The 57,671-nt window shown below is 71.7% G+C and carries 45 protein-coding genes and 3 pseudogenes (1 of these 48 running past the window's edge); 31 read left to right on the top strand and 17 right to left on the bottom strand.

Annotated features, from left to right (window positions below; genetic code table 11):
* From ACFY2B_RS27985 to ACFY2B_RS27955, 7 genes are all read right to left on the bottom strand, one after another.
* Positions 1-3,421: the 5' portion of an amino acid adenylation domain-containing protein gene (locus tag ACFY2B_RS27985; protein WP_390765830.1), read on the bottom strand. It extends 791 nt beyond the left edge of the window; only the first 3,421 of its 4,212 coding nucleotides appear in the window; the start codon lies at positions 3,419-3,421; its stop codon lies off the left edge, out of view.
* A gap of 15 nt (positions 3,422-3,436) precedes the next feature.
* Entirely contained in the window at positions 3,437-3,625 is a 189-nt protein-coding gene (locus tag ACFY2B_RS27980) for a hypothetical protein (protein ID WP_376536621.1), read from the bottom strand.
* Positions 3,626-3,638: 13 nt separating this feature from the next.
* Complete coding sequence (locus tag ACFY2B_RS27975) at positions 3,639-4,265, bottom strand: class I SAM-dependent methyltransferase (RefSeq protein WP_390765829.1); 627 nt, start codon at positions 4,263-4,265, stop codon at positions 3,639-3,641.
* A gap of 48 nt (positions 4,266-4,313) precedes the next feature.
* Entirely contained in the window at positions 4,314-5,516 is a 1,203-nt protein-coding gene (locus ACFY2B_RS27970; RefSeq protein WP_390765828.1) for an MFS transporter, read from the bottom strand.
* 369 nt (positions 5,517-5,885) lie between these two features.
* Complete coding sequence (locus ACFY2B_RS27965; protein WP_390765827.1) at positions 5,886-6,719, bottom strand: hypothetical protein; 834 nt, start codon at positions 6,717-6,719, stop codon at positions 5,886-5,888.
* Positions 6,720-6,793: 74 nt separating this feature from the next.
* Complete coding sequence (locus ACFY2B_RS27960) at positions 6,794-7,477, bottom strand: hypothetical protein (RefSeq protein ID WP_390765826.1); 684 nt, start codon at positions 7,475-7,477, stop codon at positions 6,794-6,796.
* Positions 7,478-8,596: 1,119 nt separating this feature from the next.
* Positions 8,597-9,421, bottom strand: coding sequence for a helix-turn-helix transcriptional regulator (locus tag ACFY2B_RS27955; protein ID WP_390765825.1), 825 nt, complete (start codon positions 9,419-9,421; stop codon positions 8,597-8,599).
* A 430-nt stretch (positions 9,422-9,851) separates the two neighbouring features.
* Between ACFY2B_RS27955 and ACFY2B_RS27950 the strand changes: the two genes are divergently transcribed.
* The gene (locus ACFY2B_RS27950; RefSeq protein WP_390765824.1) at positions 9,852-11,285 is read left to right on the top strand and encodes an aldehyde dehydrogenase family protein; all 1,434 of its coding nucleotides are present in this window, start codon (positions 9,852-9,854) and stop codon (positions 11,283-11,285) included.
* A gap of 86 nt (positions 11,286-11,371) precedes the next feature.
* Here ACFY2B_RS27950 and ACFY2B_RS27945 read toward each other — a convergent pair whose 3' ends face one another.
* A complete protein-coding gene (locus ACFY2B_RS27945; RefSeq protein ID WP_390765823.1) occupies positions 11,372-13,852 on the bottom strand; it encodes a SpoIIE family protein phosphatase in 2,481 nt (826 codons plus the stop codon).
* A gap of 343 nt (positions 13,853-14,195) precedes the next feature.
* Here ACFY2B_RS27945 and ACFY2B_RS27940 point away from each other — a divergent pair, with 343 nt between their 5' ends.
* The 3 genes from ACFY2B_RS27940 to ACFY2B_RS27930 all read left to right on the top strand — a co-directional run bounded on the left by ACFY2B_RS27940 (position 14,196) and on the right by ACFY2B_RS27930 (position 16,282).
* Positions 14,196-14,669, top strand: coding sequence for a carboxymuconolactone decarboxylase family protein (locus ACFY2B_RS27940; RefSeq protein WP_390765822.1), 474 nt, complete (start codon positions 14,196-14,198; stop codon positions 14,667-14,669).
* A 366-nt stretch (positions 14,670-15,035) separates the two neighbouring features.
* On the top strand, positions 15,036-15,935 hold the full coding sequence (locus tag ACFY2B_RS27935; protein WP_390765821.1) for an RNA polymerase sigma-70 factor: 900 nt from the start codon (positions 15,036-15,038) through the stop codon (positions 15,933-15,935).
* A 173-nt stretch (positions 15,936-16,108) separates the two neighbouring features.
* Positions 16,109-16,282: a sigma factor-like helix-turn-helix DNA-binding protein gene (locus ACFY2B_RS27930; protein ID WP_390765935.1), complete on the top strand. Its 174-nt coding sequence runs from the start codon at positions 16,109-16,111 to the stop codon at positions 16,280-16,282.
* On the opposite strand, the gene ACFY2B_RS27925 is transcribed toward ACFY2B_RS27930, so the two are convergent.
* A complete protein-coding gene (locus ACFY2B_RS27925) occupies positions 16,254-17,153 on the bottom strand; it encodes an RNA polymerase subunit sigma (RefSeq protein WP_390765820.1) in 900 nt (299 codons plus the stop codon). The two genes, ACFY2B_RS27930 and ACFY2B_RS27925, sit on opposite strands and share 29 nt — an antisense overlap.
* A gap of 620 nt (positions 17,154-17,773) precedes the next feature.
* Here ACFY2B_RS27925 and ACFY2B_RS27920 point away from each other — a divergent pair.
* The 3 genes and pseudogenes from ACFY2B_RS27920 (at position 17,774) to ACFY2B_RS27910 (ending at position 19,892) form a co-directional block, all read left to right on the top strand.
* Entirely contained in the window at positions 17,774-18,538 is a 765-nt protein-coding gene (locus ACFY2B_RS27920) for an SDR family NAD(P)-dependent oxidoreductase (RefSeq protein WP_390765819.1), read from the top strand.
* A gap of 247 nt (positions 18,539-18,785) precedes the next feature.
* Positions 18,786-19,142, top strand: coding sequence for a hypothetical protein (locus tag ACFY2B_RS27915; RefSeq protein ID WP_390765818.1), 357 nt, complete (start codon positions 18,786-18,788; stop codon positions 19,140-19,142).
* A gap of 14 nt (positions 19,143-19,156) precedes the next feature.
* Positions 19,157-19,892: pseudogene (locus ACFY2B_RS27910) on the top strand (PIG-L deacetylase family protein).
* A gap of 434 nt (positions 19,893-20,326) precedes the next feature.
* Here ACFY2B_RS27910 and ACFY2B_RS27905 read toward each other — a convergent pair.
* Entirely contained in the window at positions 20,327-20,770 is a 444-nt protein-coding gene (locus ACFY2B_RS27905) for a cupin domain-containing protein (RefSeq protein WP_390765817.1), read from the bottom strand.
* Positions 20,771-21,325: 555 nt separating this feature from the next.
* On the opposite strand from ACFY2B_RS27905, the gene ACFY2B_RS27900 reads away from it, so the two are divergent.
* The 7 genes and pseudogenes from ACFY2B_RS27900 to ACFY2B_RS27870 all read left to right on the top strand — a co-directional run bounded on the left by ACFY2B_RS27900 (position 21,326) and on the right by ACFY2B_RS27870 (position 26,722).
* Positions 21,326-22,225, top strand: a complete 900-nt coding sequence (locus tag ACFY2B_RS27900) for an RNA polymerase sigma-70 factor (protein ID WP_390765816.1) — start codon at positions 21,326-21,328, stop codon at positions 22,223-22,225.
* A 28-nt stretch (positions 22,226-22,253) separates the two neighbouring features.
* Positions 22,254-22,355, top strand: a pseudogene (locus tag ACFY2B_RS27895) (FAD-binding protein); the annotation flags it as partial.
* A 355-nt stretch (positions 22,356-22,710) separates the two neighbouring features.
* The gene (locus ACFY2B_RS27890) at positions 22,711-23,457 is read left to right on the top strand and encodes an SDR family oxidoreductase (RefSeq protein WP_390765815.1); all 747 of its coding nucleotides are present in this window, start codon (positions 22,711-22,713) and stop codon (positions 23,455-23,457) included.
* A gap of 408 nt (positions 23,458-23,865) precedes the next feature.
* Positions 23,866-24,297: a cupin domain-containing protein gene (locus ACFY2B_RS27885; protein ID WP_390765814.1), complete on the top strand. Its 432-nt coding sequence runs from the start codon at positions 23,866-23,868 to the stop codon at positions 24,295-24,297.
* A gap of 54 nt (positions 24,298-24,351) precedes the next feature.
* Entirely contained in the window at positions 24,352-24,480 is a 129-nt protein-coding gene (locus tag ACFY2B_RS27880) for a hypothetical protein (RefSeq protein ID WP_390765813.1), read from the top strand.
* Between the two features lie 247 nt (positions 24,481-24,727).
* The gene (locus ACFY2B_RS27875; RefSeq protein WP_390765812.1) at positions 24,728-25,330 is read left to right on the top strand and encodes a hypothetical protein; all 603 of its coding nucleotides are present in this window, start codon (positions 24,728-24,730) and stop codon (positions 25,328-25,330) included.
* Between the two features lie 369 nt (positions 25,331-25,699).
* Positions 25,700-26,722 (top strand): cytochrome c oxidase assembly protein, encoded by a 1,023-nt coding sequence (locus ACFY2B_RS27870; RefSeq protein WP_390765811.1) that lies wholly within the window; start codon positions 25,700-25,702, stop codon positions 26,720-26,722.
* 43 nt (positions 26,723-26,765) lie between these two features.
* On the opposite strand, the gene ACFY2B_RS27865 is transcribed toward ACFY2B_RS27870, so the two are convergent.
* Positions 26,766-26,897 (bottom strand): hypothetical protein, encoded by a 132-nt coding sequence (locus ACFY2B_RS27865; RefSeq protein WP_390765810.1) that lies wholly within the window; start codon positions 26,895-26,897, stop codon positions 26,766-26,768.
* 233 nt (positions 26,898-27,130) lie between these two features.
* Here ACFY2B_RS27865 and ACFY2B_RS27860 point away from each other — a divergent pair, with 233 nt between their 5' ends.
* From ACFY2B_RS27860 to ACFY2B_RS27835, 6 genes are all read left to right on the top strand, one after another.
* Positions 27,131-27,670, top strand: coding sequence for a GNAT family N-acetyltransferase (locus ACFY2B_RS27860; RefSeq protein ID WP_390765809.1), 540 nt, complete (start codon positions 27,131-27,133; stop codon positions 27,668-27,670).
* 264 nt (positions 27,671-27,934) lie between these two features.
* On the top strand, positions 27,935-28,321 hold the full coding sequence (locus ACFY2B_RS27855; protein ID WP_390765808.1) for a MerR family transcriptional regulator: 387 nt from the start codon (positions 27,935-27,937) through the stop codon (positions 28,319-28,321).
* Between the two features lie 85 nt (positions 28,322-28,406).
* Entirely contained in the window at positions 28,407-29,405 is a 999-nt protein-coding gene (locus ACFY2B_RS27850; RefSeq protein WP_390765807.1) for a hypothetical protein, read from the top strand.
* A gap of 534 nt (positions 29,406-29,939) precedes the next feature.
* Positions 29,940-33,989: a Pls/PosA family non-ribosomal peptide synthetase gene (locus ACFY2B_RS27845; RefSeq protein WP_390765806.1), complete on the top strand. Its 4,050-nt coding sequence runs from the start codon at positions 29,940-29,942 to the stop codon at positions 33,987-33,989.
* A gap of 2 nt (positions 33,990-33,991) precedes the next feature.
* On the top strand, positions 33,992-34,672 hold the full coding sequence (locus ACFY2B_RS27840; protein ID WP_390765805.1) for a BPL-N domain-containing protein: 681 nt from the start codon (positions 33,992-33,994) through the stop codon (positions 34,670-34,672).
* Between the two features lie 7 nt (positions 34,673-34,679).
* Positions 34,680-35,303: a 4'-phosphopantetheinyl transferase family protein gene (locus ACFY2B_RS27835; protein WP_390765804.1), complete on the top strand. Its 624-nt coding sequence runs from the start codon at positions 34,680-34,682 to the stop codon at positions 35,301-35,303.
* Positions 35,304-35,357: 54 nt separating this feature from the next.
* Here the strand turns inward: ACFY2B_RS27835 and ACFY2B_RS27830 are convergent, their stop codons facing one another.
* Positions 35,358-35,570 (bottom strand): hypothetical protein, encoded by a 213-nt coding sequence (locus ACFY2B_RS27830; protein WP_390765803.1) that lies wholly within the window; start codon positions 35,568-35,570, stop codon positions 35,358-35,360.
* 151 nt (positions 35,571-35,721) lie between these two features.
* Between ACFY2B_RS27830 and ACFY2B_RS27825 the strand changes: the two genes are divergently transcribed.
* Positions 35,722-36,399 carry a response regulator transcription factor gene (locus ACFY2B_RS27825; protein WP_390765802.1) on the top strand — a complete coding sequence of 226 codons (678 nt, stop codon included), beginning with the start codon at positions 35,722-35,724 and terminating at the stop codon, positions 36,397-36,399.
* Between the two features lie 3 nt (positions 36,400-36,402).
* Positions 36,403-37,779, top strand: coding sequence for a sensor histidine kinase (locus tag ACFY2B_RS27820; protein ID WP_390765801.1), 1,377 nt, complete (start codon positions 36,403-36,405; stop codon positions 37,777-37,779).
* Positions 37,780-37,954: 175 nt separating this feature from the next.
* Here the strand turns inward: ACFY2B_RS27820 and ACFY2B_RS27815 are convergent, their stop codons facing one another.
* A complete protein-coding gene (locus ACFY2B_RS27815) occupies positions 37,955-39,091 on the bottom strand; it encodes a cytochrome P450 (RefSeq protein WP_390765800.1) in 1,137 nt (378 codons plus the stop codon).
* 209 nt (positions 39,092-39,300) lie between these two features.
* On the opposite strand from ACFY2B_RS27815, the pseudogene ACFY2B_RS27810 reads away from it, so the two are divergent.
* Positions 39,301-39,513, top strand: a pseudogene (locus ACFY2B_RS27810) (SAM-dependent methyltransferase); the annotation flags it as partial.
* An 8-nt stretch (positions 39,514-39,521) separates the two neighbouring features.
* Here the strand turns inward: ACFY2B_RS27810 and ACFY2B_RS27805 are convergent.
* Both ACFY2B_RS27805 and ACFY2B_RS27800 read right to left on the bottom strand, forming a co-directional pair.
* Positions 39,522-41,438, bottom strand: coding sequence for a glycoside hydrolase family 97 catalytic domain-containing protein (locus ACFY2B_RS27805; RefSeq protein WP_390765799.1), 1,917 nt, complete (start codon positions 41,436-41,438; stop codon positions 39,522-39,524).
* Between the two features lie 78 nt (positions 41,439-41,516).
* The gene (locus ACFY2B_RS27800; RefSeq protein WP_390765798.1) at positions 41,517-43,835 is read right to left on the bottom strand and encodes a glycoside hydrolase family 95-like protein; all 2,319 of its coding nucleotides are present in this window, start codon (positions 43,833-43,835) and stop codon (positions 41,517-41,519) included.
* 953 nt (positions 43,836-44,788) lie between these two features.
* Between ACFY2B_RS27800 and ACFY2B_RS27795 the strand changes: the two genes are divergently transcribed.
* From ACFY2B_RS27795 to ACFY2B_RS27770, 6 genes are all read left to right on the top strand, one after another.
* Positions 44,789-46,021 carry a substrate-binding domain-containing protein gene (locus ACFY2B_RS27795; protein WP_390765934.1) on the top strand — a complete coding sequence of 411 codons (1,233 nt, stop codon included), beginning with the start codon at positions 44,789-44,791 and terminating at the stop codon, positions 46,019-46,021.
* Between the two features lie 3 nt (positions 46,022-46,024).
* Positions 46,025-46,819: an ABC transporter ATP-binding protein gene (locus ACFY2B_RS27790; protein ID WP_390765797.1), complete on the top strand. Its 795-nt coding sequence runs from the start codon at positions 46,025-46,027 to the stop codon at positions 46,817-46,819.
* Between the two features lie 68 nt (positions 46,820-46,887).
* Positions 46,888-47,685, top strand: a complete 798-nt coding sequence (locus tag ACFY2B_RS27785) for an ABC transporter ATP-binding protein (protein WP_390765933.1) — start codon at positions 46,888-46,890, stop codon at positions 47,683-47,685.
* Positions 47,685-48,572, top strand: coding sequence for a branched-chain amino acid ABC transporter permease (locus ACFY2B_RS27780; protein WP_390765796.1), 888 nt, complete (start codon positions 47,685-47,687; stop codon positions 48,570-48,572). The genes ACFY2B_RS27785 and ACFY2B_RS27780 overlap by 1 nt, the downstream gene beginning before the upstream one ends.
* Entirely contained in the window at positions 48,569-49,831 is a 1,263-nt protein-coding gene (locus tag ACFY2B_RS27775; RefSeq protein ID WP_390765795.1) for a branched-chain amino acid ABC transporter permease, read from the top strand. The genes ACFY2B_RS27780 and ACFY2B_RS27775 overlap by 4 nt, the downstream gene beginning before the upstream one ends.
* Positions 49,828-50,769 carry an alpha/beta fold hydrolase gene (locus ACFY2B_RS27770; protein WP_390765794.1) on the top strand — a complete coding sequence of 314 codons (942 nt, stop codon included), beginning with the start codon at positions 49,828-49,830 and terminating at the stop codon, positions 50,767-50,769. Before ACFY2B_RS27775 ends, ACFY2B_RS27770 begins: the two co-directional genes overlap by 4 nt.
* A gap of 150 nt (positions 50,770-50,919) precedes the next feature.
* On the opposite strand, the gene ACFY2B_RS27765 is transcribed toward ACFY2B_RS27770, so the two are convergent.
* Complete coding sequence (locus ACFY2B_RS27765; protein WP_390765793.1) at positions 50,920-52,995, bottom strand: helix-turn-helix domain-containing protein; 2,076 nt, start codon at positions 52,993-52,995, stop codon at positions 50,920-50,922.
* Between the two features lie 748 nt (positions 52,996-53,743).
* Here ACFY2B_RS27765 and ACFY2B_RS27760 point away from each other — a divergent pair.
* Positions 53,744-55,213 carry a PHB depolymerase family esterase gene (locus ACFY2B_RS27760; protein ID WP_390765792.1) on the top strand — a complete coding sequence of 490 codons (1,470 nt, stop codon included), beginning with the start codon at positions 53,744-53,746 and terminating at the stop codon, positions 55,211-55,213.
* Between the two features lie 144 nt (positions 55,214-55,357).
* On the opposite strand, the gene ACFY2B_RS27755 is transcribed toward ACFY2B_RS27760, so the two are convergent.
* Positions 55,358-56,791, bottom strand: a complete 1,434-nt coding sequence (locus tag ACFY2B_RS27755) for a lamin tail domain-containing protein (RefSeq protein ID WP_390765791.1) — start codon at positions 56,789-56,791, stop codon at positions 55,358-55,360.
* A 552-nt stretch (positions 56,792-57,343) separates the two neighbouring features.
* Between ACFY2B_RS27755 and ACFY2B_RS27750 the strand changes: the two genes are divergently transcribed.
* Positions 57,344-57,671, top strand: a 328-nt coding sequence (locus ACFY2B_RS27750; RefSeq protein WP_390765790.1) for an ATP-binding cassette domain-containing protein, incomplete at its 3' end; no start/stop codon positions are given.

Genomic DNA, 57,671 nt, shown 5'->3' with positions numbered 1-57,671 from the left:
GGAGTTCGCGGCCGGGCTGCGGCAGCAGTGGGGCGGGGCCGTACAGCAGGACCGGCAGGTCGGCCGGGATGTCCCGCTTGTGCGCCGGATCGCTCAGCGCCGGCTCTTCGGTGAGGCTCCGGGATTCGGACCGGACCAGGGCGAAGGACAGGGGTCGCAGTCCGTGGCCGGGGTCGGGAGTCACCACCCACGCGGCGACGCCGCGGCTGGTCCGCCAGGACAGGACGTCCCGCGGGGCGAGTCGGCGGTTGGGCCGCAGCATGACGACGGCCCCGGCGCCGGTCAGCCGGGTGAGCGAGGCGACCAGGGCCGCCGTGGTGAGGTCGTGCCGTGTGACGTCGGCCGCGGCGGCGAGCCGTGACAGGGCGACATCCTCCGCATCGGTCAGGACCGCATCCACGGCGGCGGGTACGTCACCCGGTGCCCCCGGTGCGGACCGCCCCTCGGGCACGGGCGCCGGCCGCGCCTCCTGGCCGGGTTCGGCTCCGGACTCTCCTTCCCCTCGCCGAGTCGGCCGTGCCTCCGGCGGGTCCGGCCGTTCCGGGAAGACGCGGGCGGCGATCTGACGGACCGTGCGCGCCTCGTAGATGTCCCCCGTCGAGACGTCCACACCCAGCCGGCCGCTCAGCCAGTGGGCCAGCCGGACAGCCGCGATCGAATGGCCGCCCAGGTCGAAGAAGTCGTCGCCGGGTGCGATCGTGTCCTGGTCCACGCCGAGCGCGGCGGCCACCGCGGACCGCACCGCGGCTTCGCGGAAGGTCGCGGGCGACTCGGCCGGTTTCGGCGCGGGCGTGTACCGCTCCGCCAGGTCTGCCGCGGCGTGCCGGTCGAGCTTGCCGTTGGCGTTGCGGGGCAGTCGGTCCTCGACGACGACCCGGCTGGGAATCATGTAGGCGGGCAGCTCCGTTCTGAGCCGGCGGACGACGTCCTCGGCGAAGGAGTGCGGTGCGCGCTGCCCGGTCGGCGTGTTCGCGTAGGCCGTGGGCCAGGTCTCCGGTCGGCCGGCGTGCGGCCGGGCGGTGCCGGAGACCGCGTCGTCGGCGCCCGCCGGCAGGAACCAGGCGGTGAGTTCGTCCGGGGCGGCCCCCCAGCTCACCAGTGCCGGCCGGCCGGCGGCCGCGCCGATGTCGTACAGGTCCTCCGGTTCCACCGCGCCCGAGTGCGCCGGAAGGTGCCGGGCGTTGGGTACGCCGGTGACGACGACGGGCCGGGCGGCCACGCCCGCGAGCCGGTCCGCGAGGGCCGCTCCGGCTGTGTTCCCGCCGTCCCAGGTCCATTCAAGGGCGGTGTCGGAGCGCGGAGGCCCGGTCTCGCCGGTGCCGAGCAGGACGTCGTAGCGGTAGTCGGTCAGTTCGTTGCGGTGGCGGCCTCTTTTGACGAGGAGATCGACCGCGTCGATACGGTCGAAGACCTGGGGCAGCAGGGCGAAGTAGTCGGGGTCGACGAGGAGTTCCGTCTCGGCCTCGGCCAGTTGTGCCGCGGTGTGCGCGTGCGGCCCGCCCGCGCTGTGCTCGGCGACTTCGGTGTAGAACCGGCCCGCCAGCCGCTGGTTGCGCACGTCTCCCACGAAGAGGCGTCCGCCCGGGGTCAGCAGGTCGAGCAGGCCCTTCAGCACCTGGGAGAGGTAGTCGACCGACGGAAAGTACTGGATGACCGAGTTGAGGATGACCGTGTCGAACGTGTTCTCCGGCAGCCCCGACAGGTCGATCGCCTCGCGGTGGCGCAGTTCGACCCGGGCCAGCTCCGGATCGGTGGCGCACTGTTCGGCCAGCTTGTCCAGGACCGAGTGCGAGAAGTCGGTCGCCCAGTAGGTGTCGGCGGAGGGTGCCAGGGCGTTGAGGAGGAGCCCCGATCCGACGCCGATCTCCAGGATGCGCCGGGGGCGCAGCCGGCGGATCCGGGCGAGGGTGGCGGTCAACCAGTGCCGCATCTCGTCGGCGGGGATCGGCTGGTGGGTCGCGGAGGCGTTCCAGCCGCGGTAGCGGTGGTCCTCACGTCGCAGATCGATCCCGCGGTACAGCTCGTCGTACAGACCGTTCCACGTCGAGACGGCGCCGTGCCGCTGCGCCGGTTCGACCACGGCGACGAGGCTCACCGAATCGCGGTCCCGGACGGGGCAGACGACGGCTTCGCGCACGGCCGGGAGCGCCCTCAAGTGGGTTTCCACGTCTTCCAGTTCGACCCGCTGACCACGCACCTTCACCTGGTTGTCCCTGCGGCCCAGGAAGTGGATGAGCCCGGACTCGTCGGTGGTGACGAGGTCGCCCGTGCGGTAGGTGACGGGCCCGGTCGGGTCGGCGGGCGAGGGGCCGAACCGCTCGGTGGTCAGCTCCGGCCGGTTGAGGTATCCGCCGGCGACCCCCGCCCCGCCGATGTAGAGCTCTCCCGGCTCGCCGGGGGCGGCCGGCCGCCCTTCGGCATGCCAGACCGTCGCCTCGTACCCGGCCAGCGGCGATCCGATCGGCAACGATGTCGCGTCGGCGGCGATCTCTCCCACCACATGGCAGGTGGCGAACGTGGTGGTCTCGGTCGGCCCGTACGCGTGCACCAGTCGGCCCGGCATCGCGGACCGCACGATGCGCACCGCCGCGAGGTCGGCCTTCTCGCCGCCGAACACGAGCAGGCGCAGCCGTGCGAGGGCCGTCGGTGACGTCGCGGCGTGCAGGTTGAACACGGCTGTGGTCATGAAGGCGACGGTGACGTGCCGGGCCCGGACGAAGGTACCGAAGCGCCCGGTGTCGGCGGCCAGCCGCCGGTCGGCGCCCACGAGTCGGCCGCCGTTGACCAGGCAGCCCCACACTTCCCAGGTGAACGCGTCGAAGGCCGGGTTGGACAGCTGACCCACCCCGTCCTCGGGACCGATGTCCAGCCTGGCCTCGGCGCTCACCAGGTTGAACACGGATGACGTCCGCGCGACGATCCCCTTGGGCGTGCCCGAACTGCCGGAGGTGTAGCAGACGTACAGTTCCTCGGCGTCCGCGGCCTCGGGGACCGGATACCGCCGCTCTCCGCGACCGCCGGAGATGTCACGTGCCGCCTCGAACCCGAACTGTGCCGTGTCCGGGCCGAGGGTGACTTCGGGGGGCGGCACGCCGAGCACCGCGGCCATCGGGCAGTCGGCGATGATCGCGTCGAGCCGGGGGGCGGGCAGCTCGGCGTCGAGCATGAGGTAGCGGGCACCCAGCTTGTGGGCCGCCAGCACCGAGACGATCAGCGTTGGTTCGGGTGCGAAGAAGATGCCTACGGTGTCTCCCGCGCGGACTCCGGCACCGGCGAGGTGAGAGGCCAGGCGGTCCGAGCGGGTGTCCAGGGTCCGGTAGTCCATCACCTCCGGATCCATGGATTCGGGATAGTGGAGGGCGGCCGCGTCCGGCCGGCTCGACACCTGCGCGAGAAATGCCTGGAGCAGGGAGGAGATCACACGGCACCGCCTGTCTCAGTCGTCGTCCGTGAACACCCGTACGAGTTCCTGATCGTTGACCCAGACGGGCCGTTCCCGTGCGGCTATCAGATACCGCATCTCGTTGGTCTCGTCGTTCCACGCCATGGCGAGGACCTGGTAGGCGGCGCGTCCGCCCATGGAAGCGGTCAGCTTCTGGCTGACGGTGGCGAAGTGGAAGGGCATGTCGGGGTCCTCCTCACTTGATGAAGCACTGGATGTACGCGGTGCCGGAGGTGCCCTCCGTGTAACTCGTCGTCGGGTACGCGGTGAAGGGGTGCGGCTCGACGAGGATGGTCCGGAAGCGAGGGGCGAAGCGCGGCCACAGCTCGTTGGTCGTGGAGAAGAACGGCACGAATGCCGCGCCCGGCCGCATGATACGGATCATCTGTCCGATGACCTCCGCCCACCAGGACTCGTCGTCCCGGATCTCTTTGGGGAGCCAGGGATCGAACATGATGCCGTCGACCGATTCGTCCGGCAGCCGCTCTATGTGGTCGAAGAAGTCGTCCTGGACTATGTCCAGGGTGGCCGGGAGCGAGGGATGGGTCTTCCGGAATTCGTCGATGACCGGCTGATAGCGCTCCACCACGGTATGCCGCGTCGTGTTCTGCGCGCCTGCGACGGCGAGGGCCGAAAGGCCCAGGCCGAGGCCGCACTCAAGAAACTCACTGCCCTGCCGGACCACCAGCTCTCCGCTCCGGACCATGAGCGGTTTCTCCCACTCCTGCATGGCCTGCGCGCCGTCGATGTAGAGCGTCCGCTGTCCCATGGCCGTATTGGTGAAGAAGATGTCCGGGTCGTCCTGCTGCAGCGCGTGACGCATCTTTCCTGCCTTTCTGCCGAAGGAATTCCGGGAGATTCGGGAAGGGATTCAGGAGGGACCTTTGCCGGCCGTCCGTGCGGGATCGGCGCTGCTTGGGGCCGGGTCCGTGGGAACGGGCACCAGACGGCTCGCCCCGATCCCCAGCACGGCTGTGCCGGCGACGACCAGGAAGGCCGTGTGTGTACCGGCGGAGCCGATCAGCACTCCGCTTGCGGCGGCGCCCGCGGCCGTACCGCCGTTGCAGGCGACACCGGCCAGGATGGCCGCGTGTGTCTTGCCCGCGTGTCCTCGGGCCACCCGGTCCGCCATCAGGTAACCCGTCATGACGGCGGGTCCGACCGCCAGTCCGGCGACCACGAGCAGGGGTACCAGGGTGAACAGGCCGACGGCGGCTGCCAGCAGGGCGGTGCCCAGCGCGGCGCCCAGCGACAACCACACCAACCACCGCTCCAGCGGGGCGCGTTCCGCGATCCTGCCGTGGACAAACGCGCCGCACGCACTGGCGGCGGAGAGCACGGCCAGCAGCGGGCCGGCCAGGGCCACCCGGCCGAACTCCTCCGTCAGCGCCGGCACCCCCACTTCGATCATGCCCACGGTCAGGCCCACGGCGGCCAGCGCGATGAGGACCGGAGCGGCACCGCGCACCGCCGAGCGCACCGAGACGTGTTCCTGCGGCGTGCCGTCGCCGCCGTGCGCGGCCGGGGCGCCGGCCGCCATGGTCGCCGCGCCCACCAGGCACAGCCCGCTGCTGATGAGCAGGGACGTCTGCGTTCCCGCCAGGGCCACCGCCGCGCCGACCAGCAGCGGCCCCACCATCAGCGTCACTTCCTCGCAGACGGCGTCGATGCCGAAGGCTTTCGGGAGGACCGGCTCGGGCAGGACCCGTGACCAGCCGACGCGCATGAGCGCCCCGAAGGGCGGGCTGGCCGCGCCGACGAGCGCGGTCAGGGCCAGAATCTGCCAGGACGGCCAGTGTCGGGTGGCGGCCACGGTCAGCGCGATCAGGCCCAGCGCCTCGGCTCCCGCCAGGATGAGCAGCGTCAGACGGTGCCCGCAGCGCACGGTGAACCAACTGCGGACCGGACCGACCGCGACCGAGAAGAGAGCGAACGTTCCGGCGGCGCTTCCCGCGAACGCGAAGGAGCCGGTGGCGTCCTGAATGAGCAGTACGGTCCCCACCGAAATCATCGCCGAGGAGGACCGGCCGATCACCGAACCGATGAGGAGTTCACGGACGGGTGATGCACTCACTGTGCCGCGTAAGCTGAGGTCGGCTTCTTCTGGACTGCTTTTCGTCTCGCCTGCGTTTCCCACCGTCAAGCATTCCCCGCTCTACCGGTTTTCCCGACCTCGGGATAATTGACAGCCCACTTGAAGGGCCGCTCACCGACACCGAGACTAGGCATGGCATACCACAGGACGCAAGGCAACGTATGCGCCAGAAATGAGTAGTACAAGACCTTGTCAGATCGCTTTATGCATGATACGTGAATGCATCCGCAGGAAGCGGAGCGAAGTTCCAGTGGAATAGAGGCGATCAACGCCACCGAACTCAAGTTCGCCGAACTCTATGAAGAAGATGCGCAGATGCGCTGTGCGTAAACCGCGCCCCCGTGAGAGCTACCTGAAGACTGCCAGCGGGGCGACGTCCAGGGTCCCGGTGGCGGACCGCCAAGTCCCCACCTTGGCCAGGCAGAGAGCGCCGGTCAGGTCCGGGACGGACGCGGGGGCGGGGGCGGGGGCGGGGGCCGATACGGGTCGGGGCGTGGTGTCGGGGGTGCTCGGGACGCCGGTTCCGGTGCTGTCGGCGGTGCGGTAGCCGGTGGGGCGGCAGACCAGGCGGACCCGCGCGGTGTCACCGTACGGCGCGGTGAAGACATCGGCGCCCGGGGCGCAGGCGGCCTCGTCCAGAGTGAAGTCGGCGGTCAGCTGGACGAACCACTTCCTGGTGGCGCTCAGCCGGGTGCCGCCCGTCCCCCGGACCCTGCGCAGGGCCGGGTTGCTGCGGATCGTGGACTCGTACAGGCCGGCGTGGACAATGGCGTTGCTGCGTTCCAGGGCGTCGAGGATGACGCCGATCACCGAGATCGGCTCGGCCACCTGGATGTACTTGGCGGCGGACTCGCGGCTCGCCTCGTAGTTCGCCTCGGGGCTGATGAAGGGCAGCAGCCGCCACACCAGCTTGACGGCCCGGTTCGTGGTGGTGCGCAGTTCGACCTCCTTGCGCAGCGCCACCGCGTACTGGTTCATCTGGTACGTGTCCATGATCTGCCGGTCGTCGAGGTAGACGCAGGTACGGCCGAACAGCAGACCGGCCGAGGGGCTGGAACGGCGCCGTCGCCGGGCGCCGATCAGCAGTCCCGCCGCGGCGAACACGCTCACCGCGGTCACCAGCCACACCACCATCCAGCCCCAGTTGATGTCCCACCACAGGCCGTCGCTGAATACGGGCACTGCGCACACCTTCGTTCACTCGTCGAGGTCGGTCGGGATCGGTCAGGCCGGTCGTTGTTGTCTTCCGGTCCTGCTCAGTCCGTTACCGGTGGAGGGCAGGACTTGATGCTGTTGATGAGCTGTTCCAGCAGCGGGTAGTCCGGCATCTGGGCCGCGGTGCGGTCGGTCTGATCGGTGCGGGTGGTGTCCGGATCCGGTACGTGCAACTTCCTGATGTTCGTGCCCAGTTCGTCGGTGCCGAAGGTGTGGTACCCGAGCTGGGCTTCCCGGCGCCGGAGTTCCGGGTCGTCTTTCAGCAGGTCGCCGAGCCGGCCGGCCTTGTGGTTCAGCGCGACGAAGTGCGGCTCGCTCACCATCTGCGTATCGGGGTAGAGCAGCACCCGGTAGTCGTCCAGCCGGCCGTGCTCGGCACGGTACTTGGCCTGGTAGTCCAGGAACTGGTGCTCGTACATCACGACGATCGGGGCCGCACTGGGGCCTACGGGGGACTCGTACTTCGTGCTCAGGTCGGTGCCCGGGCTGCCCTGGCGGAGTATCAGCTCCTTGAGCCTGCCGACCAGTGCGGGGATCTCGGAGGTGTCTCCGATCGTCTTGCCCCCGTTGAGGGTGTAGGCGAGCAGACCGAGGTAGCTGTCCGCGGAATGGGACTGGCAGATGTCGGAGGTCCGGGCGAGCACGAGGTTGTGGTTGTCCACGCCGTGCCGGGTGACGCCGATGTCGTGCCAGGTGGTGCCCGCCAGTCCGACGAACTGCGCCATGCCGAGGGAATAAGCGGCTTGTCGCCGCCGCCGAGGCGCACGGCCACGTCCTTGCCGACCAATGTCTCCGCGTATGCGCGACAGGTGGCCAGGACCAGTGGGCTGTAGAGGGGCTGCGAGTCGTTGCTGTACTGCCCGGCCGCCTGTCGCTGGGCGTAGATCTGTTCCGCCGCCGACTGGCCGGACGGGAAGACGAAGTCCAGACCGTCCAGACTGCCGGTGGCCACTTCGCGTGAACCCGCGCTGATGGTGTGCACACGCAGTCCGTGGTTGCGCAGCAGCCGGATCATCTGCGGGTCGTCGAAGAGGTCGCCGACCGACGCCAGGCGCCCGGTGAGAGTGGTGACCTGTTGGAAGGGCAGCCCCAGATGCCCGCTCGCGGTCAGTCCGACGGTCCCGCCGACCAGCACGGCCAGGACGGCACACAGCCGGAACACCCGTAACACACGCCGGAGCAGTGCGCCGGGTACCCGCACCACCTTCAGCGACGGTTCTCTCGCACCTGATGGAGCCGAATCCGCCACGCCGCCCCCCGAATCGTCCTGCCCTACGGTGGCATGGTGTAAAGAACGGGTGATATACGGGCGACTTGGGGGACACGAAAGGATTACGGGAGACCGCGGTGGTCACCGGGACGGCAGGACGGCACCGCGCCCACCTGCCCAGGCCGGTCAGATCCGCCGGTCCACCCCGCGGGAACGGGAGGAACAGCGGCCCATACCGATCCTGGGAGCTGGTCGCCGACGCCGCCACCTGCACCAGCCGCGCCGTCGACGGCGGACACGGCCTGGAATACCGCCCCTGTCCCTGTGGGCCGGCTCTCGCGGCCTGACCGGCCCCACCTCGGCGGAGGGTGCGGAGCGGGCGTGGATGTCGTGGGCAGGATCAGGGTTCGTCGACGCCGATCCAGTTGATGTACCAGCCCTTGTCCGCCGTGTGTGCGGGCGACAGGGCGGTGCCGTCCGACCACCTCAGGTAGACGCGGAAGCCGGTCCTGGTGGGCTCGCAGACGGCCGCGGATCCTATCTGCGCCCGGTGATACTTTCGGTACCCCCAAGCGCCGCTCCGGCGGGACTTGGGACGCGAACCTTCAGGCCCGGACGCCGGCTTGCGTGCCGGTCACCCGAGCGCGGACAGGAGCCTGAGGCCGGTGTCGCTCGCGCTGCCCGGTGCCGCGGTGTAGACCAGGAGCCGCTGGGACGCCTCGGGGTCGACGAGCGTCTGGCAGTGCAGTTCCAGCAGCCCCGCTTTCGGGTGCCGGAAGCGTTTGGACCCACAGGAGGGGCCCAGCACCGGGCGTTCGTGCCAGAGTCCGGCGAACTCGGGGCTCTCGCCGAGCAGTGTGTCGACGAGTTCGCCGACGTACGAGTCGCCGCCGTCGCGGCTGTGGGCGCCGTTGAGGTCGGCCACCATCAGGCGGCTCTGCACGTCGTGGTCGCTCTCGGGGTGGCGGAGCCGGGAGGCCGGATCCGTGAACCAGCGGTAGTGGACGCTTCGGGCCAGTCCGGTGTACGCGGTTTCGTCGCCCAGCAGGGCCACCGCCGGCCGCGTCTGCTTCAGTGTTTCGCCCAGTTGGTTCATCACTTGTGCGGGGGTGTCCGAAAGCCGCTCCAGGATGCGGCTCATCCCCGGATCGACCTGGTCGCCGCGCCGTGCTCTGGGAGGCAGCGCATGACCGGCGAGGTGGAACAGGTGGTCCCGCTCCTGCGCGGACAGGCGCAGGCCGCGGGCGATCGCGGCGAGCATCTGCTCCGAAGGACGGGGCCCGCGCGGCTGTTCGAGGCGGGTGTAGTAGTCCGCCGACATGTCGCACAGAGCGGCCACTTCCTCCCGGCGCAGCCCTCCGGTACGCCTGCGCCGCCCGCGGGGCAGGCCGACGTCCTCCGGTTGCCGGGACACCCGGCGAGTACGCAGAAAGGCCGCCAGTCCTGCTCGGTCCGCCATCGCCGTCCTCCCGGTCTGTGGTGTTCGCCGACGCGGATGTGCCGGTCCGCGGCCGTCTCGCGGTCCGGGCTCGTCATCTGGGAGTGCGCCGCTCGGCCCCGCAAGGGCTTGAGCAGTCCGGCCCGGCTGTGGATTCCCCGCGGGCTGTGGTGTCCGTCACGGACCCCGTGCATGAGCCGGAGTGTACGAGAGCGTGACCGCGGAGGCGCCGGCCCCTGCGATCCCGGCCTGCCCGGTTGCCCGACCGCCTCCCGCTCAAGCTCCGGTACCGGTACCGGTACAACGCTGGGAGTCCGCGGTCCGAAGCCGCCGGAAATACCGTGACGCGACGCGCTGGGTGACCGGCCGGTGAGCGCGGCGGCCGAGTGACCCGGATCATGGGCACGAGCGAGCATGGATGCCGCCGGACGGCCGGTGTTGCCTTGCGGGCATGAACGAACTGCGCGAAGTCCCCTTTCCCGCTCCGTCCCACTGGATCAACGGCCGTGCCGTGCGCGGCTCCGGGCCGCTGACCGACGTCCTGAACCCTGCCGACGAGTCCGTGATCGCCTCCGTGCACGAAGGCACGACCGAGGACGTCGACAGCGCGGTGGACGCGGCGTTCGCCGCCTTCCCCGGCTGGTCGGCGACCTCGCCCGAGGACCGCGTCACGGTGATCCGGCGGCTGGCCGAGGGGATGCGGAAGCACTCCGAGGCGCTCGCGGCCACGATCACGCTGGAGATGGGCGCCCCGATCGCCTTCTCCCGCCAGGCCCAGGCTGCCTTCCCCGTGGCGTCGACCCTCGCCGCGATCACGGCGGCGGAGCGGTTCGAGTGGACGGAGGAGATCGAGAACTCGCTGATCCTCCACGAGCCGATCGGCGTGGTCGGTGCCATCACCCCGTGGAACTTCCCCCTCCAGCAGGTGGTGACGAAGGTCGTACCGGCGCTCCTGGCCGGTTCCACGGTGGTCCTCAAACCGTCGGAGATCTCGCCCCTGAGCGCCCGGATGTTCGCGGAGATCGCCACCGACGCAGGTCTCCCGGACGGTGTGCTCAACGTCGTGCAGGGCACGGGCGCGGTCGTCGGTGAGGCCATCACCCGGCACCCGAAGATCGACATGGTCTCCTTCACCGGGTCCACCACCGCGGGCAAGCGCGTGTCCGCGGCCGCTTCGGACACCGTCAAGCGCGTCGCCCTCGAACTGGGCGGCAAGGCGGCCCACATCGTCCTGCCCGATGCTGACCTCGACTTCGCCGTCGAGCGGGGGCTGGCCTACGCCTGGGCCAACGGCGGGCAGGCATGCGGTGCCTACACCCGCATGCTCGTCCCCCAGGGCCTCCAGGCCCGAGTCGTGGCGAAGCTGCGGGCCGCCGCCGGCCGGTACCCGGTCGGCGACCCGGCCGACGAGTCCACACGGATCGGCCCCCTCGCCTCGGAGAGCCAGCGCCGGCGCGTGGACGGCTACATCCGACGCGGCATCGCCGACGGCGCCACCCTGGTGGTCGGCGGCCCCGGTCGGCCCGCGGGTCTGGAGACGGGTGCCTACGTCAGGCCCACGATCTTCTCCGACGTCGACCCGGAGTCCGTCATCGCCCAGGAGGAGATCTTCGGGCCCGTCCTGGTCGTGATCCCCTATGCCGACGACGACCACGCCGTCGAGATCGCCAACGGCACCGTCTACGGCCTCAACGCTGCCGTCACCGGTGACGAGGAGCACGCCATGGCGATCGCCCGGCGGCTGCGCGTCGGGCAGGTCGACGTCAATGGCGGACAGCACAACTTCCAGGCACCGTTCGGCGGTTACAAGCAGTCCGGCAACGGCCGGGAGATGGGTCGTGCCGGCATCGAGGAGTTTCTTGAGACCAAGGCGATCACCCGCTGATCCGCCGCGTAGCCGCGGCCTTCCGGACGGGGGTGGAAACCTGCGTCCGGTGGCTCCCCGCGCGCGGGCGGCACGACGGTCGCCCGTCATGACAGCCGCATGGCGGCAAGGTCCTCCTCCGCCCAGACGACCTTGCCGCCCGAGACGGAACGGGCACCCCACCTGCGGGCCAGCTGGGCGACCAGGAAGAGGCCCCGCCCGTCCTCATCGGTCCTGCGGACGCGGCGGGGACGGGGGGAGCAGAAATCGGTGTCGGACACTTCGCAGGTCAGGACCTGGTGCTGGATCAGACGCAGGACGATGGGGCCGGTGCTGTACCGGACGGCGTTGGTGACCAGTTCGCTGATGATCAGTTTCGTGGTGTCCGCAAGGTCTTCCAGGCCCCAGGCGCTCAACTGCCCCGCTGCCATGCGCCGGGCGCGACGGACCGCGGTCCGGTCGTTGGGCAGGGTCCAGGACGCCACCTGGGCGGGGCTGAGCGAGCGGGTCCGGACGAGCAGGAGGGTGACGTCGTCGGACGGGGGCCGGCCCGGGAGGAACGACTCCATCGCCCGGGTGCAGAGGTCTTCCAGGGAGCGAGCGGGCCGGGCCAGGGCGTTGCCCAGACGGTGCATTCCCACGTCGATGTCGTGGTCGCGGGTTTCTATCAGGCCATCGGTGTACAGGGCGAGAAGGCTTCCCTCGGGCAGTTCGAGTTCCACCGCCTCGAACGGGATCCCCATGCCGAGTCCGAGGGGCGTTCCGGTCGGCAGGTCCGGGAAGGTGACCTGGCCCTCCGGATCGATGATCGCGGGTGGCGGGTGCCCGGCCCGTGCCATGGTGCACTTCCGGGTGACCGGGTCGTAGACCGCGTACAGGCAGGTCGCGCCCACGACGGCGGGGATCTGGTCCGGAGCGTCGGCGTCCTCCTCGGCGAGCCGCTGCACCGTGTCGTCCAGATGTGCCAGCAGTTCGTCGGGCGACAGCTCCAGGTCGGCGAGTGTGCGCACGGCGGTGCGCAGCCGGCCCATGGTCGCCGCGGCATGGAGGCCGTGACCGACCACATCGCCGACGACCAGGGCCACCCGCGCGCCGGACAGCGGGATCACGTCGAACCAGTCGCCTCCGACGCCGTTGTCCACGTCGGCGGGCAGATAGCGGGAGGCCACCTCGACCGCCGAGCCGCCCCGCAGGCGCCGCGGGAGCAGGTTGCGTTGGAGCGCGAGGGCCGCGGTGTGCTCACGGGCGTACTGGCGGGCGTGGTCCAGGGACAGCGCGGCGCGGCTGACGAGTTCCTCGGCCAGGAGCAGATCGCCCTCCTGGAACGGCGCCGGATCCTCGGTGCGGACGAACAGGGCCACGCCGAGCAGGGCGCGCCGGGTACGGATGGGGACGATCATCATCGAGTGCATGCCGTGCTCGTGGATCTTCCGGGCCCTGGCCGGGTCCTGGGCGACCCAGGTGCCCTCGGCGGTGTCCATGATCGGCTCCAGGTAGGAACGTCCGGTGCGCATGACGTCGGTGAGGGGTGAGTCGGGCGGCACCGGGACCTGCTCACCGCGCAGCCACGGGGATTCGGGAACGCCCGGCTGGACGGAGGCCAGACCCGCCCGGCGGAAGACGGGTGGACGCTCCCGCGTCGGGCCGATGCGGACCGGCGGCCCGTCGCCGAACGGGACCGACTGCTCCAGGTCGACCGCTACATAGTCGGCGACCAACGGCACGGCGAGGTCGGCCAGTTCCTGGCTGGTCTGCATCACGTCGAGGCTGCTGCCGAGGCGCGAACCGGCCTGGCCGAGGACGGCCAGGCACTCGCGGGCGCGCCGGCCCTCGGTGATGTCGATGCTGATGGCGCACACGCCCAGTGGCTCGCCGTCGGCACCCTGGAGGCAGAAGAACGAGGCCGAGAAGGTGTGTTCCCGGCGCAGGCCCGTCGCGAGCCACGACCGGTACTCGTGCACCCGGGTGGTACCGCTGTGCAGCACCTGACGCATCACCGCCTCAAGGGCTTCGGCCTTGGCGCCCGGCAGCGCCTCGGAGAACCGGCGTCCGAGGCGCCGGTCGGCGCGGATGCCGTCGTGGCTCTCCATCGTGTCGTTCACCCAGGTGCACCGCAGGTTCAGGTCACGCACGACGATGCCGATCTGGGCCCGGGCCAGCAGCGGCGCACCCGCCGCTGCGTTCACCGCCTGCCCGGAGAGCGTGCCGGTCACGGACACCAGCCAGCGGGCGGTTCCCTGCCGCCCGCGCACCCTGGAGACGCGCAGGCCGGTGTCGACCGTACGGCCGTCCCGGTGGCGCAGCGCCGTGGTGCCCGACCAGCCGTTCTGGGCGCGGCAGCGTTCGACGTACGCCGATGTCGTCGGCGCGTCCCCGAAGGAGGGCAGTATCAGCGCGGCGGACCGGCCCACCACCTCGCTCGCGCTGTATCCGGCGAGCCGCTCAGCGGCCTGTGTCCAGCCGGTCACCGTCCCCTGCTCGTCGAGCAACGCGATCGCCGAGTCGATCGTGTCAGGTGTGTCAGGCATGTCAGGCGGGTCGGGCGGTTCCAGCTGGTTTCCGGGCGTCACGTCGTCAGTGCTGGTCATCGAGCTCGTCCTCAGGTGGGTCGGGCGGTGCGGGAATCAGCCGATGCGCGAATGGCTGCGGGCAGCACGTGAGGAGACATGGCCTGTTCGCGCCTTTTGCGGAATAGACCGGACGGCTCTCTGCTCTGTGACAACGCCGGTCGGCGACCGATCCGGGGTGTGCTCATGTCCGCCGTCGCCGGTTCCCACTCCGCGCCCCTCGCCAGCGCGGAGCGGTGGAGCTTGTGCCGACCGTCTCGGCCCGGACGCATGTGGCCGCGGTTTCCTGTCACACATCGGCGGGCCACTCGGTCAGTCAGGTGCAGCTACAGATCCGCAGAACCCGTACGACAAGGAGATCACCGTGGAATCGCGTCTCAACTACTTCGGCAGCCCGCTCGGGGCGAAGGTACTCAAGCACATCAACTCGGCCAGCAAGGTGCTCACGGACTCGACGTTGCCGACCGCGATCCAGGAACTGGTGAAGCTCCGCGCGAGCCAGATCAACGGCTGCGGCTTCTGCACCGACATGCACAGCAAGGACGCCGCGCACGCCGGGGAGACCCAGCAGCGTCTCAACCTGGTGGCCGCCTGGCGGGAGGCCAAGGTCTTCACCGAGGCCGAGCGTGCCGCCCTCGAACTGGCGGAGCAGGGCACCCGCATCGCCGACGCGGCCGGCGGAGTCAGCGACGAGGCATGGGCCGACGCGGCCAAGTACTTCGACGAGGAACAGCTCACCGCCCTGATCTCGCTCATCGGCGTCATCAACGCCTACAACCGTATCAACGTCATCAACCAGCAGCCCGCGGGCGACTACCAGCCCGGCCAGTTCGGCTGACCGGGCCGCCGGCCTTCCCCACCTCCTGGTCGGTGCCGGCACGTCACTGACGCCGTCGGCCGATCGGGGCAGCGGCCGCCGAAGCCGTTGCCCCGTCGGGGCATCGCCGACCGCCCGGCACACACCCACCCGACCGACTGACACACACCCAGAGGACGTCGACATGTCATACCCGGATCAGGTTCTCGAAGTACTCCTCACGAGGTGCCCCCGGAGTGAAAAGCAACAGCGTGTCGGCCGGACCCACACCCACACCCGCACGGCACTGTGTGATCACAGTGTTTTGCGCACTGTGCCCAAACACCGCCACAAGCGCACCATGTGGCAGCTTGTAGCATGGTGGTCCCGGAGCCTGAAGGGACGACGATGCACACTGGGAATGACGACACTGACGCCCTTGACCAGGCGACGAAGGAGTTCCTGGCGGCACGTCCCCAGCTTTTCGGCATCGCCTACCGGGTTCTCGGCAGTTCGGCGGAGGCCGAGGACATCGTTCAGGAGACATGGTTGCGGTGGCACAAAGCAGACCGCACGAACGTCGTGGAACCGGCGGCCTTCCTCACCACGGTCACCGCGCGTCTGGCCATCAACCTCGCCCAGTCCGCGAGGGTGCGGCGCGAATCGTACGTCGGTCCGTGGCTACCCGAACCCGTCGACACCAGTCGGGACCCCCACGTCGGAGCGGAACGGGCGGAGGCTGTCGAGCTGGCGGTCCTCTTCCTCATGGAGAAGCTGAACCCGGTGGAACGCGCGGCCTACGTCCTGCGAGAGGCGTTCGACTACCCCTACAGCCGGATCGCGGACATCCTGGAGACCAGTGCGGCCAACAGCCGCCAGTTGGTGAGCCGCGCACGTAGACACCTGGCGGCCGAACGCAGGAAACAGGTCAGTCCGGCCGAGCACCGGCGGCTGCTGGAGGTGTTCCTCGCGGCGGCGCAGACGGGCGATCTGACGGTGCTGGAGAACCTTCTCGCCGCGGACGTCGTCAGCTACTCCGACGGGGGCGGGGTACGCGGTGCGTCGAAGATCCCGGTCGTCGGACGCCTCCGGGTCACCAAGTACCTCGCGGCCTTCGCGCCCCGGTTCTGGCCCCAGGCGGACATCCGGTGGGTCGAGGCCAACGGACGGCCGTCCGCCCTCGTCTCCGTCGGCGAGGACGCGGTGGCGCTGCTGTGCATCGACGCGTCCGCCGAGGGGATCGACCGGATCATGTGGATGATGAACCCGTCGAAACTGCTGCCGTACGCGGCGTCCTTGAATGGCTGACCAGGCCCTCCGGAGTCACTTGTCCGCGCATACCGGACGGCGTCCCGCTCCCCCCGCGCACGTCGGGAGCGGGACGTGCCGCCGTCGATGCCTACTGGTGATCTCCTTGAACTCCCCCTCCGCGGGCGTGGGGATCCGGCTCGTCTCCCCGTAGCACCCGTGATTTCCCACCGATTTCACCGCGTACACCCGCAGCGGTATTCGCCCTGCTCCTCCTGCTGGAGCGGCTGGCCCCCACGGAGCGGGCCGCATACGTCCTGCGGGAGGCGTTCGACTACGCCCATGCCGAGATCGCGGAGTTCCTCCGGCTCACTCCCGTCATCGTCCGGAAGATCGCGTGGGGCTGACGCCGTTCCACGTACGGAGTTTGTCGGGATTGAGGATGGCCCAGATCCGGATGACGTGACGGCCTGCGATGTCGAGGCCGATCACCGCGGCGACCTGGTGGTCGTAGCGCACGACAAGGCCGGTGCGGCCGTTGACGGACTGGGTGTGCAGGCCGGTGCGCGGGTGCCCGGGCAGCAGGGTGAGCAGATACCGGGCGACCCGGGTGTCGCCGTGCACCGGCTCGACCACGACCCGGATCTTGCCACCGCCGTCGAAGAAGGCCGTGACATCGGGTGCGAGGACGGACAGCAGAAGTGCCTCGTCCTGCGACGTGCAGGCATGACGTACGGTGTGGGCGACCGTGTCGTTGTGCTGTGGCGGCATGGGCCACGTGCGCCGGACACCGGGACCGCTGCGGGAGTGGTCGGCCGGCTCGGAACATTCCGGTCCCGGCTGCCGCACGATGTCGGCGGCCGTGCGCGGCCTCCTGAACACGTCGTTGAGCACGAACACGGCCCGTTCGGCCGGGGACAGGGAGTCCAGCACGCCGCGAAGGGTTGCGCTGATCTCCTCCTCCAGCGTCCTGGGCCGCTCCGCCTCCGAGTCACCGGTGCGTCCCCCGCCCGCGCGGGTGCCGTCGTGGCCGGGCAGGGTCAGCCGGGCCAGGCAGATGCTGCCGGTGACCTGCGCCAGCCAGAAACGCGGTGAGGTGATCCGTGCCCGCGCCGGTTCGGAGAGTGCGTACCACCGCCGGTAGGTCTCGTCCACGACGTTCTCTGCCGCGCTGCCACTGCCACTGCCACTGCCCAGCATCCAGTGGGCGACATCCAGCAGTTGACGCCGCTCGTCCAGCAGTTCCGCGATCGGCACCGCGTCATCGGCACGATCCATGCGGCGTCCTCCCTCTCGCACGGCACCTCACCTCACGACCAGCACGGCGCGGAGCACACGCTCCAGGCGGGGCCTCGCCCGCCGGGCTCGGGCCCGAGCAAGACGGGCGCCGTACCGCCCGCGTATGCCGCCGGGCGCCGGTCGGCGTGGCCCGGTGCCCGGCTCCATGCCGCGTACCGGGCTCTCCTGCCGGACAGCGACGTCCCTCAGCACAGGCTCTCGGGCACAGTGTCCACGTTCCCTTCCGGCCCTCCCGGCCCCTCCCGGCTCTTCCGGCCTCTTTCGGTTTGTCACCTAGACCGGACAGGCGCAGGTCTTGTGACATCCACCAGCGGCGCCCCGTACGCGCAATCCGGTGCACCACCTGCCAGGTCCGCTCCGTGCCCCAAGCTCCGCGGCACCACAGGACCCCGGCTGCGGCGCCCGCCGCCCGCCGCCCGCCGCCCGCCGCCCGCCGCCCGCCGCCCGCCGCCCGCCGCCCGCCGCCCGCCGTTGGACGGTTCCCGGCGAGCGGACTGTCACACATCACGGAGTCACTCGGTCAGTGGTGTGTACCGGCCGGTTCGGCTGACCGACATCTGGAGTCGCCCAGGCCGCAGAACTTCGTGCAAGGGGAATACATGTCCAGCTCAACCCCACCGTATTTCAGGGACCGGGTAGCCATCGTCACCGGAGCCGGGTCGGGTATCGGCCGTGCCACGGCGACCGCCCTGGCCGAGGCAGGGGCTCACGTCCTCGGCGTGGGACGCCGCAGGGAAGCTCTGGAGGAGACGGCTCGGGCCCACCCCCACATCGTGATCCTGCCGCTCGACATCCGTGCGGAGGGGGCCGCGGACGTCGTCGTGGCGGCCGTCCTTGAGCGGTGGGGGCGACTCGACCTGCTCGTGAACAACGCCGGCACCACAGCCGTGATGCCTTTGGCGGAGACCGATCGGTCGGTGATCGCCGACCTGTTCGACCTCAATGTGACGGCTCCGAGCCTGCTCGCCCATGCCGCGCTGCCGTACTTGCGGGACTCATCGGGTTCCATCGTCAACGTATCGAGCACGTACGGCCACCGCCCGCTGCCGGGGGGAGCCCACTACGCGGCCACCAAGGGCGCCCTGGAACAGCTGACACGGAGCTGGGCACTTGAGCTGGCGTCCGAAGGCGTACGGGTGAACGCGATCGCCCCCGGTCCCACCAAGACGGACGTCCTTGCCGCTGCCGGTCTCTCGCAGGACACCATCGACGAGATGCTCGACCATGAACGTGGCCGCATCCCGACCGGCCGTCTCGGCGACCCGGAGGACGTCGCGCGCTGGATCCTGTACATCGCCGATCCCCTGGGCCGGCACATCACCGGTCAGGTCCTGACGGTGGACGGAGGGCTCGAACTCGTCTGACCGCGCTCGCTGCTTCGGCCGGGACCCGGCCCTCGGACCTCGGCGGTCCGTGCCGCGGTCCGGGTCACGGTCCGTGTCGCCCTGATCCGATGATGCCGCTGGGCATCTTCGCCTCCCGGCCGTTCACTCCGTCAACCTGATCACCCTCTGCGTCCGTGCGGCTCATGATGCTCCGTGTCGGCACCGGCGCGTCGAATCTTGCGCACGTCTCCCCCGCCCTCGTCGTACAGGGGTTGAAATAGTCCTCATGGTTAGGCCGTCGACCACGCCACCGCTGTCGTCCGTGGACCGTGCGCACGCCGGACTCGCCGGCGGCATCGACAACGCGGCCGTCCGGCCCTCCGGGCTGATCGCCATGGCGGCGCTGCCGTTGCCCGGCGACACGGGTCCGGACACCCACCACTCCGGCACGTCCTTCGACGCCTCGTACGACCAGGCGATGCCCCTGTGCGCGGCGGTCACCGGGCTCGGGGCGGTGCTGGGATTCGTGACGCAGCGCGGGACCGCCACGGCCGGTCATCGGCTTCACCGGCGAACCCACGGCTGGCTGACGGAACCTCCCCTTGCACCGAGGCTCGCGCATCACCTCGGGAACAATCCGTGAAAGCAGGTGTTCCGATGGATTCGGATCTCACTCGACTGCGGTCGATGCCGGCCGACTGGCAGCGTGCCCTTGCCGTGGTGGCGCACCCTGACGATCTCGAATACGGATGCTCTGCCGCCATCGCGTCCTGGACCGAGGACGGCCGTGAGATCGCCTACGTCCTCGCCACTCGCGGCGAAGCGGGCATGGACACTCTGGCACCGGCCGAAGCCGGTGCGGGAGCGCGAGCAGCGCGCCAGTGCCGCCGCCGTCGGGGTCTCCTCGGTGGAATTCCTCGACCACCGCGACGGCGTCGTCGAATACGATGTCCCGCTGCGCCGCGACATCGCGGCAGCGATCCGCCGCCACCGGCCCGAGTTGGTGATCACCCTGAACCACCGGGAGACCTGGGGCCCGGGGACCTGGAACACCCCGGACCACGTGGCCGTCGGGCGTGCCACCCTCGACGCGGTGGCGGACGCCGGGAACCGCTGGATCTTTCCGGAACTGACCGACCAGGACCTGCCGCCCTGGGACGGCGTGCGGTGGGTCGCCGTCGCCCATTCCCCGGACCCCACCCACGCGGTGGGCGCGGAACGCGGTTTCGAACGGGCGGTGCAGTCACTGCTCCGGCATCACGCGTACATCGAGGCGCTGACCGACGAGGATCCCGAGACCTACGTACGCCGCTTCCTTGGCGAGACCGCCACCACAGACAGTGCGCGGTTCGACGGAAAGCCGGCCGTGGCCTTCGAACTGTTCAGCCGTTGACCGGCGGAAACCGACTTCCGCTCCTGTTCCTGACGTAGTTCTTCCTGACGTAGTTCTTCCTGACGTAGTTCTTCCTGACGTAGTTCGGTGGGACCGCCCGCGGTAGGGCGGCAGTGTCGCGTGTTCCGGCCCGATCGCCCGTTGAAGGTGCTCACGGAGGCTGCCGAGGATTGCGATGCGTGCCGTCGAAGATGATGTGACAGCGTCACGGGAGGCCGGCGGTCGAGGTATGTGAGGGTGTGCAGGACATGGTCGATCCGGCTGCGCCATCCGTGTTTCCCGGGCAGGTCCGCATGCCACAGCGCATGGACGGCCACGGCCACGAACAGCGCTGTGAGCATGCCGTGCACGGCATCAGTGGGACTCATGCCCCGACCGGCCCTCCCATCGGGCGCCGGAGTCCCGCGGGCCGGTCCGTGCGGGTCGAGCGCAAATCAGCCGACGGGCCGCGGGGCACGCAGATGCGCGCGCCGTGCCAGCTCCTCCTCGTCGACCAGTTCCAGCATCGGCTTGCCCGGCGCACACATCATGGTCACGACGAACCGGGTCCGCGCGTCGGAACGGGCGTTGCCGTCCTGGTAGTGGATCACGTCACCGCCCGGCTCCCAGAACGTCCCACCGGCCTCGACCACACGCTCGGGCTCACCTTCGAGCTCGAACCGGACCGCGCCCTCGACGACGTACCCGAACGCCGGCCCCGAGTGCCGGTGCGGCGGGGTCCCCGGGTCACCGGGCTCCCACTCCACGTGAATGGTCATCGCCGAGGCACCCTCGGGGATGGTGAGCGGTGCGGCGTCCTGCAGCACCTTGACCGCCGTCTTCCAAGCCTCCGAGCGAGGCTGCTCTCCGGTCCCGTTCACCGAGTCCTTCTCCGACATCGCGTTGCACCTCCGTTGGTCCACCTGGTCCACCACGCCATGGGTCCGGCACACCGTCTGCCCGGGCGGGTGTTGGCACACCCGGTCGCCATGGCGGTCTCCCACTGATGACCGAACGCGCCGCGCATCTGTGACATGAGTGGCAGCATCGGCTCCTCGCGAAACATGTGCTGGGCCGGGGTGGGGGCGTGACCCGGTCTGACGGGCACCCGTCGGACGCGGTCGTGATCCGCAGGGGACATCGGTGGCGTGTCGGTCCGTGTCACAACATCGGTTCGAGCAGCACTGTCGTGGTCGCAGTGAATTACTGCTCTCAGGGTCGCCGTCAGGCGGACACCAACGGGCTCGTCGGCCGAGCGGCGCGTGGCGGCGTCGTGGCGCGTCACACGCCGCAGTCGTGAAGCGCCCGCACACAGTGCCCGCGTGGGACGCGGGGGGCTCTCCGTACGGCTGTGCCCGCATGGCCCCGGGCCGTGCGTTCCAGTCTCCGGCCATGACGGCGCGCGTCCTGCTGCGACGGCGTCTAGCATGGTGCTGCGGGACGGGAGGACATGCATGCGCGCTGGGGACGACGCGGACTCCCTCGACCGGGCCACGAGGGATTTCATGGCGGCGCGTCCCCTGCTGTTCGGCATCGCGTACCGGGTGCTCGGCAGCGCGGTGGAGGCGGAGGACATCGTCCAGGATGCGTGGCTGCGGTGGCAGAACGCCGATCGCGCCTCCGTCCACGAGCCGTCCGCGTTCCTGGCCACGATCACCGCCCGCCTGGCGATCAACTTCGCCCAGTCCGCGAAGATGCGCCGTGAGTCGTACGTCGGGCCGTGGCTTCCCGAGCCGGTCGACACCAGCGCGGATCCGCAGTTGGGCGCGGAACGGGCAGAGGCCCTCGACCTGGCGGTTCTCTTCCTGCTGGAAAAGTTGAACCCCGTCGAGCGAGCGGCCTACGTGCTGCGCGAGGCATTCGACTACCCGTACCAGCGGATCGCGGACATCGTGGAGACGAGCGAAGCCAACGCCCGTCAGCTGGTCAGTCGCGCCCGCAAGCACCTGTCGGCGGAGCGCAGGGAGCCGGTCAGCCCCGGCGCGCACCGCCGGCTGTTGGAGGTGTTCCTCGTCGCGGCGCAGACCGGCGATCTGTCGGCGCTGGAGAAGGTCCTCACGGCGGACGTGGTCAGTTACGCCGACGGCGGCGGAACGCGCGGAGCGTCCAGGATCCCGGTGGTGGGGCGTGTACGTGTCTCCCGTTACCTGGCCGCCTTCGCACCGCGTTTCTGGCCTCGGTCGGAGGTCCGCTGGGTCGAGGCCAACGGCAGGCCGGCCGTCCTTGTCTCGTCGTCCGACGGACACCCGGTGGCCCTGCTGTCCGTCGATGTGTCGGCGCGCGGTATCGAACGCCTCATCTGGGTGATGAATCCGGCGAAGCTCGACCCGTACGTGGCATCGCTGGGCGGCTGAGGCCACCGCGGGCGCGGTTTCCACCACGGTGCTGGTCATCGGCACCGGCGGTGCCGGGCTGCGGGCGGCGATCGAACTGGCCGAGGCCGGAATCGACGGCATCGCGGTCGGCAAACACGCCAAGGAGGACGTCGCCTGTACGCCGAGCGACTACCCCGCCCTGGATCCCGCTCTGCAAGTCAATCTGGTGTGGTCGCCGACGACTGGCGTCACCCGCGAGAGCATTCCCGCCGTCCCGGACGGTATCGCCTCTTTGCCGGGTGAGGTCTCGACCGAGGGAAAACTCGTCGAGTGACCTCCTGAACCCGCGCGGAACACACCGCGCCGGGCCGCCCGATTCATTTCGGGAACCTTCCGTGTCACATTCAGGACCCCGGCCCTGTCCTTCTTTGTGCAGACACATTTCCTGGTGCCGCCGAGTGGTTCAACGCACGAGGCGGGCGCCGACTGCCGCACCCACAAGAAATCTCCGAGAGGAACATGCCATGAAGGTCGTAGTGATCGGCGGAACCGGGCTCATCGGCTCGAAGGTGGTCGCCAAGCTCAACGCGCACGGTCATGAGGCGGTGGCGGCCTCCCCCAACACCGGTGTCAACACGCTGACGGGCGAGGGTCTGGCCGAGGTCCTGAAGGGCGCGTCGGTCGTGATCGACGTCTCCAACTCCCCGTCGTTCGAGGACGAGGCCGTGATGACGTTCTTCCGCACGTCCACGACCAACCTGCTGAAGGCGGAGGCCGAGGCCGGTGTGACCCACCACGTCGCCCTGTCCGTGGTGGGCACCGAACGCCTCCAGGAAAGCGGGTACTTCCGCGCCAAGCAGGCCCAGGAGGAGCTGATCAAGGCGTCCGGCATCCCCTGCACCATCGTCCACGCCACCCAGTTCTTCGAGTTCGTGAAGGCCATCGCCGCCGAGGCCACCGAGGGCGACACCGTGCGCCTCGCCCCCGTGAAGTTCCGGCCCGTGGCCTCCGACGACGTGGCCGCGGCGGTCGGCCGCACCGCGGTCGGCGACCCGGTCGGGGGCGTGGTGGAGGTCGCGGGCCCCGACGAGTTCCGGCTGGACCAGATCATCAGCAAGGGACTGGCCGCCAAGAACGACCCCCGCACGGTGGTCGCGGACACGGACGCCCGGTACTTCGGTGCGGTGCTGAAGGACACCACACTGCTGCCGGCTCCGGGTGCGCACATCGGTGAGATCCGGTTCACCGACTGGCTCGCGCGGCAGCAGTAGGAGCGGCCGAGGCGGCCAGGCCGGAGAGGGCGCGGACGAGCACGCGGGGCTTCAGCCGCACACGCGGCAGGAGACGCTCCGCGTTCGGTGAACCAGGCCGGGACAACGGCCCGTTGGGCGCGGCCGCACGGCCGAGTCCGCCGGTCCGCCGGTCCGCCGGTCCGCCGGTCCGCCGGTCCGCCGAACATCGCTACCCCGGATCGCGCTTGTCGCAGCGACAGGGTGACGCCATCCTCATGACTGTGATGACATGGTGAACATGCCGACCTTGTGGGCGGGTTGGCCTAGGGTGAGGGCCCGGGCGTCCCGCACACACTCGGATGCCAACGGTGTGACATCAATGGAGCGGGCAGCGATCTGCTCGGGCCGGCCCGGACCATCACCGTACTCACACGGAACGGAACACTCATGAACGCTCTGTCGCGCATGGGGACCGTCGGCGCTCTGCTCGCCGGCCTGTCCCTCTCCGGAGTCGCCCACGCCACCCCGGGCGGACCCGGCGTGAGGGGCAAGGTCATCGCCCAGTCCACGGTCGGCGGGACCGACTACATCCTGCGGGAGGTCACCGTCCCGCCGGGCCAGGCGACCGGCTGGCACTTCCACGACGGCACCCTGTACGCCTACGTCAGACAGGGGACCCTCAGTCACTTCGACTCGACGTGCGCGTCGGACGGTGTGTACCCGCAGGGCGATTCCCTGCGGGAGCCCTCCGGCGCCGACCACATACACATCGGCGTGAACCGCGGCAGCACCGATGTCGTCCTGGAGGTCCTGTACGTCCTGCCGCACGGCGCTCCCTTCTCCCGCGACGCCGCCAACCCGGGCTGCGACTTCGAGTAGCCGTCCGGCTGGGCGGGCTCGACCGAGGCCGCGCTGCTGGAGGCCCGCCTGCGCATGCTTCGAGAGGCAGTCGACACCGTCGACGAACGCATCGTGGCAGGCATCGAGACGCTGCGCCGCCTGCGTGCCACCGCGTCCACCTGCGTCGAAGCCCAGGATCGAGGGAAGCACCGTGGATCGTAGGACTGAACGGACGCCTGTGCACCGCGATCGGATGAGCGGCGATCATGTGTTTCCTTCCATTGCGTCACTCACACACAGTGGCAGCTATCCAAGAGCTGTCGACGTACGTTGTTTCCTCGTCGTTCCCATCATCAGGAGTCGAAGAGACCACTGCATATGATGCCCGGGGATACCCGTTCCCGCGTCCGGGTCTGACGTACGAAGGTGAGCCGGCCGCGGGAAGAAGGGTTGAGGATGAGAGGAACACATGGTCTCTGAAACCCAGCCGGCACATGACATCGAGGTCACCGCCGAGAGCCTGCAGGCGGAGCTGGAACGCCTGCAGATCCAGAAGCAGTCGCTGGAGAGGGAACTGGCCGCCGTCGTGGCCCATCTCGGCTCGGTGCAACGAACACTCGGCGCCCTTGAGACCGTACTGCGCGCTCCCGGCGGCAAGGCAGCCGCGGCGCGGCAGGCCGCGGGTACCGCCGCGGTGGAACGTGCCGAGCGTGCGGTGCCGGTCGCGACGAAGGCGCACGTTGCTTCCCCGGGACCCGCCGCCACGCCGACGTCGTCCACGGCTCCGGCCCGGCAGTCCGAGCCCGGCAGGGCCGCGGTGCGGCACCCCGCGGCCGGTACCGACACGGACGGTCAGCGGACCTACGGCCAGCTCACCGAGCAGATCATGACGTACTTCGCTTCGGTCGGCGATGCCGACGTGCGGGCCCGCGATGTCGCGGCGGCTCTGGGACGTGACGCGGACAGCGGCAGCATCAACGGGGTCCGCAGCACCCTCGACCGGCTCGCCGGCGCGTCGCGCATCCGGCGGACCGGCCGGGGCCTCTACCGCGCCAAGCGGTCCCCTTCCTAGACGTGCCCCCCGTGGCGCCTCTTCCCGGGCGGGCACAGCTGGTGCCGGACCGCCTGGACAGGACCGGCCCACCCTGACAGCTCGCAGCGCGTGCGCGCCGCGGCGTTGCGCCCCATCGGCCTCATCGGCCTCATCGGCCTCATCGCTTCAAGTACGGCGGCCACCCCTCGGCCGCGACGCCCGACGGGCGGCAGACCGCCTGACCGGCCCGGGACCCTCCTCTCATGTCCTGTGTCCGGCGACGCTTTCCCTCCCGCGGAGACCCCGGCATCGGTGCCCCCGCCGCCCAGTGCCGCGAGCCCGGCGGCTACCGTCCCTCCGGGGAACCGTCCCGGCTCCCCCGATAAGCGAAGGAGGACGATCATCCGCATGGTTGCCGGCACCGTGACCCACCTGGCGGCCGCGTCCCTTCCGGAACCCACCGTGGGGCGTCTGCTGTCCTCCTGGCAGCTCGACGTCCCCGCGCTGCTGCTGTGCGGCGCCCTGGGCGCGGCATACGGCTGGGGAGTGCTGCGGCTGCACCGGCGCGGCAGGTCGTGGCCCGCCGCCCGTCTCGCCGCTTTCGCCGTGCTCGGGCTCGGCACACTGGTAGTGGCGACGATGTCGGGGCTGGCCGTGTACGACCGGGTCCTGTTCTGGCCGGCCGCCGTGCAGAACATCCTGCTCGATCTGCTCGCGCCCCTCGGCCTGGCCCTCGGTGATCCCCTGCGGCTCGCCGTGGAGGCCCTGCCACGGACCACCGCGGTGCGTGTCCGGCGCGCGATGACCGGCAAGGTGGTGCGCATCCTGACGTTCCCCCTGGTCAGCACGGTCCTCGTACTCACCACGGAACTCACGGTCTATTTCACACCGTACTTCGCCACCGCGCTGCGCCTGAGCTGGCTGCACGAGCTGATGTACCTGAACCTGCTGGCGGCGGGCTGCCTGTTCGTCGTACCGGTCCTCACCCGGGAGCAGACGCTGCCGTCCTGGTGCACCCATCCCGTCCGGGCGGCCCTGGTGTTCCTGGACGGCCTGGTCGACGCCGTGCCGGGCATCGTGGTCATGACGCACGGCACATTGATCGCGGGCGCCTGGTATCTGCACCATGCACCGCCCTGGGACACGGACGTCCCACACGACCAGCAGACCGGCGGCGGAGTGATGGTGAGCATCGCCGAACTGGTGGCGCTGCCCTTCCTCCTGGCCATCCTCGCCCAATGGGCACGCGCCGAACGGGCACAGGCGGCAGTGCTCGACCGCCGCCTGGACGCCGAACTCGTCCACGCCCCCGCGCCGCCCGCCGGCCCCGACAGCCCGTCCGCTGCCGCGGCGGACCGCGTACGGCCTTGGTGGGAAACCGAACGGAACGACGTGGCCGACCGGATCCGGCGCCAGCGCCGGGGCGACTGAACCGGGCGCCGCACTCAGAGCGAGGTGACGGCCGTCGTCGGCCTCAGGTGCCCGCCGGGCCGGTGGGGCCGGGATCGGTGCGGCAGTCCTGGGCGGAGCTGCGGAAGGCCGCGTCCGCCCGGTGATCGAGCAGGGCCGCCCGCGGCTCGTTCCACTCCAGGTGCAGAGTTCGCACCGCCGCCTCCGGGCGCTCGTGGTGGAGATCGCGCACGGCCGGGGTGACGATCGATCGGGCTCACGTTCGCCAAGCGGTCGCCGCCGTGGAGACGGCGGACCGGCAGCCGTCGGAGGCGGCGACCGACGGTGGTGGGCAGCTCGGCCACTGCCTGGCGCGCCGCGCCGGTCGGGCGGCAGTCGAGTCGGGAGGAAAACTCTTGCCGGTGCCTCTCGGGCTGTTAGCCTGCGCGCATGTCAGACCTGGGGCCCATCGCCTGGCCGCCTGAGCCGATCAAGACCGAGAGACTTGTGCTCCGTGAGCCCGAGGCCCGGGACCGTGCGGCGTTCATCGAACTGCTGGCGTCACCAGAGGTGCACACCTACCTCGGCGGCCCCCGGCCGCGTGACGAGCTTGAGCGCGAGCTGCCCGGGGTGCCCGAGCGGTGGCCCGGGAGTTTCGTCGTCGATCTCGACGGGGCGATGATCGGTCAGATCCTGCTCAGGCGAGCGACGGGGCACCGTCGCCCGGCTGCCGCGGGGAAGGCCGATCTCGGCTACCTGTTTCTGCCGCGAGCGTGGGGATTCGGGTACGCCGCCGAGGCGTGCGCGGCGGCACTCGACTGGTTCGACGGCGTCCTTCCCGGCGAACCGGTGGTGCTCACCACCCAGACCGCCAACGTCGGCTCGATGCGCCTCGCGGCAAAGCTTGGGTTCGCCGAGGTAGAGCGGTTCCAGGCATGGGACGCCGAGCAGTGGCTCGGCCGGCGGTACCCGGTCACGCCGTCCGCTTGAGCCCAAGGCCGCCAGTTCGGGCGGCCCGAGAAACCCGGCGGGTATCGCCGACCCCCAGCAGCAGCACCACCGGACAGTGGCGCCGACCGACCAAGATCGATCTGGTCGGTCGGCGCCGTATCCGCTGCGGTCATGCCGAACACCTCTCTCTTGCCGGAGCGGGACCCCTGGCTGTGCTCAGGTGCTCGCGGGTTAAGCTGAAACCTCATGTTGATGTGAGAGGCAAGTAATCCGACGGGCCTGTTTTCTTCAGTGAGGTGCCTGATGCGTATAGGTGAGCTCGCCGACAGGACCGGCGTCAGCGTTCGGGCCTTGCGCTATTACGAGGAACAGGGCCTGCTCTCCCCGGAACGCAGCCCCAGCGGCCAACGGCACTATCCGGACAGCGCGGTGGAACGCGTACGGCTGATCCAGCAGCTGTACACCGCCGGTCTGTCGAGCAGAGTGATCGTCAGCCTGCTGCCGTGCGTCGTCGACGGCGATGCCACGCCGGAACTGCTCGACCGGCTGGCAGCGGAGCGGGACCGTATCGATGACCAGGTCGCCGAACTGGTCAGTACCCGGAACAGACTCGACTCCGTCATCACCGGAGCCACCGAGAATCTGCGGACGGGCCAGCCCTGCCCGGCCAGGGCCGCCGCGTCAGCCTGAGGTCCGCGCGGGCTCGTTTCCCCCATACGAACGATTCAAAAAGTGTGATCGAATTGTTTCGACGCATTCCATCATGGGGGTTCGCATGACCGCAATGTCGTACGTGGATGTGTACCGGCGAATGGCCGCGGAGATCGAAGCGGAGAGAGAAGCCGCGCTCGGACTGCTGGGGCCGTCGGCGCCCTCGGTCCGCGCGGCCGTCGCCAGGCTCCTGGAGAACCGTACCTTCAAATACCCCTTGTCGGTCCTGCCGTTGATCGTCCACGCCGTCGAGACGGGCATGCTCGAACCGGCGCTCCCGCTGGCCATCGTCCATGAACTCTGGTGGACTTCGGCCTGTTGCCTGGACGACCTGGCCGATTCGCCGGGCACCGACACGGCGGGCGACCTGCGCCGAGGTGATGTGCTCCTCGCCACGGTCATCGCCGGAGTCCCCTTGCCCCTCCTCGTCGTTCAGTCGGGGCGCGTCCCGGAGCCGGTACGGGACGCGCTGCGGGACGAGATCGTGAGGTGCTGGGTCAATGCGACGGAGGGTCAGCTCAGGGACCTGCTCGGGGCGACGGCCGGCACCACACGTGACGCGGTGGCGGTGGCGTACCTGCGCAAGTCCGGCGCGCCCTTCGGCATGATCACCACCATGGCCGCGCAGTGGGCGAACGCCGCGGCGTCACGCGTGGCGCTGTGGCGGGAGTTCGGTGAGCTGTTCGGCGTACTGTGGCAGCTTCTGAACGATCAGGAAGACATTCTGTCCGGGCGCAATGAAGACATCCTGAACGGCACGGCGACCTACTTGCTCGCCTGCGCGCTCGACGAAGAGGCTCCCGGTTCCGCGGAGCACCTCAGGGCCCTGCACCGCGCCGCGCAGGACTCCGCACCCGCCCGTGCGGACCTCGCCCGTATCCTGCTGGCACCCGAGGTCCTGCACCGGTACCAGAGGGACATCGACCAGTTCCGCGGCCGGGCCCGCCGCGTCCTGGACGCGCTCGGCGGCACGAGAGCCTACCTCTCCGTGGTGCGCGACCTGGTGGACCAGACGTCCCGTATGCTCCTCCATCCCCGTGCCTCGCTCGAACCGACGCTCTAGGTGTACTGCCCGGGGAGGTGGCGGACGGGCGCGCCAGGTCTCCGCTGAGGGATTGTGAACAGGTGAGGACCGACGGGCCGGGCGCCAGTTCCGTGAGGGGCCGGCGGCCCGGCGGCTACACACGTCCCGGATCCGCACCCAAACACTCATCGGTGGTGCGTCGTTGACGACAGCGGCGCGCCGTCGTCCGCGTCGGCACGGACGGCGTACGGCCGGCGGGAGTCGGCGCTGTCCGCCGACGCCCGTTTCCGGATCGACGGTACGTCGGTCACCTGGCTCGGCGAGCCCAGCCCCGCCGGCGGCCGGCGAACACCCCTCTGGGCCCGGGACGACCTGAACGACGGCAGCCAAGGGTTCCGCGCGTGGCCGTTGCGGGCGGCCGGGCACAGCGGGCCGCCCGCAACAGGCGGCGGCATCGCCCCGGCGCCCGTCCCCCACGGGCGGGCCGGCTCTCAGCTTCTTCTCAGCGGACGGCATCCAGGCTGGAGGAGACAGGAGCTGTACGGGCCTTTCCCTACCGAAGAGGCGGAGCCCATGGTCTCCCACACCGCTGCCCTGCCCGTCGTACCGGATCCGAGCCGCACCGTCACCGAGGCTCCGGGCACCGCCGACCGGCTGAGCCGGTTCTTCGAGGACGCCTGCGACCGTACGCCCTCGGCACTCGCCCTCGAATGCGGATCGCACCGGCTGACCTACGCCGAACTGGACGCCCGGGCCAACCAGGTCGCCCACCACCTCCGCGGCGCGGGCATCGGCCCGCTCAGCCGGGTCGCGTTGCTGCTGCCCCGGTCCGTGGACATGTACGTGTGCCTGCTGGGCGTCTGCAAGACGGGCGCGGCGTTCGTGCCGATCGATCCGGCGGCGCCACCCGACCGGGTGGCGTTCATCCTGGGCGACTCGGGCGCCACCGTGGTGCTGACCACGTCCGCCCTCGCGCAGGGTGCCGCCTGGGCCGGGCCGCGCGGGCGGTGCCCGGCGATCCGCGTCGACGCGTGCGCCGAGGATTTCGCCCGGTTCGCAGGCGTACGGCCTCCCGGAGGACTCGGCGGCGCGGAGGATCCGCTGGCCTACGTGATGTACACCTCGGGGTCCAGCGGCAGACCCAAGGGCGTGGAGATCGCCCGGTCGAGCATCTGCAACTTCCTGCGGGTCGTGGCACCGGTCTACGGCGTCCGGCCGCAGGACCGGGTGTACCAGGGCATGACCATCTCGTTCGACTTCTCCATCGAGGAGATCTGGCCCACCTGGGCGGCCGGCGCGACCCTCGTAGCCGGACCGGGCGGGCCGGGCAGGCTCGGTGCCGATCTCGCCGATTTCCTGGAGGAGCACGCCGTCACCGCCTTGTACTGCGTCCCCACGCTGCTGGCGACGATCCCGCGCGACCTGCCGCGGATCCGCAGCCTCGTCGTCGGCGGTGAGGCGTGCCCCGCCTCGCTGGTCGAGCGGTGGAGCAGGCCGGGGCGGCGCATCCTCAACACCTACGGGCCGACCGAGACCACCGTCACCGCCACATGGCAGGAACTCCTGCCGGGGCGTCCGGTCACCATCGGCCGGCCACTGCCGACGTACTCGGCCGTCCTGCTGGACGAGCGGCTGCGGCCCGTGCCGGACGGCACCGTCGGTGAGATCTGCCTGGGCGGTCCCGGCCTCGCGCGTGGCTACGCGGGCCGGCCCGATCTGACGGCCGACCGCTTCGTCGAGCACCCCCTGGCGCCCGGCTCGGGCCGGCTGTACCGCACCGGCGACCTCGGCCGGATGACCGACGGCGGGGAGATCGAGTACCTCGGCCGGGCCGACGCCGAGGTGAAGATCCGCGGCTACCGGGTCTCACTGGACGAGATCGACAACGTACTGCTCGAAGACCCCGCGGTCGTCCAGGCCGCGACCGCGCTCGTCGCTCCGCGCGACGGACAGGACGGCGACCGCGTCCTCGCCGCCTACGTGGTGCCCGCCGAGGGCGACGCGGCCTCGGGCGACGGCCTCGTCGCCCGGCTGCACGAGCGTCTGCGCCGGTCGCTGCCCGCCTACATGGTGCCCTCGACAGTGGACTTCCTCGACCGGCTGCCCGTCATGCCGAGCGGCAAGGTGGACCGCGCGAGACTTCCCGCGCCGGCCGGCCGGCGGCTCATCGGCACCCGGCAGGTGGTGCCGGTCAGCGGGGAGTGGGAGACCAGGGTGCGCGACGCCTGGGCCCAGGCGCTCGGCCTGGCCCCCGGGGAGCTGTCCGCCGAGGCCGACTTCTTCACCGACCTGGGCGGTCACTCGCTGCTCGCCGCGCGCGCCGTGTCGCTGCTGCGGGACCGGGGCGCCGGAGCGGCTTCCACCCTGCGCGACCTGTACGAGAACCCGACCGTGCGCACCTTCGCGGCCCGGCTGCGCTCCGCGCGGGACACCCCCGGCCCACCGGAGCGTCCGCGCCCGGAGCCACTGCGGCACGGGAGTGCGAGGATCGCGCGCGCCGGGCTGGCCCAGGCGGCGGCGTTCTACGCCCTGCTCATGCTGCTCACCGGACCGGTGGCCTACTGCTACGCGCTGTGGCACGGTCCGGCGTCGGGCACGCGGATCGTCGGGCTGGTCATCGCCGTGGCGGGGGGTTTCGTCGCCGTACGCTGGCTCGTCCCGCTCCTGCTCGCACGGCCGCTGACGGCGGGCATCCGGCCCGGCCGGTATCCGCTGTGGGGGGCGACCTACCTGCGGCTGTGGGCGCTGGACGTCCTGCTGCTCGGCCTCAGTCCGGTGCGGGTGCTCAGCGGGTCCCCGCTGATGGGCCCCTACCTGCGTCTCCTCGGCGCCCGCGTCGGCCCCGGTGCCACCATCGCCACGGGCATGGTCGGCCTGCCCAGGCTGCTGAGCATCGGCCGGGACGCCGCCATCGGCTACGGCAGCACGCTGCGCCCCTGGCAGGTGGTCGACGGATGGGTGACGGTCGCCCCGATCACCGTGGGCGAGCGGGCCTGCGTCGGTGCCAACGCGGTGCTCGAACCAGGAGCCTGTCTCGGCCCCGGGTCCGCACTCGGCGAACAGTCCGTGGCGGGACCGGAGGAGGCGGTCCCCGCCGGGGCGCGCCGGGCGGGATCCCCGGCCCGGCCGGTGGAGCGGCTGGCCCCGGTCATGGAGACGATGCTGCGCGCCGGGAACGGGACGGACCGCTGGCGGCCGCGGCAGCTGACCGCCGTGGTGCTCGGCCTGGCCGCGCTGGAAACGGCGGTGGCCGGGACGGCCGTGCCCAGTGCCGCCCTGATCTGGTGGGCCGCCGCATACGGCGGCACGGCGGCACAGCTGGCCGCGGCCGCACTGTCCGGACCCGTCTTCGTGGCCACCGTGTGCCTGGTCGTCGCGGTCGGCAAGCGGGCGGTGCTGCCCAGGACACCCGTCGGTATCCATCCGGCGCGCTCGGCTCTGGGGGTGCGCAAGTGGATCTCCGACAAGCTGCTCGAACAGAGCCTGTTCCTCACCAACTCCCTCTACGCCACGCTCTACACGGTGCCTTGGCTGCGGCTGCTCGGTGCCCGCGTCGGCCGGCGCACCGAGGTCTCCACCGCGGCGCACATCGATCCCGACCTGCTCACCCTCGGTGAGGGCAGCTTCGTCGCCGACATGGCGGGGGTCGGCATCGCCACCTTCGCCGGGGACCGCGTGGCGTTCGCCCCCACCGAGGTGGGCGACCGGGCCTTCGTGGGCAACGCGGCGCTGCTGCCCGCCGGAACGCGGCTGGGGCCGGGCTCCCTCATCGGTGTGGGCACGCTGCCGCCGCCGGACCGGGTGCCCGCCGACAGCACCTGGCTGGGCTCGCCCGCGCTGCGGCTCCCGGTGCGTCAGGACAGCGGCGACTTCCCCGAGGAGCGGACCTTCCGGCCGGCCCGCAGGACGGTGCTGAGCCGGTTCGCCATCGAGTTCTTCCGGGCCACGATGCCCGCCTCGGTGGTGGCCACCGCCGCTTCCCTGTACCTGCTGGTCCTGACCGGCATCGCCGCTCGGTCCGGTCCCCTGGTGCTCGTGCTGCTGTCGCCGCTCCTCACCGCGGGTTCGGTGCTGGTCGTCATCGGCTGGTGCGTGCTGGTCAAGTGGGTGGTCGCGGGCAGGTACCGTCCGCGGGTCGAGCCCCTGTGGAGCCTGTTCGTCCGCCGGACGGAGTTCGCCACCGGTCTCTTCGAGGCCGCCGCGGTACCGGCGGGCGTGGGCGCTCTGGTGGGCACGCCGTTCCTGCCGCCGGTACTCCGCCGGTTCGGCGCCCGTATCGGACGGCGGACCTGGATCGGCACCACGCACCTCACCGAGTTCGACCTCGTCGAGGTGGGCGACGACGCGGCCATCGGCATGCACGTGTCGTTGCAGACCCATCTGTTCGAGGACCGGGTGATGAAGATGTCGAAGGTGGTCGTCGGACCCGGCGCAAGCATCGGTCCGCGGACGATCGTGCTCTACGACACGCAGGTGGGCGCGGGTGTCCGGCTCGGGGCGCTGTCCCTGGTCATGAAGGGCGAGCGGCTGACACCGGGGACGAGCTGGCACGGGCTCCCCGCCGAGGGGCTCAGCGCACCGGCCACCGCGGCCCGCGTCGACGGCGTACCCGCGAAGGGGTAGTCGTGACGGGCCCCGAGACCGCTGCCGGGCGTCCCCTGGCCCTCGTCTATCGCGGGCCGGCCTCGCTGCCCGGCTGCCCCGAGGCGGTCGCCGGGATGCTCTCCCGCGGCCCGTGGCAATGGGACGTGCGCTTCACCGGTCCGCGCGAGGAGTTCCCCCTGTCCGCCGCGTCCCTCTCGCATGCGTCGGTGTACGCCCAGCCGGGCGGCGGCACGCTGGTCCCCGCCTACCTCAGGCTTTTCCGGCGGCGCCGGGCGATCCGTGACTTCGTGCGCGCCGGCGGACGCTACCTGGGCTTCTGCCTCGGTGGCTACCTGGCGGGTGCCACCCCGGGTTTTGGGCTGCTGCCCGGCGACACCGACCGGTACATCTCCATGGCGGGGGCCACCGTCCAGGACGACGGCGACACGCTGATCGAGGTGTCCTGGCGGGGGCGCCCCCGCACCCTGTACTTCCAGGACGGCCCGGTCTTCGTCCTCGACGAGCACGCCGACGCCTCGGTCCTCGCCACCTACGCCGACGGCAGTCCCGCCGCCCTCGTCGCCCCCTTCGGGGCCGGCCGGGTGGCGGTGACCGGCCCCCACCCGGAGGCCACGGACGACTGGTACACCAGCCAGGGCCTGCCCGTGCTGCACACCCTCGACCTGGCCATGGACCTGGTGGAAGAGGCGATGCGGAAATGAGGCCGCGGTGAGCCCGCCGCCCGTCCTGTGGCTCGTCCACGCCGACCCGCGGGCCGCGCCGACGTCCCTGGACGCCGGTGAGCGCCGGCGGGCCCTGTCCTTCACCCGGCCCGAGATCCGCAGCCGGTACGTCTCCGCGCACACCGCGCTGCGCCGTCTGCTCGCCGAGCGGCTCGGCGTGGCACCCGGTCAGGTGGCGTTCGCCCGGGAACCGTGCCCGGTGTGCGGCGCCCCGCACGGCCGGCCGGCGGTGGTGGGCGGCACGACGCACTTCTCCCTGGCCTACAGCGGCGGCCTGTGTCTGATCGCGCTCGCCGACACCCCCGTCGGCGTCGACATGGAGTGCATCCCGTCGCCCCGCGTCGTGGCGGGGCTCGTCCCCGAGCTGCATCCGTCGGAGCGGGCCGAGCTGGCGGCCCTGCCCGAGAACGAGCGGGCCCTGGCCTTCGCCCGGGCCTGGGTGCGCAAGGAGGCGTACCTCAAAGGTCTCGGCACGGGTCTGGCGCGGGGCCTGACCCTCGACTACGTCGGCACCGGGCCCACACCGACCGCGGGGCTGCCGGGCTGGACGGTCGAGGACGTCACCGTGGACGTCAGCCGCGCCGCGGCGGTCGCGCTGCACCAGAGCTGAACGACGTCCGCGGGCGGTCCGTGGCGCGCGGTCACGGACCACCCGCGGATGCCGTCAGCCGAAGGGCCGCTCGGCGACGTGCGCCATGCGCACCAGGCGCTCCCGCTCGTCGAGTTCCCGGTCCTGTCGTCCGGGTCCCGCATCGTCCCGAACGCCTTCGGCAGTCCGCCGGACCCGGTCACGGTCGTCCACCACGTACCGCACACGCCCCCGGGTGGCCTGGTTCCGGTCCCCGGTCCGGCGTTCGTCGTCCCTGAGGTCCCTCATCGTCGCGCTCCTCGTCCGATCCATGTCTGCCTGACAACTCCAGCCTGCGGCCCGGGTGCTGAGAGGGACCTGAGAACGGGCCGCCTCCTCAGCGTCCTCTCAGGTAACAGTCGTCAGGGTTCGGAGCTACGGTGGAGTCGGAGAGACTGCCATGCGACTGCTGATCATCGAGGACGAGCACGCACTCGCCAGGGCCATCGCCGACGGACTCGCCGCGGAGGGCTTCGTCGCCGACGTCGCGTACGACGGCGCGGAGGGACTGTGGCGGGCACTCCATGAGCCGTACGACGTCATCGTGCTGGATCTGATGCTGCCCTCCCTGTCGGGCTACGAAGTCCTGAAACGGCTGCGGGCGGCCCGGGTGTGGACACCGGTGCTGATGCTCACGGCGAAGGACGGCGAGTACGACGAGGCGGACGCCCTCGATCTCGGCGCCGACGACTACCTGAGCAAGCCGTTCTCCTACGTGGTGCTCGTCGCCCGGCTCCGGGCGCTGCTGCGCCGCGGGGCGCCCGCCCGGCCCGCCGTGCTCACCGCCGACGACCTCACCCTCGACCCCGCGCGCCGGCGCTGCCGCCGCGGCCACCGGGACATCGACCTGACGGCCCGGGAGTTCACGCTCCTGGAATACCTGCTCCGGCATCCGGACGAAGTGATCAGCAAGACGGACCTGCTCTGCCACGTCTGGGACGAGCACTTCGACGGCGACACCAACATCGTCGAGGTGTACGTCGGCTATCTGCGGCGCAAGATCGACGTCCCGTTCGACCGGCGGACCATCGAGACGGTCCGCGGCGCGGGCTATCGGCTGCGCGGTAGCGCGAGGTGACCGGTGGCCGCCGGCGTCCGGTCCTGGTGGGGCCGCCGGTCGCTGCGCCTGCGGCTGACCGCCGCAGCGGCCGCCGTCATCGCGGCCGGGCTGACCGGAGCGGCTCTGCTGCTCGTCGTCTGGCTGCACACCAGCCTGATCAACGGCCTCGACCAGACCGCGCTGCAACGCGCGCAGGTCGTCGCCGCGGACGAGGGCACCAGCCGGATCCTTCCGGACGTGCCGGTCACCGGCCACCGGGAGATCGCCGTCCAGATCGTCGACGGCACGGGCGCCGTGCGCGCCAGCTCCGCCAACCTGCGGGGCCGGCCACGGGCGTTCACCTTTCCGGCGAGCCGGTCGGACACCCCCCACACCCACACCATCCATGACCTGCCGGTCCCGGGCGGTGGGACCTGGCGTGCCGTCGGTGTCCCCGCGGGCACACGACACAACCCCGTGATCGTGTACGTGGCCGTCCCCACCGAGAACGTCGACCGGGGCATCGCCCGGCTCGCCGCCGGTCTGGCCACCGGTGTGCCGGGGGTCGTCGCCCTGCTCACCGGTGTCGTGTGGATGCTCACCGGACGCGCGCTGCGTCCCGTGGACGCCCTGCGCGCCCAGACCGCCGAGATCACCGCGTCCGACCTGAGCCGTCGCGTCGACGTACCGCCCGCCGCGGACGCGCTCGGCCGGCTGGCCGCCACCTTCAACGACCTGCTCGCGCGGCTGGACACCGCGACCCGGCGGCAGCGGCGGTTCGTCGCGGACGCCGCCCATGAACTGCGCAACCCGCTCAGCACCCTGCACACCGGCCTGGAGGTGGCCGCCCACCATCCCGGTTCGGTCGACGGGCAGAGCCTTGCCGCCGGCCTGCTCCGGGAGAGCGAGCGGCTCATCAGGCTCGTCGACGACCTGCTGCAACTCGCGCGGCTCGACGCGCGGCCGCGACTGCGGACCCGCCCCGTCGACCTGGACGAGATCGTCTACGCCGAGGTGCGCGAAGCCCGCGGGCGCAGCCCGCTCGTGATCGACCGGCACGCCGTGGGCGCGGCACGGGTGACGGGCGACGGGGACGCGCTCACCCGTGTCGTGCGGAATCTCCTGGACAACGCCCTGCACTATGCGACCACACGTGTCGACGTCACCCTCAACGCCCGCGACGACAGCGCGAACCTGGTCGTCGCCGACGACGGTCCCGGCATTCCCGAGGCCGACCGGGAGCGCGTCTTCGGGCGCTTCACCCGCCTCGACCGCGCCCGTGCCCGCGACACCGGCGGCGCCGGTCTGGGACTCGCCATCGTCCGCGACATCGTCACGGCGCACCACGGCAGCGTCCGCGTCGAGGACAACCGGCCCGGCGCCCGGATGGTCGTCCGGCTGCCGCTGGAGAACCGGTGACGCCGCCGTACGACGCCGGCCGTGGCGAGGCCGCCGGGCGGCACGTGTGGGACGTCGGCCCGGCGCGGAGCGGAGGAGGGCCGCGGCCACCGGCGCACGGGGCGCCGCCGGACGAGCCGGAACGCCAGGTCAGGGACCGCTTCTCACCTCGTCAGGTGAGGCGACCCGGTCGGCGTCACCTGTCCCACCGCACCCACAGGTCGGCTGGTTTACGGAAGACCAGGCCGCGGACGGCCGCCGGGCGGTCCGGGTCGGCGCGCAGGCCGTCGAGACGGTCGAGGCAGGAGCGGAGCGCGATGCGGGTCTCCAGCCGGGCGAGGTGGGCGCCCAGGCAGTAGTGCGGACCGTGGGCGAAGGCGAGTTGCTGCCGGGAGTTGGGGCGGTGCAGATCGAAACGGTCGGGGTCGGGGAAGACGGCCGGGTCACGGCCCGCGGCCGCGAGGGAGACCGTGACCAGGTCGCCCGCGTGGATGTCCGCGTCCGCCAGCCGCACGTCCCGGGTGGCGTACCGGTCGACGACGGCCGCGGCGGGTTCCAGCCGCAGGGACTCCTCGATCGCGTTGTCCAGCAGATCCGGCTCCGCGCGCAGCTCCGACAGTTGCCCTGGTGCGTGCAGCAGGTGGAACAGGAGATTGGTGATCATCCCCTCGGTGGTCTCGATCCCGCCGAAGAGGAGGATGGCCGCGTTGGCGGACAGGTCCGGCAGCTCCAGTCTCCGGGCGGCGGTGACCAGCAGGGAGTGGGGCGATCCCGCGTCCACCGTGCCGGCGACGGCTTCGCGCAGTGCCGCGTAGGCGGCGGGTCCTTCGGTACCGGCCGCTCGGCCCTCGGTCAGCTCGTGCACGGAGCGGACGATGGCCTCGTACCAGGCCAGCACCCGGGGAACGGGGACGCCTTCCAGGCCGAGCGCCTGCGCCATCACCGTGGCGGCCAGCGGTCCGGCGAACTCCCGCCGCAGTTCGGCCGTCCCGCGGCCTTCGATGCCGTCCAGCAGACGGTCCGTCTCGTGCTGTGTGCTGTCGGCGAAGGAGTCACGGACCGCGCCGGGGCGGAAGCGGTCGGTGAAGGGTTCGCGGTGCCGGGTGTGTTCGGGCCCGTCGACGGAGAGCATGCTGGCACCGGTGACCTGCGCGGTCGTGAACCGGGGGTCGTCCACGGTGAACGTCTCGGCGTCCCGCATCACGGTGAGCGCCAGGGCCCGGGAGGTGACCACCCACCCGCCGAGCGCCGGCAGCCACGTCACCGGGGCGGTGTCCCTGAGCCGGGCCAGGTGAGGGTGCGGGTTCTCGGCCAGCTGAGTGAGCGTGATCATGCGTTCAGCCTAGAACAAGGAGGCCGGCGCCCCCTGTGGGCACACGTGCCGGCCGCGAGCGGCCGGGTCCCGCCCTCACATGTGCCGGAAAGACCGGCGGGGCCGTGTGTGTTTCCCGGGGTTCCCAAGTCTCCCTGGAGGTTGGATTGCCGGCCGCTCACGTGGTGTCCGCCAAGTGACCGACTCGCCGGGAGACGTACAGGCATGCTGACGCCCTCGGCCCCGACCCGACCGAGCCGCGAAGGAGGACCGACACCACGAAGGCGTACCCCGCGCGCGTGTACGACGTCTTCCTCGGCGGCAAGGACAACCACCCCGTCGACAGGGAGGGCGCGGCCGCCGCTCCGGCGCGCCGGCCCCGTGCCTTCCGCACCGCCCGGCACCACCGCGACTTCCTGCGGCGTGCGGTGACCACGCTTGCGGCGGGCCCTCACCGGTAGCAGGTGGTGACGCCGGGGTGCCAGCGGCAGGCGATCCCGGCGAAGCCGCCGCCGGCGGCCACGTCGATGCCGAGCGTGTCGCCTCCGCGCAGCACCTGCCGGTCCTGGACCAGTCCGTCGGCGCCGTCCCGGACCGTCTCCACCAGCCACCGTCCCGGGCCGAGCGCCATCGGCACCTCGGCCGGGTGCGCGGCACCGGCGTACACGCCGCCCAGGAACCAGCGGTCGCCGCTGCGGCGGGCGAGCACCGCCTCCTGGCCGGGCCGCCCGGCGAGCAGCCGGGTGTCGTCCCAGGCGGCGGGGACCTGTTCCAGGAAGTCCCGGGCGAGCGGGCGGGCGTCGTAGGACTCGGGGGTGCCCGCGAACATCTGCAGGCCCGACTCGTAGACGACGGCGAGTCCGGCCTCCGCGGCGTCGGAGTCGGGGCGCCGGCCCGTGCGCTGGAAACCGCCGGGGGTGAAGTCCATGGAGCCGATGACGTTGCGGGTGAAGGGCAGCGTGGTGAGGTGGCCGGCGGTGTTGGTCTTCTTCTCCTCGCCGCCGACGCCTTCCAGGGTCATGACCTGCGGCCAGGTGCGCTGGATGCCCTTGGGGACGGTGGAGCCGTGGAAGTCGACCATGAGGTGGTGGGCGGCGGTCTCCGCGAGGACGGCGTCGTACCACTGGAGCATGGGCTGCGCCTCGGAGTTCATGAAGTCGATCTTGACGCCCTTGACGCCCCATCGTTCGAGGGTGGGCAGCCACTGGGCACGTTCCTCGGGTGTGTCGAGGTCCCGCTGGTGGATCCAGACGATGATCCCGACGCCCTTGGCGCGTGCGTGGTCGACGAGGTCGGGCAGCCAGCTGTCGGTCTGCCAGTCGGGGTCGGTGGTGTCCCACTCGTCGGCCTTGAAGTACCAGCCCGCGTCGACGGCCTCGTAGGGCCAGTGCCGCTGAGCGGCGTAGTCGACGTACGCCTTCTGCGCGGCGAGGCTCTGGCCGGCGGCCCGGCCGCCTGCGAGCCAGGTCCACAGCACGTTCCCGGGCCGGATCCAGGAGGTGTCGGCCACCTTGGCGGCGGGGGCGAGGTCGTCGGTGAACGTGGACCGGGTGACGGTGGCGAGGTCGCCGACGACCATGGCCCGCCAGGGGGTGGTGAGGGGGCCGTCGGTGTGGACCCGGTCGTCGGCGAGTGCGATCCGGTAGGTGCCGGTGCCCTGGTCGTGCGCGAGCCAGGCACCCGAATAGGTGCCGGTGAGATCGGATTCGGCGAGCAGGGCGTAACCGCCGTCGGTCGCGAAGAGCGCCTGGTCCGAGTATGCGCCGGTCGGCGCGGTCGCGGCGGTGTACTGGTTGAACTGGCCCTCGTTGTCGACGCGGTAGGCGCCGAGCCACGCGCCGGCCTGCGGCGGCAGGTTGAACGCGGAGGTCTCGCCGAGCACGTCGCCGTGTCCGGCGGGCAGGACGTACCGGTAGGCGACGCCATCGGCGGAGGCGCGGACGACGAGGTCGAGGCGGGCGCCCGCGGCCGTGGCGAAGGACAGGCGGGTCTCGTTCATGCGGACCCGGCGCTCCAGCCGTTTGCCGGACTCCGTCCGGTACCGCTCGCTCACCCGCCGGTCGTTGCGGTCGAGGAAGCGCAGGCCCTGGGAGAGGTCGGCCCGTTCGGTCACGATGCCGACCGGCGACGGTTCGATGACGGTCCGGCCACCGCGCGTCACCGAAAGGCCCAGCGTGCCGGTCGTGTCGTCCAGGGACACCCGAGCACGCGGCTCCCGCGCCGTCGTGGAGCGCTCGGGGCCGGACACCGCCCAGACGTGCTCGGCGGGTCCGGTGTCCTGGCCGGCCCGTGCGGGCACGGCCGTGCAGAGTGTGGCCGCCAGGCCGGCGCAGAGCGCGGCGACCATGGTCTTGACGGGAACCGCCATGTGCACTCCCTGGGTGATGAGGCAGGTCGACGAGTGGAGTGGATCGGTGACCGGGTGGCGTGCGCGGAGGGGCCCGGCTCAGGTGAGCGGCAGCCCCCAGCGGGGCGCTTCCTCGTTCGGACGGACGGGGGTGATGGTCAGGTCGGGCCGGTCGCCCTTCGCCGTGATCAGCACCGACTCGCCCTTGCGCAGGTCGACCTGGACGATGCCGTCGCCGGCCTCGGTGTGGCGCAGCGGGCGGCCCCGCCCGTCGCGTACGTCGACCGGTCCCGGGATTCCGTGCCGTATCGCGCACGGCGCGCCCGCCTCGCTGACCAGTCGCACCCACCGGGTGGTGCCGCCCCGGCGGACCGCGCTCAGCAGGAAGGCGCCCTGGGTACGGAAGTCGTGGACGGTCAGGTCCGTCCAGGCGGCGGGCAGCGCGGGGAACACTCTGACGACACCGCCCCACGACTGGCACACCATGTCGTGCAGCGACTGGGCCGCCGACAGCGGTGTCTCGATGACCGGCCCCGACTCCTTGTACATGGTATTGGGCTGGATGAAGCGGGTCATCAGCTCACCGAGGTATTTCAGCGCGTCCTCGCCCTTGCCTAGCAGCGCCGACATCGAGGCGGCGCCCGTGAAGGTGTAGCCCTGGAGGGCGCCCTCGAAGCCGACCCAGTGCGCCAGTGACTTCTCGATCAGGGCGCGTTCGCCGGAGGTGCGGCCGGTCACCTCGTACAGCGGATAGACCGCCAGCAGGTGCGAGTAGTGGCGGTGGGACTTCGCGAAGGGGATGTCCGCGCCGATCATGAATCCGTTGGCGTCCGCCGGGTAGGCCACCCGCCTCGCCAGCACCTCGCGCCACCGGGGTGCCAGCGGATCGTCGATGCCGAGGAGGCCGGCGGATTCGAGAAGGGTGCGGCAGCCCCAGGTCAGGAGCATCAGGTCGTAGTTGCAGTCGCGGGTGTTGCCGCCGTACTCCGGGGAGAAGGTGGCGGGCAGATGCAGTCTGCCGTCCGGGCCGGGTTCGAGGAAGTGCAGGTAGTAGTTGATCGCCTTGCGCAGCAGGGGGTAGAGGACGTCCCGGAGGATCGACTCGTCCATCGTGTGGCGGTAGCTGAGCCAGACGTTGTGCAGCGCCCAGGTCAGATTGCCGACTTCGGGGGTCGGCGGGTCCTGTCCGGGGATGCCGACTCCGTAGCCGGTGAGGGTGCCGGCGGCGCCGTTGACGAGCTGGGGGTCGGTGGTGCGGGGGATGCCCAGCGAGTCGGTCCGGTACCGCGCGGCCACCTCTTTGGCGAGGTTGTCCCGGAACTCGCTCAACGCCCTGGTGACGGCGTCGAGTTCGAGGTGGTTGGAGCCGTGGATCAGCCAGTACTCCAACTGCGCGTTGAGGTTCCACCAGGTGTTCGGCCAAGGGGTCGGTTCGAGCCAGGGGCCGCTCGTCGCCATCACGGGGGCGTCGCGGCGGGCGGCGGCCGCGGCCTTGTACAGCTGGATCCAGTAGAAGCGCTGGACACGGGCGTCCGGGAGGGACAGGAAGCTCTTGCGGTAGTAGGCGTGCCACCAGGTGCGGTGGGTCGCCGCCAAAGCGGCGTAGGGAAGCCGGTCCACGGCACGGACCGCCTTCAGCGCCTGCTCCAGGGCGGTGTCCTTCGGGTACGAGTGCGCGACGTGCACGTACAGCGTGCGGGTCCGGCCCCTGGTCCGCTCCCGCCAGGCGGTGACGTGCCCACCACCCGCCAGCAGCGGCTGCACGGCGGCGCTCACACCGTCGTGGTCGGCCGTCTCGGCGGGCGGGTTGCCCTGGTAGCCGTCCGGCAGCGGTTTGAAGGCGGCCCGCGGGCTGATGGCCTCCGCCGGGTGGAACACCCAGCGGAAGCCGCGTTCCCCCTCGCTGGGTGTGACCTGCACGACGAGGATCGAGCGGTCGTTGTGGACCAGGGCGCGCAGGGTCAGGGTGCCCCGGTCGGTGGTGAGGGTGCCGGTCAGTTCGGCGTCGTGCAGCGACAGCCGCCAGTCGAGGCCGGAGATCGCGCCGACCGGCTCCAGCGTGAAGTACCCGATCGGCAGCCGGGCCAGGCCGAAGAGGGAGCCGAACTCGGGGCGGTGGTCCTGGACCTCGGAGTGCTGGACGTTGAACCGCACGGCGGTCGACGCGGCGCCCGGTTCGGCGTAGATCCCGGAGCCGAGGTGGCCGTTGCCGAGGAACGGGCCGTCGTACCAGGTCGTCGGCATGCGCTGCCAGACCAGATCGGCGTCGTCGAGAACGGTGCGCCACGGGTCAGCGGGGTCCGTCGCGTGCTCGGCGGGGTCCGCCGCCGTCGCCGGCGTGGGCAGGCCCGAGGCCAGCAGCGCGCCACCGAGGGCGGATCCGGTGGCGAGGACGGTACGTCTGGACGGGCTGGGCACGTTGCCTCCCGGCGACTCGGCGATTCATCGGAGCTATCCAGCGAGGTAACGTAGAGATGTGGCTGCTGCTCGTCAATACAGCGGGAGAGATCCGATGTGTTGACGTGCTGGCGACGGATCCAGGCTGCGCCGCAGACGACCGCCGTCCGCTCAGGCGGGTCGCCTTGCGGGAGGGATGGTGTGCGGCCCCGCGCGGCGGCATGACGGTGTGTCGCCACCACGGTGGCATGACAGTGTGTTGCGCACGCGGGGCATGGCGGTGCGCGGCCCGGCACGGCGGCGAGCTGCGGGTGCCGGGCCGCTCGGGCGGGCCGTGCCAGGTCGGGCGGATCACACCGGAGGGCCGGGCCGACCGGGTCATGCCGGGTCGGCCGGGTGTTCGGACCGCGCCCTCCCCTGTCACACCGTCACCAGGACCCGTCGGCCCTGCGCGACCGAGCCCACGGGGCCGCGCCGGAGGCCAACCGGCTCGCGGTCCACGCGGCACGACGTCCGTCGGCACGTACGTCGTCGGTCACCGGCCCGCACGGGAGTTGCGCGAAGCGCGTGCGGCGGGAAGACGAACCGCCCGTGTCCAGGTCCCCGTTGATGTCTCTCCGGTGGAGAGCGGCACCTGCGGCCGGTGGCCGGACAGCCCGGCTGAGCGGGCCGGGCCGTCCGGCCGGGTGTCCGGCGGCGCGAGAGCGGCCGGTGGACTGCGGCAGTGCGCGGGACGCCGGCCGGCCCCTGGGCACCGTACGAACCCCGTGGGCCACGGTGCCGTCGCCATATGGGGCGCACACATGAGTGCCCCCACAGGTGCGGTGTCCGACACCATGTCGGCGGCCGATCGGGGGCTTCTACCGTCCCCTCCGTCAGCAACTGCGCCGCCGCCGTCCGCCGCAGACGTGCCTCCCCGGGCACGGACGGGACCGGTGCGGCACCACCCTCCGGGAGCCGGTCCGATGCCCACGATGCCCGCGAACTCCGCACAGCCCCGCCGCACCAGAACCCTGGCCGCTGCCGCCGCCGTCACGGTCGCCGCCCTCCTCGCCGCCGGTTGTGCCCAGGCCGGTACGGCGGGTTCCGAGTCCGCCGGTGACGGCAAGGGCACCGCGCCCGTCGAGGTCGGCCTCGTCTACTCCAGGACCGGCCCGCTCGCCGCCTACGGCAAGCAGTACATCGAGGGTTTCAAGGCCGGGCTCGACTACGCCACCAAGGGCACCGGGAAGGTCGACAGCCACCCCATCGAGATCACCGAGCGCGATGACGCCGGGGACGCCTCGAAGGCAGTCGCCGCGGGCAAGGACCTCATCGGCAAGGGCACGAAGATCCTCGCGGGCAGCACGGACTCCGGCATCGCCCTTCAGATGGCTCCGCTGGCCGCACAGAACAAGGTGCTGTTCATCGACGGACCGGCCGCCACGGACGCGATCACCGGCATCAACACGTACACCTTCCGCTCCGGCCGCCAGTCCTACCAGGACACCCTGACCGCCGCCGCGATGCTCGGCGACGCCAAGGGCAAGAAGGTCACCGTGCTGGCCCAGGACTCCACCTTCGGCCAGGCCAACGTCGATGCCGTCAAGGCGGTGATCGGCGGTGAGGGCGCCGACGTCTCCTCCGTGCTGGCCCCGCCCGGCGCCACCGACCTGACCCCGTTCGCCCGGCAGGTCCGGGCCGCCGATCCCGACCTGGTCTTCGTGGCCTGGGCCGGTGCCACCGCCCCCGCGCTGTGGACCGCCCTCGACCAGCAGGGGGTGCCGGCCTCGTCGAAGGTCACCACCGGGCTCGCCGGAGCCGCCTCGTACCCCGTCTTCGGAGCCGGCGGACAGCAGATCACCTTCCTGGCGCACTACTTCCCAGGTGCGGCCGGCACCGCCGCGGAGCAGGCCATGACCGAGTCGGTCGAGAAGGCCGGCGGCACCCCCGACCTGTTCACCCCGGACGGCTTCACCGCCGCCCAGATGATCGTGCACGCCGTCGAGGGCAGTGCCACCGACACCGACGCCATGGTGAAGGCCCTGGAGGGCTGGACGTTCGACGGGGTCAAGGGCAGGCAGCAGATCCGCGCCGAGGACCACGCGCTGCTCCAGCCGATGTTCCAGGCGAGGCTCAAGGGCAGCGGCAGGACCGCCGAACCCGAACTGGTGCGGACGCTGCCGCTGGAGAAGGTGGCCCCGCCCGTCAAGCCGCTGGCGGGCTGACCCGTGACCACACCGTCCCACGGCACCGGGCCCGCCCCCGGTGCGACCGTGGCCCCCGCCGCCGTCCTCGGCCTGGAGTCAGCCGGCTGGTCCGTGGGCGGCGCCACCATCCTCTCGGGCATCTCCCTGGACGTGCGCGAAGGCGAGTTCCTTGCCTTCATCGGTCCCAACGGAGCCGGCAAGACCTCGCTGTTCAACCTGATCAGCGGGCTCGTCCCGGCCACCACCGGCCGGGTCGTCCTGGCCGGTGCGGACATCACCGGCGAGGCCCCGTACGCCCGGGCCCGGCGCGGTCTCGGCCGCACCTTCCAGACGTCGAGCCTGTGGCCCGCGATGAGTGTCGCCGAGCATGTCCGCCTCGCCGCGCAGGCGGCGGACGGCGGCTCGTACCGGATCTGGCGGCGGGCCTCCTGCTACCGGGACCGGGTCGACGACGTGCTCGCCCGCACCGGTCTCGTGCACCGCGCCGACGTGGCCGCCCGGTCCCTCTCGCACGGCGAGAAGCGGAAGCTGGAACTCGCCGTGCTGCTGGTCGCCGAGCCCCGGCTGATGCTGCTGGACGAGCCGATGGCGGGCGTCAGCGCCGAGGAAGTGCCCGCCCTGACCGAACTGATCCGCACCCTGCACCGCGACGAGGGCCGCACCGTGCTGATGGTCGAGCACCACATGGACGTCCTGCTGGGCCTGGCCGACCGGGTCGCCGTGATGCACCACGGCAGCCTGCTCGCGCTGGGCAGTCCCGAGACCGTCACCGCCGACGCCACCGTCCAGCAGGCGTACCTCGGGGAGGATCTGTGAGTCCCGACCGGACGGCCCGGACCGTCTCCGCCGCCCGCCCCGCGCCGGGCGGCGGGCCGCTGCTGGCCGTGCGCGGCCTGCGGGTCCTGATCGGCGGCCGGCACATTCTGCACGGCGTCGACCTCGATGTCGCCCGGCAGGGGGTCACCGCCCTGCTCGGCCGCAACGGCGCGGGCAAGACCACCACCGTGCGCGGTGTGCTCGGCCTGGTGCCACGCACCGGCAGTGTGCTGCTGGACGGCGAGGAGACCGTGGGCCTGCCCACCCACACCCTGGTGCGCCGCGGCATCGGCTACGCCCCCGAGGACCGGGGCGTCTTCGCCGGGCTGAGCGTCGCGGAGAACCTGCGGCTGGCCGAACGCGCCGACGGCACGCCGGACTACGCCCTCGTCCACGAACTGTTCCCCGAACTGCTCCGGCGGGCCGGGCAGGCGGCCGGCACGCTGTCCGGCGGCCAGCAGCAGATGGTGGCCATCGGCCGCACCCTCCTCAACGGCAACCGGCTGATCATCGCGGACGAGCCGACCAAGGGTCTGGCCCCGAAGGTCGTCACCGAGGTCACGCGGGTACTGGAGCGTGCCGCCGAGGCCGTCCCGGTGCTGCTCGTGGAGCAGAACCTCGCCATGGTCCGCCGGCTCGCCGCGCACTGCGCGGTGCTCGCCGACGGCCGTACCGCCCATCAGGGACCCGCCGCCGACCTGCTCGGCGACCCGGAGGCCACCCGCCGCCTGCTCGGCGTCGGCCGCGCGGCCGCCCCCGCGCACCCCGCCACCCCTGCCGCGCCGACAACCACGGACCCGCCCGCCGGGGCCGGCGGACCCGGGCCCGCGGTGCGGCGGTCCGACCGTACGGAGGCCGACGTCTGATGGACACCGTCGTCCTGCTCACCCTGACCGGACTCGGTCTCGGTGCGCTGTACTTCCTCGTCGCTTCCGGGCTGTCGCTGATCTTCGGCCTGATGGACGTGCTCAACTTCGCGCACGGCGCGCTGCTGTCCATCGGCGCCTACGCCACCTGGTGGGCCGCCTCCGGCCACCTGCCCGGCGCAGGCTCCGGCGGCTTCGGTTTCGTGCTCGCCGTCGTGTTCGGGGTGGTGGCCGGCACGTGCGCGGCGGTCCTGCTCGAACTGGCCGTCGTCCGGCCGCTGTACACCCGGCCGCGTGAGCAGGTGCTCGCCACGGTCGGTGTCTCACTGGCCGTGCCCGCGCTGCTGTCGGGCATCTGGGGCACCGACGCCCTGGCCTTTCCCGGTCCGAAGGCGCTGGAGGGCACGGTCGGCCTGCTCGGCGCGCGGATCCCGGCCGACCGGCTCGTGCTGATCACCGGGGCGGTCCTGGTCTGGGCGGGTCTGAAGCTGTTCCTCGACCGCACCCGGCACGGACTGGTGGTCCGCGCGGGCGTCGAGGACCGGGCCATGGTGACCGCGCTGGGCATCGACGTCCGCAAGGCGTTCACCCTGGTCTTCGCGATCGGCGGGGCAGCCGCCGCACTGGGCGGTGCGCTCGGCGGCCTGTACTTCGGTTCGGTCGACCCCCGCCAGGGCACCTCGCTGCTGATCTTCGCGTTCGTGGTCGTCGTGACGGGCGGCATGGGCTCGGTGACCGGTGCGGCCGTCGCGTCCGTCGTCATCGGCCTCGTCCAGCAGTTCGCCAACTACTACACCACCGCCGGACTCGGCGATCTCGCCGTCGTCGTACTGCTCGCCGCCCTGCTGCTGGTGCGTCCGCGCGGTCTCACCGGGAGGCTCGCATGAGCACCGTCAGCGACACGGGCGCCCGTCTCGCCGCCCGCCCGGAGCGGTCCGCCGCCCGTCGCCTGCTGCGCTGGTGGCCGGTGGGCCTGTTCGTCCTGCTGTTCGTGCTGCCGTACAGCGCCGTCGAGATCCCCGGCCTGCTTGACGGGCCCGTCGGCAGCGCCGGCAGCCTGCAACTGCTCGCGCTGTGCCTGCTGTACGGCGCGCTGGCGACCGGCTACGACCTGCTGCTGGGCCGCACCGGCCTGCTGTCCTTCGGGCACGCGCTGTACTTCGCCGCGGGCAGCTACGCCACCAACACGATGATGCAGGAGGCCGGCCTGCCGTTCGGCCTGTCCGCCGTGCTCGGCCTGGTCTTCGGCATCGCCCTCGCCCTGCTGCTCGGCTCGGTGAGCCTGCGGGTCACCGGTATCGGCTTCTCGATGGTGACGCTGGCGTTCGCACAGGCCGCCGCCATCCTGGTCAGCCGCGATCCGGGGGGTTTCACGGGCGGCGAGGAGGGCCGTGCGGTCGCCGCCGGTCCGCTGCCGGCCGGGCTCGTCGGCATCGAGCACACCGCCACCCTGTACTGGATCACGCTCGCGTTCCTCGTCCTCACCCTCGCGGTGGTGCACTGGACCACCCGCTCGCCGACCGGCCGGGTCTGGGAGGGCATCAAGGAGAACGAGCGCCGCGTCGAAGTGCTGGGGCTGCGCCCGTACGGGTTCAAACTGGTGGCCTTCACCGTGGCGAGCGGCCTGGCCGCACTGGGCGGCATCGTGCATCTGTTGCTGACCGGCGGCTCCACCCCGCACACCACCAGTTCGGAGTTCACGCTGTCGCTGCTGGTGATGGTCGTCCTCGGCGGCTCGGGCACCCGGTGGGGCCCGATGCTGGGCGGGATCCTGTACACCTGGGCCGACCAGCGTCTCGGCGATCTGGCGGGCTCGGCGGCCGTCGCCGATCTGCCCGCCGTGCTGCGGGTGCCGCTCAGCCAGCCGCTGTTCCTGCTGGGCGTGCTGTTCGTGGTCGTCGTCGGCGTCCTGCCCGGCGGACTGGCCGCCCTGCCGGGCCGTGTCCGTGCCGCCCGCACCGCACGCCGCGGCAGAGGGGACGCGGGCAGTGGGGAGCGCGAGGGAGAATCGGCCCAGGACGGGTCGGGACCCGGCACCGGCGACACGTCGGCCGCTTCCGCCGTCCCGCCCTCCAGTGCCTCGGCCGCTTCCGCCGATGCCGATGCCGATGCCGATGCCGATGTCAAGGAAAGGCAGACGTCGTGACCACCGCCGACACCGAGCCCGCCGACACCCCGACCGGTCCCGAACCACTGCCCTTCGAGGAACTGCGCGTCCCCGTCCCCGGCGGCGACCTGGCCGTGCTGCGCTGGACCGCGGCCGATCCCGGGGCGCCCACCGTGCTCGCCCTGCACGGCATCACCGCCAACGGCCTGTCCTGGGGAACGGTCGCCCGCCGGCTCGCGGGCCGCGCCACGCTCGTCGCGCCCGACCTGCGGGGACGCGCGGGCAGCGCGGGCCTGCCCGGGCCGTACGGCATCGCCGCGCACGCCGACGACGCCGCCGCGGTCGCCGAGGCGCTGGGGCTGCGAGGGCCGGTGCTGGCCGGGCACTCGATGGGCGCGTTCACGGCGGCCCTGGCCGCCGTCCGCCACCCCGGGCGCTTCGGTCGCCTGCTGCTCGTGGACGGCGGCGTCGGGTTCCCGGCACCCACCCAACTGTCCCCGGACGAGCTGATGACCGCGGTCATCGGCCCCGCCATGGACCGGCTGTCCATGGTCTTCCCCGACCGGGCCGCCTACCGCGCGTTCTGGCGGGTGCACCCCGCGTTCACGGACCGGTGGACCCCGGAGGTCGACGCGTACATCCAGCGGGATCTGGTGGGCGAGGAGCCGGAACTGCGGTCCTCGTGCCGTCTGGAGGCCGTCCGCACCGACGGCGTCGGCCTGTTCGACGCGGACGTGCTGGCCGCGGTACGTCATCTGCCCGGCCCCGCCACCCTGCTGTGGGCGGACCGCGGCCTGATGGACGAGCCGCAGGGGCTGTACGACGAGGAACGCCTCGCCCGTGCCGGCCTCGACGGCACCGGCGTGACGCCCCTGCGCGCCGCGGACACCAACCACTACACGGTGCTCACCGGTGAGGAGGGCGCGGCGCTCGTCGCCGATCTGCTGCTGAAGGCCGCCGCAAGGGCCACCGGCTGACCGCCGTACGGTCGGCGCGGGCCGGCGCCGGAGCGGCCGGCCCATGGCAGAGGGCCGGCCTCCGCTTCACCGTCGGCCTGCGGTTCGCCGCCGGCCGACGGAGTCACACCGACCACGGGAAGGCCGCGAACGCGCCCCGACAAGGAACTGTCAGCCGCTCAGTTCCCTCAGCCTGAGGGCCAGTTGCAGCTCCAGCGCGCGGTCGGGGTGGTTCCAGTCCGCGCCGAGCAGCACCTCGATCCGGTCCAGCCGCTGCACGACCGTGTTGACGTGCACGTGCAGCGTGTCCTTGGCCCGGGTCAGGCTGCCGCCCGCGCCGAAGTAGGCGGCGAGGGTACGGACCAGTTCGGTGCCTCGCCGGGCGTCGTACTCCAGGAGCGGCCCGAGCGTGCCGCGCACGAACCCGTCCACGTCCTTGTCGTCGCCCAGCACCACGCCGAGGAAGCCGAGTTCACCGGCGGACGCGCCGTCGCCGTGGCGGCCCAGTACGTGCAGGGCGCGCAGGCAACGCACCGCCTCCGCGTGCGCGTCCGCGATCCGGGACGGGCCGAAGACCGGTCCGGCCGCTGCCACCGTGACCGCGGCACCCGCGAGATGCCCGAGCTGGACGGCGGCGGCACGGGCGGACTGCCCGGGCGTGTACCGCTCGTCGGCGGCCATCAGCAGCACGACGGCCCCGGCGTGTTCGGCGCCGGCGCTGCCCGCCGGGGCGCCGAAGAGGTAGCGGACGGCGGCCGAGCTGAGCCGGTCCCGGGCCGCGGGTTCGGTGGCGGCGACCAGCACCAGGTACGGCCGGTCGAGGTCGAGGCCCAGTCTGCGGCCCCGCTCGGCGAGCAGCGCCGGATTGCGGCCGGCGTCGGTCAGCAGGTCGGTGACCAGTTCGCCGCGCACCCGGTTCTCGGTCTCCGCGACCGTACGCCGCAGCAGCATGAGCAGACCGGTGACGACGCCCGCGCGTTCGAACATTCGCCGGTCGGCGTCCTCCAGCGCGCGGCGCCGGTGCAGCACCATGATGGCGAGCAGTTCGGGCCCGGCCAGCACCGCGCAGATCCACCGCCCCGAGCGCGCCGTCGCGCGGCCCGCCGTACGGGACTCCTCGGCCGCCGGAACCAGCCAGCCGACGTCCACCGAGTCGGCGGCGAACGGCCCGCCGTCGTGCCGTACGGCGGCGAGCGGCCGGCCACCCGGGTCGTGCACGGTGATCGCCCCGTCGAGCAGCCCGGCCACGGCGGCGGCCACCTCCCGCACGTCCCCGCCGCGCAGGACGAGGTCGGTGAGCCGGTCGTGCGCCGCCTCGGCCCGCTGCACGGCCGCCGCGTGCGCCCGTACGACCTCGTTGGCCTCGGCGAGTTCGGCGAGCGCGGCCCGGGTGTCGTCGAGAGCGCGCGCCGTGTCGATCGCGATGGCGGCGTGTGCGGCCAGCGAGGAGAGCAGCGCCACCTCGTCGGGGCTGAACGAGCGGGGGTTGCGGTCGGCCGCGAACAGCACGCCGATCACCTTGCGGTCCCCGCCGTGCACCGAGCCGAGCAGCAGCGGCACCCCGAGGATCGCGACCAGGCCCTCCTCGGACACGCCCGCGTTGATGTTACGGGTGTGGTGGAAGCGGTCGTCGGTGGGGTAGTCGGGGGTCGCGTACGGGCGGGCGGTCTGCGCCACCAGACCGCCGAGACCTTCGCCGAGTTCGAGCCGGAGGTTCTGGAACACCGGGGAGACGGAGCCGTCCGTGACCCGCATGTAGGTGTCTCCGGCCTCCTCGTCCGGCAGCGTCAGATAGGCGGTGTCGGTGCCCAGCAGCATCCTGGCCCGCCGGACGATGGCCTTCAGCACCTCGTCGAGGTCGCGGGAGGCGGCGAGGTCGCCGGCCGTGTCGAACAGGGCGGTGAGTTCGAGTTCGCGGCGGCGATGGGCGCGCAGCGAACTGCGCACCCGCAGCGCCGTGGCCACGGCCCGTTCGGTCTCCGCCAGATCGGCCCCGTCGACACCCGCCGCGCGCGCCTGGCCGGTGACCGCGCCCAGCGCCTCGGCGGGCGCGCCGGCCGCGAGGAGTTCCAGCAGGCGCCCGAGGTGCGGGGCGGCGGAGGCCCCCGGCACGGCGAGCGGGTCCGGTCCGGCGAGGGGGTCCGGTCCGCCGAGGGCACGGGGCGCGGGCCCGGCGGTGCGGGTTCGCGGTGCCGACGGCGCGGCGAGAGGCCGCCCTTCGCCGCCCGGTGCGTTGCTCGCGTCCATCGCCGTCTCCCGTGTCACAGCCGCCGCCGGTTCCTCGCCGGTGCGCCACCCTGCCAGTCCCGCCCGTCCACGTCACCCCCGTGAACTGGTGTTTTCACGTCTGTTCGGCCACGGGGCGCAACCGTGCACGGAGCACCCGGCGAGGCACACCGGCCGTCGGCGGGCGGGCAGGGCGGCCGTCCCCGCTCCGGCGGGCCACGCTCGTCACGGGCCGCGAGCGGCATCGGACGCCCACCGGGCGCGAACGGGCCCTGGTGCGACACGCGGAGTGGGTCGGGGCGTCCGTCCGGTGACCGGCCGCCGTACTCGACGTGCTCTCCATGGCCGTCACCGTAGGGATGCCGACCGGATCACTCACATGTGGGCGGCCCACACAGCGCCCGGCCCCGCCATGGTGTCCGACACCATGGGCCCACGGCGCGCGATGCCCGCACCTTCGGTGGTGCGGCGGGGGCGATGGCCGGGCGGGGAGGCCGGCGCAGGCCGTCGGACACGGGAACCGGGCAACGGCCCGTATCCACACTTCCCAGGGCACCCGATGGTGACCGCCCATATGTCCGCGGCCGACACGCCGCGCCTAACGTCCTTGCTCGGCAAGCGGTCGGCGGCCCGTTCCCGGGCCGTCCGGCCATCGGTCCGGGCGGGACCCCGGACGCGGTGGACCGCGTGCCCCACCGACCGCCCAGAGCCGCGCGGACGGGTTCCTCCCCCGGCCGCCGTGCGGTTCGCGCACCCCGGAGGTTCCACCGTGCGCCCCACCACCCTCCTCGGCCGACTCGCTCGGCTGGTCGGACGGTTCGCCGTGTCCGGCCTGCTCGCGGCAGCAGCCGGAACCACGGTCCTGACCCAACCCGCGTCCGCCGCGGGCGGGTTGACCGCCGTCACCGGATTCGGTTCCAACCCCGGCAACCTGTCGATGTACAGCTACGTCCCGGCCGGTCTGCCCGCCGGCGCCCCGCTCGTGGTCGCGTTGCACGGCTGCGGCCAGACCGCCAACGACTACTACGCCAACTCCGGTTGGCCGAAATTCGCCGACGAGTACGGCTTCGCGGTGGTGTTCCCGCAGACCAGCTCGTCGAACAACGCCCTCTCCTGCTTCACCTGGTTCGATCCGGCCGACTCCGCCCGCGGCAAGGGCGAGGCGGCCTCGGTGGCCCAGATGGTCACCAAGGCCGAATCGCTGTACGGCTCCGACGCGCGGCGCGTGTTCGTGACCGGGCTGTCGGCGGGTGGCGGCATGGCGGCGGATCTGCTCGCCGCGTATCCGGACGTGTTCGCGGGCGGCTCGGTCGACTCCGGGCTGCCCGCGCAGTGCGCGACCAGTCAGCTGGGCGCGTCCAGCTGCCAGTTCGGAAGCGTCGATCTCACCCCGGCGCAGTGGGGCGACAAGGTCCGCGCCCAGTACCCGGGGTATGCCGGCCCCTGGCCGCGCGTCGCGATCTGGCAGGGCACCTCGGACTACACCGTCGACCCCGTCAACGCGACCGAGTCGCGTGACCAGTGGACCAACGTCCACGGCCTCTCGCAGACCCCGTCCAGCACCGTGAGCCTGCCCGGCAACACCACACTGACCAGCTACAACGACAGTTCCGGCCAGGCCGCCGTGCAGCTCTACCAGATCAACGGCATGGGCCACGGCCTCGCGGTGGATCCGGGCTCCGGTGCCCAGCAGTGCGGCACGACCGCGGCGTACTTCCTCGACACGATCTGCTCCAGCTACTACACGGCGCGGTTCTGGGGCCTCGACCGGAGCGGCGGCACCGACCCGGGCGGTGCGCAGCTCCCGGCGCCGACCGGCCTCGCGGCGGGCACCGTCACCGACACCTCGATCGCCCTGAGCTGGTCCACGGTCCAGGGTGCGGCGTCCTACCGCGTCCTGCGCAACGGCGCCCAGGTCGGCGCGCCCGCAGGCACCGCGTTCACGGACACCGGCCTGGCCCCGGCCACGTCGTACACGTACACGGTCGCGGCGGTCGGCTCCGACGGCACGGTCGGCAAGGTCTCCTCCCCCGTCACGGCCACCACCACCGGCTCGGCTCCGGTCTGTACGACGGCGAGCAACTACGCCCACGTCGCCGCGGGCCGGGCCCGTACCAGCGGCGGCTACACGTACGCCAACGGATCAGGCCAGAACATGGGTCTGTACAACGTGTTCACCACTCACACCCTGAAGGAGACGTCCCCCGGTTACTACGTCCTCGCCGACTCCGGCTGCTGACCCGCCCGTCCACCGGGCCGACCGGCGGTCCGAGGCCGGCCCGGCGAACGGGTCGGGGTCGGGGTGACGCTCCCCGAAGGCCGGTGGCGAAAAAGGTCCACGGCCCCGGCCGGTACGGCGTGACCGTGGACCTGGGGCGCCGGATCAGCAGGTGATGCTGCCCTTGCGCAGGGCGTGACCGCTGTCGTTGGCGTCGTCGGCCCAGTAGACGGGCTTGGCACCGCCGACGCATTCGTCGGCCCCGGCCACCGAGAAGCCTTCGTTGTTGATGTCGGGCATGCCGCTGGGGCGGTTGTAGACCGCGGTGGTGGCGAACACTCCGGAGGCATCGACCTGCATCGTCCTGTGCTGGCCGTGGCAGGTGTCGTCACAGACCACCCAGAGACGGGATGCCTGCGGCTCCCACTGCAGTTCCATGACGCCGGCCATGCCGCTGCCGACGGACGCGACGCGGGTGAACGTGCCCGTGTCCTGGAGCACATAGCCGTGGACCGTGCCGGTGCCTTCGACACCGACGAAGAAGACGCCGCCGCTGTGGGAGCCGTAGCGGCTCGGGTCGTAGGCCGCCCCGGTGGACGCGTCCTTGAAGCCCGCGCCGGTCAGGTAGCCGTCGGGGACCCAGGTGATCCCCTCGAAGCCGAGGTTGGAGCCCAAGGACGGCAGATCCGAGGTCAGGTTCCACTCCTTGGTGGCCGTCAGGGTGCCGGCGCCGCCACCGACGTCGTACCGGAGAACGGACAGCCGACTGGTCCCGGAGGCGTCGCCGTTGCGCTCGCTCGCGACGAACACCCCGCCCGCGGAACCGGCGCCGGTGAGGGTGACGCCCTCGCTGTCAGGGGTGCCGGAGCCGCTGGGGAAACGGAGGGCCTTGCCGGAGGTCCAGCCGTTGGCGGTGTCCGGCTTCCAGCCGCCGGAGCCGTTGGGCACCAGCCTCCAGAGCTTGCCGGAGTTCTGCGCGCCCCACAGCACGCCGCCCTCCTGGAAGAGGCCGCTGAGGTCCTCACCGAAGACGTTGGAGGCGTCGGCGGTCGTGACGGAGTCGCTGCCGGGCCAGGCCACCGGCGAGGTGCCGGCGCCCCCGTCGGAGCCGCCGTCGCAGTTGTTCGCGGCGCCCAGGGTCAGGGAGGCCGCCCGGAAGTCGCCGGTGCCGTCGGGGCACCGCGACCAGGAGGGGGCGGAGTGCTCGCTCCAGCTGAAGCCGTCGACGAGGGTGGAGCCGTCGGGGAGGTACAGACGCGCCTGGTCCTTGGAGCCGAGGCCGAACTGGCCGTGCACGTCGAAGGCCCGGAATCCGCCCGCGGCCAGCGTGGTACCCGAGGCGATCTTGTACTTCGAGCTGTTGCTGTCGTCCTTGAGGATCCAGCCCGAGACGTCGACGGCGGACGTGCCCTTGTTGTAGAGCTCGATCGAGTCGTTGACGTCTCCGGTCGTCACCACCTCGTTGATGCGTACGTCGTCGGCCGGGGCCGCCTGGGCCGGCGACGCCATGAGCGTTCCGGCGACCAGCGCGGGGCCGGCCACGGCGGCGAGCAGGAGGGCAAGGCGACGGCGCCACCCGGGCGCGCGTACTTCGGTCACGGTGTCCGTCCTCAGGAGCGTGGTGACAGGGCGGCATGAGGTTTCCGGCCCTGGCCGAACAGCCGACTTCCGGTGGGTGGTTGCCGGGTGAACGACCCTTGAACCGGGGTGTGGCTCCGGGCAAGTGTGCCCCGGCGGATCGACGACCATGCCCACTCGTGCGGAAACATGTGCCGACGGGCGCGGGCGCAAGCGCGCCCCGGGACCGGTCACGTTCGGCACGGTGGTCGGCGGCCCCCACGGGCGTGACGGAGAGTCGGCACAAGGGCGCAGAAGGGCCAGAAGGGCCTCCACCACACCCGCAACAAAACCTTCCGAACACCCTGGCAAAGAAAAGAAAAAGAATGGCATTGCCGCCACCAAGCCCTCCGTAGCAACCCTCTGACCAGCTGTTTTGCTGGGCGCCACATCAACCGTTCCGGTTCGGTGGCCTCCAGGACATCAGTAAGGGAGGTGTCGGTCGCTTTTCGTTCCAGGAACGTTCAACCGACGGTCTGTGTACAGGTTGTGTGCGGTCCCTAAGGTTCCTGAGGTTTTCGAAAGAAGGGGCTCATGGACACACCCTTGGCGATCCGGGCGCGCGGCATCGCGAAACGTTTCGGCGAGGTCGTCGCGCTCGACGGCGTCGATCTGGATGTGGCGCAGGGTCAGATCCATGGCCTGGTGGGGCCGAACGGCGCGGGCAAGACGACGCTGCTCGGTCTGCTGCTGGGCCTGTCCGTCGCGGACAGTGGTGAGCTGGAGATCCTGGGCGCGCGGTTCGGGCGGGCGCTGGCCGTGTCCGGCGGGGTGGCGGGTTTTGTGGACGGGCCGGGGCTGTATCCGCAGCTGTCGGCCCGGCAGAACCTGGCCGCGCTGGCCGCGTTGCGCGGTCAGGAGG

The organism is Streptomyces sp. NPDC001270 (genome assembly GCF_042896695.1).
Taxonomy (GTDB): domain Bacteria; phylum Actinomycetota; class Actinomycetes; order Streptomycetales; family Streptomycetaceae; genus Streptomyces.
The sequence above is the reverse complement of the archived record's forward strand: the minus strand, read 5'-3'. Positions and strand labels throughout refer to the sequence as shown.

Excerpts from the sequence above, each read along its gene's own strand:
- ACFY2B_RS27960 (WP_390765826.1), bottom strand. The coding sequence starts at position 7,477 with ATGGCGCAGTTCGTCGGACTGGCGGGCACCACCTGGCACGACATCGGC.
- ACFY2B_RS27825 (WP_390765802.1), top strand. The coding sequence starts at position 35,722 with ATGCGACTGCTGATCATCGAGGACGAGCACGCACTCGCCAGGGCCATC.
- ACFY2B_RS27765 (WP_390765793.1), bottom strand. The coding sequence starts at position 52,995 with ATGGACGCGAGCAACGCACCGGGCGGCGAAGGGCGGCCTCTCGCCGCG.
- ACFY2B_RS27850 (WP_390765807.1), top strand. The coding sequence starts at position 28,407 with ATGACCGCAATGTCGTACGTGGATGTGTACCGGCGAATGGCCGCGGAG.
- ACFY2B_RS27795 (WP_390765934.1), top strand. The coding sequence starts at position 44,789 with ATGCCCGCGAACTCCGCACAGCCCCGCCGCACCAGAACCCTGGCCGCT.
- ACFY2B_RS27905 (WP_390765817.1), bottom strand. The coding sequence starts at position 20,770 with ATGTCGGAGAAGGACTCGGTGAACGGGACCGGAGAGCAGCCTCGCTCG.
- ACFY2B_RS27780 (WP_390765796.1), top strand. The coding sequence starts at position 47,685 with ATGGACACCGTCGTCCTGCTCACCCTGACCGGACTCGGTCTCGGTGCG.
- ACFY2B_RS27900 (WP_390765816.1), top strand. The coding sequence starts at position 21,326 with ATGCGCGCTGGGGACGACGCGGACTCCCTCGACCGGGCCACGAGGGAT.
- ACFY2B_RS27915 (WP_390765818.1), top strand. The coding sequence starts at position 18,786 with ATGGTTAGGCCGTCGACCACGCCACCGCTGTCGTCCGTGGACCGTGCG.
- ACFY2B_RS27805 (WP_390765799.1), bottom strand. The coding sequence starts at position 41,438 with ATGGCGGTTCCCGTCAAGACCATGGTCGCCGCGCTCTGCGCCGGCCTG.
- ACFY2B_RS27830 (WP_390765803.1), bottom strand. The coding sequence starts at position 35,570 with ATGAGGGACCTCAGGGACGACGAACGCCGGACCGGGGACCGGAACCAG.
- ACFY2B_RS27925 (WP_390765820.1), bottom strand. The coding sequence starts at position 17,153 with ATGGATCGTGCCGATGACGCGGTGCCGATCGCGGAACTGCTGGACGAG.
- ACFY2B_RS27775 (WP_390765795.1), top strand. The coding sequence starts at position 48,569 with ATGAGCACCGTCAGCGACACGGGCGCCCGTCTCGCCGCCCGCCCGGAG.
- ACFY2B_RS27890 (WP_390765815.1), top strand. The coding sequence starts at position 22,711 with ATGAAGGTCGTAGTGATCGGCGGAACCGGGCTCATCGGCTCGAAGGTG.
- ACFY2B_RS27950 (WP_390765824.1), top strand. The coding sequence starts at position 9,852 with ATGAACGAACTGCGCGAAGTCCCCTTTCCCGCTCCGTCCCACTGGATC.
- ACFY2B_RS27945 (WP_390765823.1), bottom strand. The coding sequence starts at position 13,852 with ATGACCAGCACTGACGACGTGACGCCCGGAAACCAGCTGGAACCGCCC.
- ACFY2B_RS27980 (WP_376536621.1), bottom strand. The coding sequence starts at position 3,625 with ATGCCCTTCCACTTCGCCACCGTCAGCCAGAAGCTGACCGCTTCCATG.
- ACFY2B_RS27935 (WP_390765821.1), top strand. The coding sequence starts at position 15,036 with ATGCACACTGGGAATGACGACACTGACGCCCTTGACCAGGCGACGAAG.
- ACFY2B_RS27860 (WP_390765809.1), top strand. The coding sequence starts at position 27,131 with ATGTCAGACCTGGGGCCCATCGCCTGGCCGCCTGAGCCGATCAAGACC.
- ACFY2B_RS27855 (WP_390765808.1), top strand. The coding sequence starts at position 27,935 with ATGCGTATAGGTGAGCTCGCCGACAGGACCGGCGTCAGCGTTCGGGCC.
- ACFY2B_RS27920 (WP_390765819.1), top strand. The coding sequence starts at position 17,774 with ATGTCCAGCTCAACCCCACCGTATTTCAGGGACCGGGTAGCCATCGTC.
- ACFY2B_RS27880 (WP_390765813.1), top strand. The coding sequence starts at position 24,352 with ATGCTTCGAGAGGCAGTCGACACCGTCGACGAACGCATCGTGGCAGGC.
- ACFY2B_RS27870 (WP_390765811.1), top strand. The coding sequence starts at position 25,700 with ATGGTTGCCGGCACCGTGACCCACCTGGCGGCCGCGTCCCTTCCGGAA.
- ACFY2B_RS27815 (WP_390765800.1), bottom strand. The coding sequence starts at position 39,091 with ATGATCACGCTCACTCAGCTGGCCGAGAACCCGCACCCTCACCTGGCC.
- ACFY2B_RS27875 (WP_390765812.1), top strand. The coding sequence starts at position 24,728 with ATGGTCTCTGAAACCCAGCCGGCACATGACATCGAGGTCACCGCCGAG.
- ACFY2B_RS27845 (WP_390765806.1), top strand. The coding sequence starts at position 29,940 with ATGGTCTCCCACACCGCTGCCCTGCCCGTCGTACCGGATCCGAGCCGC.
- ACFY2B_RS27885 (WP_390765814.1), top strand. The coding sequence starts at position 23,866 with ATGAACGCTCTGTCGCGCATGGGGACCGTCGGCGCTCTGCTCGCCGGC.
- ACFY2B_RS27955 (WP_390765825.1), bottom strand. The coding sequence starts at position 9,421 with ATGGCGGACCGAGCAGGACTGGCGGCCTTTCTGCGTACTCGCCGGGTG.
- ACFY2B_RS27975 (WP_390765829.1), bottom strand. The coding sequence starts at position 4,265 with ATGCGTCACGCGCTGCAGCAGGACGACCCGGACATCTTCTTCACCAAT.